Origin of the sequence: Kribbella sp. NPDC056951 (assembly GCF_042674205.1) — a bacterium.
Lineage (GTDB): Bacteria > Actinomycetota > Actinomycetes > Propionibacteriales > Kribbellaceae > Kribbella > Kribbella yunnanensis.
The window spans coordinates 55,584-110,535 of sequence record NZ_JBHUQZ010000006.1; the positions used below are offsets into that span (position 1 = coordinate 55,584).

Annotated in this window: 58 protein-coding genes and 1 pseudogene (2 of these 59 only partly in view); 24 read left to right on the forward strand and 35 right to left on the reverse strand. The window is 67.8% G+C overall.

Going from position 1 to position 54,952, the window contains the following annotated elements; translation table 11 throughout:
* A protein-coding gene (locus tag ACFTSF_RS23505) for an amino acid ABC transporter permease (protein ID WP_344155669.1) crosses the window boundary here: on the forward strand, positions 1–246 show its 3' end. Its footprint begins 402 nt before the window's first position; 246 of the gene's 648 nt are visible here — the last part of the coding sequence; the start codon falls outside the window, past its left edge; the stop codon is at positions 244–246.
* The gene (locus tag ACFTSF_RS23510) at positions 246–1,124 is read left to right on the forward strand and encodes an amino acid ABC transporter permease (RefSeq protein WP_380155808.1); all 879 of its coding nucleotides are present in this window, start codon (positions 246–248) and stop codon (positions 1,122–1,124) included. Before ACFTSF_RS23505 ends, ACFTSF_RS23510 begins: the two co-directional genes overlap by 1 nt.
* A gap of 813 nt (positions 1,125–1,937) precedes the next feature.
* On the opposite strand, the gene ACFTSF_RS23515 is transcribed toward ACFTSF_RS23510, so the two are convergent.
* Positions 1,938–3,227 carry an aspartate aminotransferase family protein gene (locus tag ACFTSF_RS23515; RefSeq protein ID WP_380155809.1) on the reverse strand — a complete coding sequence of 430 codons (1,290 nt, stop codon included), beginning with the start codon at positions 3,225–3,227 and terminating at the stop codon, positions 1,938–1,940.
* Between the two features lie 65 nt (positions 3,228–3,292).
* Here ACFTSF_RS23515 and ACFTSF_RS23520 point away from each other — a divergent pair, with 65 nt between their 5' ends.
* Positions 3,293–4,390: an LOG family protein gene (locus ACFTSF_RS23520; RefSeq protein WP_380155810.1), complete on the forward strand. Its 1,098-nt coding sequence runs from the start codon at positions 3,293–3,295 to the stop codon at positions 4,388–4,390.
* Here ACFTSF_RS23520 and ACFTSF_RS23525 read toward each other — a convergent pair.
* On the reverse strand, positions 4,380–4,718 hold the full coding sequence (locus tag ACFTSF_RS23525) for a winged helix-turn-helix transcriptional regulator (protein WP_380155811.1): 339 nt from the start codon (positions 4,716–4,718) through the stop codon (positions 4,380–4,382). The two genes, ACFTSF_RS23520 and ACFTSF_RS23525, sit on opposite strands and share 11 nt — an antisense overlap.
* A gap of 59 nt (positions 4,719–4,777) precedes the next feature.
* Here ACFTSF_RS23525 and ACFTSF_RS23530 point away from each other — a divergent pair, with 59 nt between their 5' ends.
* Positions 4,778–5,644, forward strand: a complete 867-nt coding sequence (locus tag ACFTSF_RS23530; protein WP_380155812.1) for an SDR family oxidoreductase — start codon at positions 4,778–4,780, stop codon at positions 5,642–5,644.
* Positions 5,645–5,647: 3 nt separating this feature from the next.
* On the opposite strand, the gene pdxY is transcribed toward ACFTSF_RS23530, so the two are convergent.
* The 4 genes from pdxY to ACFTSF_RS23550 all read right to left on the reverse strand — a co-directional run bounded on the left by pdxY (position 5,648) and on the right by ACFTSF_RS23550 (position 8,237).
* Positions 5,648–6,499 (reverse strand): pyridoxal kinase PdxY, encoded by an 852-nt coding sequence (gene pdxY, locus ACFTSF_RS23535; protein WP_380155813.1) that lies wholly within the window; start codon positions 6,497–6,499, stop codon positions 5,648–5,650.
* A 34-nt stretch (positions 6,500–6,533) separates the two neighbouring features.
* Positions 6,534–6,764, reverse strand: a complete 231-nt coding sequence (locus ACFTSF_RS23540) for a DivIVA domain-containing protein (RefSeq protein WP_380155814.1) — start codon at positions 6,762–6,764, stop codon at positions 6,534–6,536.
* The gene (rlmN, locus tag ACFTSF_RS23545; RefSeq protein WP_344155646.1) at positions 6,764–7,882 is read right to left on the reverse strand and encodes a 23S rRNA (adenine(2503)-C(2))-methyltransferase RlmN; all 1,119 of its coding nucleotides are present in this window, start codon (positions 7,880–7,882) and stop codon (positions 6,764–6,766) included. The genes ACFTSF_RS23540 and rlmN overlap by 1 nt, the downstream gene beginning before the upstream one ends.
* 64 nt (positions 7,883–7,946) lie before the next feature.
* On the reverse strand, positions 7,947–8,237 hold the full coding sequence (locus ACFTSF_RS23550; protein WP_344155643.1) for a SelT/SelW/SelH family protein: 291 nt from the start codon (positions 8,235–8,237) through the stop codon (positions 7,947–7,949).
* Positions 8,238–8,261: 24 nt separating this feature from the next.
* Between ACFTSF_RS23550 and ACFTSF_RS23555 the strand changes: the two genes are divergently transcribed.
* The gene (locus tag ACFTSF_RS23555; RefSeq protein ID WP_380155815.1) at positions 8,262–9,206 is read left to right on the forward strand and encodes an NAD(P)-dependent oxidoreductase; all 945 of its coding nucleotides are present in this window, start codon (positions 8,262–8,264) and stop codon (positions 9,204–9,206) included.
* Here the strand turns inward: ACFTSF_RS23555 and ACFTSF_RS23560 are convergent.
* Positions 9,194–9,877 carry a C39 family peptidase gene (locus tag ACFTSF_RS23560; protein WP_380155816.1) on the reverse strand — a complete coding sequence of 228 codons (684 nt, stop codon included), beginning with the start codon at positions 9,875–9,877 and terminating at the stop codon, positions 9,194–9,196. The two genes, ACFTSF_RS23555 and ACFTSF_RS23560, sit on opposite strands and share 13 nt — an antisense overlap.
* Before the next feature lie 249 nt (positions 9,878–10,126).
* On the opposite strand from ACFTSF_RS23560, the gene ACFTSF_RS23565 reads away from it, so the two are divergent.
* Positions 10,127–11,119: an LLM class flavin-dependent oxidoreductase gene (locus tag ACFTSF_RS23565; protein WP_380155817.1), complete on the forward strand. Its 993-nt coding sequence runs from the start codon at positions 10,127–10,129 to the stop codon at positions 11,117–11,119.
* Here the strand turns inward: ACFTSF_RS23565 and ACFTSF_RS23570 are convergent.
* From ACFTSF_RS23570 to rpsB, 6 genes are all read right to left on the reverse strand, one after another.
* Entirely contained in the window at positions 11,109–11,693 is a 585-nt protein-coding gene (locus tag ACFTSF_RS23570) for a GNAT family N-acetyltransferase (RefSeq protein WP_380155818.1), read from the reverse strand. The two genes, ACFTSF_RS23565 and ACFTSF_RS23570, sit on opposite strands and share 11 nt — an antisense overlap.
* Positions 11,694–11,697: 4 nt before the next feature.
* Complete coding sequence (locus tag ACFTSF_RS23575) at positions 11,698–12,561, reverse strand: phosphatidate cytidylyltransferase (RefSeq protein WP_344155628.1); 864 nt, start codon at positions 12,559–12,561, stop codon at positions 11,698–11,700.
* The gene (frr, locus tag ACFTSF_RS23580; RefSeq protein WP_344155625.1) at positions 12,561–13,118 is read right to left on the reverse strand and encodes a ribosome recycling factor; all 558 of its coding nucleotides are present in this window, start codon (positions 13,116–13,118) and stop codon (positions 12,561–12,563) included. Before frr ends, ACFTSF_RS23575 begins: the two co-directional genes overlap by 1 nt.
* An 81-nt stretch (positions 13,119–13,199) precedes the next feature.
* Positions 13,200–13,958: a UMP kinase gene (pyrH, locus tag ACFTSF_RS23585; protein ID WP_380155819.1), complete on the reverse strand. Its 759-nt coding sequence runs from the start codon at positions 13,956–13,958 to the stop codon at positions 13,200–13,202.
* A gap of 50 nt (positions 13,959–14,008) precedes the next feature.
* The gene (gene tsf / locus ACFTSF_RS23590) at positions 14,009–14,827 is read right to left on the reverse strand and encodes a translation elongation factor Ts (RefSeq protein ID WP_344155622.1); all 819 of its coding nucleotides are present in this window, start codon (positions 14,825–14,827) and stop codon (positions 14,009–14,011) included.
* Between the two features lie 93 nt (positions 14,828–14,920).
* Entirely contained in the window at positions 14,921–15,859 is a 939-nt protein-coding gene (rpsB, locus tag ACFTSF_RS23595) for a 30S ribosomal protein S2 (RefSeq protein ID WP_380155820.1), read from the reverse strand.
* 299 nt (positions 15,860–16,158) lie between these two features.
* Here rpsB and ACFTSF_RS23600 point away from each other — a divergent pair.
* Positions 16,159–16,590, forward strand: a pseudogene (locus ACFTSF_RS23600) (peptidoglycan DD-metalloendopeptidase family protein); the annotation flags it as partial.
* Between the two features lie 60 nt (positions 16,591–16,650).
* Here the strand turns inward: ACFTSF_RS23600 and ACFTSF_RS23605 are convergent.
* Together ACFTSF_RS23605 and ACFTSF_RS23610 are read right to left on the reverse strand one after the other, a co-directional pair.
* Positions 16,651–17,130 carry an Rrf2 family transcriptional regulator gene (locus ACFTSF_RS23605; protein ID WP_344155618.1) on the reverse strand — a complete coding sequence of 160 codons (480 nt, stop codon included), beginning with the start codon at positions 17,128–17,130 and terminating at the stop codon, positions 16,651–16,653.
* A 63-nt stretch (positions 17,131–17,193) separates the two neighbouring features.
* Positions 17,194–18,156, reverse strand: a complete 963-nt coding sequence (locus ACFTSF_RS23610; RefSeq protein WP_344155615.1) for a tyrosine recombinase XerC — start codon at positions 18,154–18,156, stop codon at positions 17,194–17,196.
* A gap of 136 nt (positions 18,157–18,292) precedes the next feature.
* Between ACFTSF_RS23610 and ACFTSF_RS23615 the strand changes: the two genes are divergently transcribed.
* From ACFTSF_RS23615 to dprA, 4 genes are all read left to right on the forward strand, one after another.
* Positions 18,293–19,924 (forward strand): amino acid permease, encoded by a 1,632-nt coding sequence (locus ACFTSF_RS23615; protein WP_344155612.1) that lies wholly within the window; start codon positions 18,293–18,295, stop codon positions 19,922–19,924.
* A 109-nt stretch (positions 19,925–20,033) separates the two neighbouring features.
* Positions 20,034–20,390: a YraN family protein gene (locus ACFTSF_RS23620; protein ID WP_380155821.1), complete on the forward strand. Its 357-nt coding sequence runs from the start codon at positions 20,034–20,036 to the stop codon at positions 20,388–20,390.
* A complete protein-coding gene (locus ACFTSF_RS23625; protein ID WP_380155822.1) occupies positions 20,390–21,967 on the forward strand; it encodes a YifB family Mg chelatase-like AAA ATPase in 1,578 nt (525 codons plus the stop codon). The genes ACFTSF_RS23620 and ACFTSF_RS23625 overlap by 1 nt, the downstream gene beginning before the upstream one ends.
* A gap of 149 nt (positions 21,968–22,116) precedes the next feature.
* Positions 22,117–23,199, forward strand: a complete 1,083-nt coding sequence (dprA, locus tag ACFTSF_RS23630; protein WP_380155823.1) for a DNA-processing protein DprA — start codon at positions 22,117–22,119, stop codon at positions 23,197–23,199.
* A gap of 839 nt (positions 23,200–24,038) precedes the next feature.
* Here the strand turns inward: dprA and ACFTSF_RS23635 are convergent.
* The 9 genes from ACFTSF_RS23635 to ACFTSF_RS23675 form a co-directional block, all read right to left on the reverse strand.
* A complete protein-coding gene (locus tag ACFTSF_RS23635; protein ID WP_380155824.1) occupies positions 24,039–25,040 on the reverse strand; it encodes a hypothetical protein in 1,002 nt (333 codons plus the stop codon).
* Between the two features lie 35 nt (positions 25,041–25,075).
* Complete coding sequence (locus tag ACFTSF_RS23640; RefSeq protein WP_012922325.1) at positions 25,076–25,399, reverse strand: DUF2469 domain-containing protein; 324 nt, start codon at positions 25,397–25,399, stop codon at positions 25,076–25,078.
* Positions 25,396–26,097, reverse strand: coding sequence for a ribonuclease HII (locus tag ACFTSF_RS23645; protein WP_380155825.1), 702 nt, complete (start codon positions 26,095–26,097; stop codon positions 25,396–25,398). Before ACFTSF_RS23645 ends, ACFTSF_RS23640 begins: the two co-directional genes overlap by 4 nt.
* 56 nt (positions 26,098–26,153) lie before the next feature.
* The gene (gene lepB / locus ACFTSF_RS23650) at positions 26,154–26,924 is read right to left on the reverse strand and encodes a signal peptidase I (RefSeq protein ID WP_344155597.1); all 771 of its coding nucleotides are present in this window, start codon (positions 26,922–26,924) and stop codon (positions 26,154–26,156) included.
* Positions 26,921–27,550 (reverse strand): signal peptidase I, encoded by a 630-nt coding sequence (gene lepB / locus ACFTSF_RS23655; protein ID WP_380155826.1) that lies wholly within the window; start codon positions 27,548–27,550, stop codon positions 26,921–26,923. Before lepB (ACFTSF_RS23655) ends, lepB (ACFTSF_RS23650) begins: the two co-directional genes overlap by 4 nt.
* 144 nt (positions 27,551–27,694) lie before the next feature.
* Entirely contained in the window at positions 27,695–28,057 is a 363-nt protein-coding gene (rplS, locus tag ACFTSF_RS23660) for a 50S ribosomal protein L19 (protein ID WP_344155591.1), read from the reverse strand.
* 189 nt (positions 28,058–28,246) lie between these two features.
* The gene (trmD, locus tag ACFTSF_RS23665; protein ID WP_380155827.1) at positions 28,247–29,443 is read right to left on the reverse strand and encodes a tRNA (guanosine(37)-N1)-methyltransferase TrmD; all 1,197 of its coding nucleotides are present in this window, start codon (positions 29,441–29,443) and stop codon (positions 28,247–28,249) included.
* Positions 29,440–29,994, reverse strand: coding sequence for a ribosome maturation factor RimM (gene rimM, locus ACFTSF_RS23670; RefSeq protein ID WP_380155828.1), 555 nt, complete (start codon positions 29,992–29,994; stop codon positions 29,440–29,442). Before rimM ends, trmD begins: the two co-directional genes overlap by 4 nt.
* 35 nt (positions 29,995–30,029) lie before the next feature.
* Positions 30,030–30,617, reverse strand: a complete 588-nt coding sequence (locus ACFTSF_RS23675; protein WP_344155582.1) for a cupin domain-containing protein — start codon at positions 30,615–30,617, stop codon at positions 30,030–30,032.
* 160 nt (positions 30,618–30,777) lie between these two features.
* Here ACFTSF_RS23675 and ACFTSF_RS23680 point away from each other — a divergent pair, with 160 nt between their 5' ends.
* Genes ACFTSF_RS23680 through ACFTSF_RS23705 form a run of 6 tightly spaced genes read left to right on the forward strand, consistent with a single transcriptional unit; the run spans position 30,778 to position 37,216 of the window.
* Positions 30,778–31,659: an ABC transporter substrate-binding protein gene (locus ACFTSF_RS23680; protein WP_344155579.1), complete on the forward strand. Its 882-nt coding sequence runs from the start codon at positions 30,778–30,780 to the stop codon at positions 31,657–31,659.
* 1 nt (position 31,660) lies between these two features.
* Positions 31,661–32,497, forward strand: coding sequence for an amino acid ABC transporter permease (locus ACFTSF_RS23685; protein ID WP_380155829.1), 837 nt, complete (start codon positions 31,661–31,663; stop codon positions 32,495–32,497).
* Positions 32,497–33,249: an amino acid ABC transporter ATP-binding protein gene (locus ACFTSF_RS23690; RefSeq protein WP_380156272.1), complete on the forward strand. Its 753-nt coding sequence runs from the start codon at positions 32,497–32,499 to the stop codon at positions 33,247–33,249. The genes ACFTSF_RS23685 and ACFTSF_RS23690 overlap by 1 nt, the downstream gene beginning before the upstream one ends.
* A 1-nt stretch (position 33,250) precedes the next feature.
* The gene (gene speB / locus ACFTSF_RS23695) at positions 33,251–34,198 is read left to right on the forward strand and encodes an agmatinase (RefSeq protein ID WP_380155830.1); all 948 of its coding nucleotides are present in this window, start codon (positions 33,251–33,253) and stop codon (positions 34,196–34,198) included.
* Positions 34,191–35,804 carry a thiamine pyrophosphate-binding protein gene (locus ACFTSF_RS23700; RefSeq protein WP_380155831.1) on the forward strand — a complete coding sequence of 538 codons (1,614 nt, stop codon included), beginning with the start codon at positions 34,191–34,193 and terminating at the stop codon, positions 35,802–35,804. Before speB ends, ACFTSF_RS23700 begins: the two co-directional genes overlap by 8 nt.
* Positions 35,801–37,216: a gamma-aminobutyraldehyde dehydrogenase gene (locus ACFTSF_RS23705; RefSeq protein ID WP_380155832.1), complete on the forward strand. Its 1,416-nt coding sequence runs from the start codon at positions 35,801–35,803 to the stop codon at positions 37,214–37,216. The genes ACFTSF_RS23700 and ACFTSF_RS23705 overlap by 4 nt, the downstream gene beginning before the upstream one ends.
* 48 nt (positions 37,217–37,264) lie before the next feature.
* Here ACFTSF_RS23705 and ACFTSF_RS23710 read toward each other — a convergent pair whose 3' ends face one another.
* From ACFTSF_RS23710 to ACFTSF_RS23725, 4 genes are all read right to left on the reverse strand, one after another.
* On the reverse strand, positions 37,265–37,516 hold the full coding sequence (locus tag ACFTSF_RS23710) for an RNA-binding protein (RefSeq protein ID WP_344155841.1): 252 nt from the start codon (positions 37,514–37,516) through the stop codon (positions 37,265–37,267).
* Positions 37,517–37,521: 5 nt separating this feature from the next.
* Positions 37,522–38,025 carry a 30S ribosomal protein S16 gene (rpsP, locus tag ACFTSF_RS23715; RefSeq protein WP_380155833.1) on the reverse strand — a complete coding sequence of 168 codons (504 nt, stop codon included), beginning with the start codon at positions 38,023–38,025 and terminating at the stop codon, positions 37,522–37,524.
* Positions 38,026–38,498: 473 nt separating this feature from the next.
* Complete coding sequence (locus tag ACFTSF_RS23720; RefSeq protein WP_380155834.1) at positions 38,499–39,842, reverse strand: 6-phospho-beta-glucosidase; 1,344 nt, start codon at positions 39,840–39,842, stop codon at positions 38,499–38,501.
* Between the two features lie 49 nt (positions 39,843–39,891).
* A complete protein-coding gene (locus tag ACFTSF_RS23725; RefSeq protein WP_380155835.1) occupies positions 39,892–40,644 on the reverse strand; it encodes a DeoR/GlpR family DNA-binding transcription regulator in 753 nt (250 codons plus the stop codon).
* Between the two features lie 128 nt (positions 40,645–40,772).
* Here ACFTSF_RS23725 and ACFTSF_RS23730 point away from each other — a divergent pair, with 128 nt between their 5' ends.
* Genes ACFTSF_RS23730 through ACFTSF_RS23760 form a run of 7 tightly spaced genes read left to right on the forward strand, consistent with a single transcriptional unit; the run spans position 40,773 to position 47,223 of the window.
* Positions 40,773–41,723: a carbohydrate kinase family protein gene (locus tag ACFTSF_RS23730; protein WP_380155836.1), complete on the forward strand. Its 951-nt coding sequence runs from the start codon at positions 40,773–40,775 to the stop codon at positions 41,721–41,723.
* A 4-nt stretch (positions 41,724–41,727) separates the two neighbouring features.
* The gene (locus ACFTSF_RS23735; protein WP_380155837.1) at positions 41,728–43,020 is read left to right on the forward strand and encodes an extracellular solute-binding protein; all 1,293 of its coding nucleotides are present in this window, start codon (positions 41,728–41,730) and stop codon (positions 43,018–43,020) included.
* Positions 43,017–43,946: a carbohydrate ABC transporter permease gene (locus ACFTSF_RS23740; protein ID WP_380155838.1), complete on the forward strand. Its 930-nt coding sequence runs from the start codon at positions 43,017–43,019 to the stop codon at positions 43,944–43,946. The genes ACFTSF_RS23735 and ACFTSF_RS23740 overlap by 4 nt, the downstream gene beginning before the upstream one ends.
* Positions 43,943–44,767 carry a carbohydrate ABC transporter permease gene (locus ACFTSF_RS23745; RefSeq protein ID WP_380155839.1) on the forward strand — a complete coding sequence of 275 codons (825 nt, stop codon included), beginning with the start codon at positions 43,943–43,945 and terminating at the stop codon, positions 44,765–44,767. Before ACFTSF_RS23740 ends, ACFTSF_RS23745 begins: the two co-directional genes overlap by 4 nt.
* A 42-nt stretch (positions 44,768–44,809) precedes the next feature.
* Positions 44,810–45,004, forward strand: a complete 195-nt coding sequence (locus ACFTSF_RS23750) for a hypothetical protein (protein WP_344155543.1) — start codon at positions 44,810–44,812, stop codon at positions 45,002–45,004.
* A gap of 25 nt (positions 45,005–45,029) precedes the next feature.
* Positions 45,030–46,379: a flotillin family protein gene (locus ACFTSF_RS23755; RefSeq protein ID WP_380155840.1), complete on the forward strand. Its 1,350-nt coding sequence runs from the start codon at positions 45,030–45,032 to the stop codon at positions 46,377–46,379.
* A 58-nt stretch (positions 46,380–46,437) separates the two neighbouring features.
* Positions 46,438–47,223, forward strand: coding sequence for a M23 family metallopeptidase (locus ACFTSF_RS23760; protein WP_380155841.1), 786 nt, complete (start codon positions 46,438–46,440; stop codon positions 47,221–47,223).
* 52 nt (positions 47,224–47,275) lie between these two features.
* Here ACFTSF_RS23760 and ACFTSF_RS23765 read toward each other — a convergent pair whose 3' ends face one another.
* From ACFTSF_RS23765 to ACFTSF_RS23795, 7 genes are all read right to left on the reverse strand, one after another.
* Positions 47,276–48,412, reverse strand: coding sequence for a S1 family peptidase (locus ACFTSF_RS23765; protein WP_380155842.1), 1,137 nt, complete (start codon positions 48,410–48,412; stop codon positions 47,276–47,278).
* 96 nt (positions 48,413–48,508) lie between these two features.
* Positions 48,509–49,147: a LuxR C-terminal-related transcriptional regulator gene (locus ACFTSF_RS23770; protein ID WP_380155843.1), complete on the reverse strand. Its 639-nt coding sequence runs from the start codon at positions 49,145–49,147 to the stop codon at positions 48,509–48,511.
* On the reverse strand, positions 49,138–50,370 hold the full coding sequence (locus ACFTSF_RS23775) for a histidine kinase (RefSeq protein WP_380155844.1): 1,233 nt from the start codon (positions 50,368–50,370) through the stop codon (positions 49,138–49,140). Before ACFTSF_RS23775 ends, ACFTSF_RS23770 begins: the two co-directional genes overlap by 10 nt.
* A gap of 64 nt (positions 50,371–50,434) precedes the next feature.
* On the reverse strand, positions 50,435–51,775 hold the full coding sequence (locus tag ACFTSF_RS23780) for an N-acetylmuramoyl-L-alanine amidase (RefSeq protein WP_380155845.1): 1,341 nt from the start codon (positions 51,773–51,775) through the stop codon (positions 50,435–50,437).
* Between the two features lie 141 nt (positions 51,776–51,916).
* On the reverse strand, positions 51,917–52,993 hold the full coding sequence (locus ACFTSF_RS23785; protein WP_380155846.1) for an amidohydrolase family protein: 1,077 nt from the start codon (positions 52,991–52,993) through the stop codon (positions 51,917–51,919).
* Positions 52,994–53,017: 24 nt separating this feature from the next.
* Positions 53,018–54,160, reverse strand: a complete 1,143-nt coding sequence (locus tag ACFTSF_RS23790; RefSeq protein ID WP_380155847.1) for a lytic transglycosylase domain-containing protein — start codon at positions 54,158–54,160, stop codon at positions 53,018–53,020.
* A 215-nt stretch (positions 54,161–54,375) separates the two neighbouring features.
* On the reverse strand, positions 54,376–54,952 hold the end of the coding sequence (locus ACFTSF_RS23795; RefSeq protein ID WP_380155848.1) for a lytic transglycosylase domain-containing protein. 725 nt of this gene lie beyond the right edge of the window; 577 of the gene's 1,302 nt are visible here — the last part of the coding sequence; its start codon lies beyond the right edge, outside the window — the gene reads right to left on this strand; the stop codon is at positions 54,376–54,378.

A 54,952-nucleotide genomic window follows, 5' to 3' on the forward strand; every position in this document is an offset into this window, starting at 1 on the left:
GTGCTGCCGCAGGCGTTCCGGGCGATCGTCCCGCCGCTGTCCAGCGTGTTCATCGCGCTGCTGAAGAACACCACGATCGCGGCCGGCTTCTCGCTCGCCGAGGCCGGTGCGATTTCCTTCGCGATGTCCGAGCGCGGCGAGAACCAGCTGCTCACGCTGACCTGGATCGCGATCGGCTTCCTGATTCTCATTGTCCCGCTGATGTTCCTGCAGCGGTGGGCCGAACGACGGACGGCGGTGGCCTGATGAGTTCAGTCCTGTACGAGGTCCCCGGTCCGCGCGGCAAGCTCCGCAACCGGGTCTCCAACATCGTCGTCGTGATCGTGGTAGCCGGCGTCGTCGCCTGGCTGATCAACCGGCTCTACGTCAACGGCCAGTTCGAAGGCCGGCTGTGGCGCCAGTTCCAGTACACCGCGATCCAGCAGCAGTTGCTCGAAGGTCTGCTCAACACGCTGCGCGCGGCCGGAACAGCTACCGTCCTCGCACTCGTGTTCGGGGCCGTGTTCGCCGCGGCGCGGATCAGTGATCACAAGTGGGTCCGGGTCCCGGCGACGTACCTCGTCGAGCTGTTCCGCGCGATCCCGCTGCTGATCATGATGATCTTCTTCTACTTCGCGAACATCCAGTTCCAGTGGGGCCTCGGCCCGTTCTGGGCGGTCGTGCTCGGGCTGACGCTGTACAACGGCTCGGTGCTCGCGGAAATCTTCCGGGCCGGGATCGCCGCCGTACCGAAGGGGCAGCGCGAAGCGGCCTACGCCCTCGGTCTGCGCAAGAACCAGGTCGTCCGGCTGGTCCTGCTGCCGCAGGCGATCAGCGCGATGCTGCCCGCGATCGTCTCCCAGCTCGTCGTCCTGCTGAAGGACACCGCGCTCGGCTTCGTCATCACCTACGGCGAACTGCTGTACGTCGGCAAGCAGATGGGCGGCCGGCTCCAGTACGGCTTCCCCTACATCCCGACGTACATCGTCATCGCGGTCATCTACATCGGCCTGTGCTCGCTGCTGTCGCTGCTGGCCCGCTACCTCGAGGGCCGCTCCCGGCGCCGCCGCAAGATCACCGGCGCCCCGCCGCCGATCACCGCGGCGCCCGCCCCCGGCGCAGCCGCAGGCACCGACGCACTCTGAACAACCGAAGGCCCCTCTCGCCGAGAGGGGCCTTCGTCGTACTGCGCATCTTCCCCCGCGTCGGACACGAGCAGGTCCCAGGCCTCGCGGAGCAGTTGCTGGGGGTGTGAACAGGACATGGTGGCCTTGAACAAGGCATGACCTGTTCAAGAGCCCCGCGCGCGGTACGCACCCCCGAGCTGTGTCCCGCCGACTACCCGGAGCGGACCTACGCCTGTGTCCAACCTCCTCCGGCCAACTCCCCTCACACCGGTCGGCACGGTGGCTTCGCTCGCCGTGCAGTAACAGCCGGCCAGGTGCCGAGTGGAAGGAGATTGCCGCTAGAAATCGATATCCAGCTGCAGAGTTCTTTCAGTCGGCGACGCACTCCCCGCACTCGGCGTTCACACCGGCGGATGGGTCGGGAGAGCCGGATATCCGCTGTTGTTGTCGCTTCTCCGTCCGTCTACAGGGGGGAGAAGGGGCAACGCGAGGGGTTATCCGTCCTTATGGTCGGGGGAGGTGAGGAGGCGGCGCCGTTCAGCTGGGCAACGACCTTGCCGTCACCGGTATAGAGGCGGACGGAGATCCAACGTGCCGGTTCTTCCGGATCGCCAGGTTGTATCCCAGTTGGATGCCGACGCTTTGCAGATAGGCGTCGGCCTGTTCACCGAGGTATTTCCTCGCCTTCAAGGGGGCGCCAAACAGACGCGGCCCGCTCTCGTGCGCGCGGTAGCGCGCAGATTGGCGGGCGGTAGCCCGGCGAGGGGCTGGCCGCGTCTGTGGTGGCGTGGCCCACCCAGTTGGCGAGGGTGGGCCTTCGTCGTACTGGGGTCAGCGCAGGGTGTTGAAGGAGTCGCGGAGGATTTCGAGGGCCTCGGTGGTTTCTTCCTCGGTCAGGGTCATTGGCGGGGCCATTCGGAGGACGTTGCCGTAGAGGCCGCCCTTGCCGATCAGGAGGCCGCGGTTCTTGGTCTCCTGCTGGAGTTTGGCGGTGGTGGCCGCGTCGGGGGTGTTGTCGGCGGGGTTGACGATCTCGGTGGCGAGCATCAGGCCCTTGCCGCGGACGTCGGCGAGCTCGGGGAACTCCTCGGCGATGCCGCGCAGGCCGTCGGCCAGCTGGGCGCCGCGCTTGGCGGCGTTCGCCTGGAGGTCGTGGTCGAGCAGGTAGTCGATGGTGGCCTTGGCGGCGCTCGTGGAGATCGGGTTGCCGCCGAAGGTCGACAGGGAGTTCGCCTTGATGCTGTCCATCAGGCCAGGTTTGGCGACCACGCCGCCGATGGCGAAGCCGTTGCCGAGGCCCTTCGCGAACGTCATGGCATCCGGTACGACGCCGTGCGCCTGGATCCCCCAGAAGTGTTCGCCGGTGCGGCCCCAGCCGGTCTGGACCTCGTCCGAGATGAACAGGATGCCGTACTCGTCCAGCACCTCCTTGAAGGCGCCGTACAGGCCGTCGGGCGGGGAGGCGAAACCGCCGACGCCCTGGATCGGCTCGGCGATCAGGCAGGCGACGTCACCGGCGGTGGTGGTCTCGATGACGTTGCGCAGGTCGTCGACGCAGACCTTGATGTACTCGGCGTCCGGCAGGTCCCGGAACGGGCTGCGGTAGTGGTACGCGCCCTGCAGGTACTGCACGTTGACCGGCGACAGGCTGCTCGCGGACCAGCCGCGGTTGCCGGTGATCGCGACGGTGCCGAAGGCGCGGCCGTGGTACGAGTTCCGCATCGCCAGGACCTGGTTGGAACGGCGGTTCTGGGTGGCGAGCAGCAGGGCGGCCTCGTTCGCCTCGGTACCGGAGTTGGCGAAGAAGACCTTCGCGTTCTCGATCCCGGACAGCTTGGCGATCTGCTCGGCCAGCTCGATCTGCTTACGGATCAGGTACACCGTGGAGGTGTGCGCGATCCCGCTGCTCAGCTGCTCGCGCACCGCGTCGGAGATCTCCGCGATGTCGTAGCCGATCGCGTTCGTCAGGATGCCGGCGAAGAAGTCGAGATAACTGTTGCCCTCGCCGTCGGTGACCCGGCGGCCGGACCCCTGGACGATCTCGATCGGCTCCTCGTAGTACAACGCGAGCCAGTCCGGCATGACGGCCTTGTGACGCTCCCAGAGCTCCGCATGTGTCATGTCTAAGCATTACCGCAAAGCGCGGCCTGCTGATAGAGGCCTCCTCTGAGATTAGGGTGCTCTGCGTGACACAGCCCAGCATTCCGCACGTGGACATCGAGTCCCTGGACCATTTCGACCGCGTCCTGGCCGCCGGTGCGACCGCCATGGCCGGGTGGCGGGTGCAGTCGGTGGATCTGACCGGCCGTACGGCGGAGTTGCTCGGTCTGAACCCACTGGGGGCGCTGTTCCTCGGCTGCATGCTGGAGGACAAGGCGGACCGCTGGATCCGGGACGGTGGCGGACTGGTGTTCCCTGCGATCCCGGAACTGCCGTTCGACGCGTACCGCGGCACGCTGTACGACGCCGAGGAGCTGTACGCCGGTCTGGACCGCGGGTACGACGCCACCCCGGATGCCCGCATCTACGCCTGGTCACGACAGCACGACGAGCGCGGTGACACCAGTCGCACGCTAGCGGCCGCCCTGCACGACCACGCGATCGCGGACGCTCTCCACGAGCTCCCGGACACCGGTCCCTGGGTCGGCGTGATGGGCGGACACGGCATCGCGCGCGGCAGTACGACGTACCGGGCCGCTGTTCTGCTCGGTCGGGGGCTCGCACGGGCCGGTCTGACCGTCGTGACCGGTGGTGGCCCTGGCGCGATGGAGGCGGCGAACCTGGGTGCCTCACTCGCGTCGTACGACGATGCTGCCGTGGAACGCGCGCTGGCCGCGCTGGCCGCCGTACCGTCGTTCCGGCCGTCTATCGCGGAGTGGGCGTCGGTGGGACTCGCCGTACGGCGGGAGTTCCCGGGGAACGGCGGAGTGTCGATTCCGACGTGGTTCTACGGGCACGAGCCGCCCAACGTGTTCGCGTCGTCGATCGCGAAGTACTTCTCCAACGCGCAGCGTGAGGACGTGCTGCTGTCACAGGCGCGTGGCGGGATCATCTACCTGCCCGGTGCGGCCGGGACTGTGCAGGAGGTGTTCCAGGCGGTCACCCCGAACTACTACGGCGACCACGCCACCCAGATCCCGCTCATCCTGGTCGACGTCGAGCACTGGACGGAGAACCTCCCGGTCTGGCCGCTCCTGCAGTCCTTGGCGGCGGACCGCCCGATGGGCTCGTCGATCCGGTTGGTCGACTCGATCGACGAGGCCGCAGCGCTCGTCAGGCCGTAGGCGCTGGGGTGAAGGTGGTGTCGGGCACTGAGAGGGCCCAGTCGTTCATCGCGTCCAGCACCGGCCGCAGGCTCGCCCCGAGCGGCGTGAGCTCGTAGACGACGCGCGGCGGGATCTCGTTGTAGGCGGTACGCGTGACGATGCCATGCGTCTCGAAGCGCCGGAGCCGGTGCGTCAGGGTGTGGGCGGAGATGCCGGGCATGGCGTCCCGCAGCTCGGTGAACCGCTGCGGACCGCGCAGGAGCTCGCGGACGATCATCGTCGCCCACGGGCCGTCCAGCAGAATCAGGAAGCGGGCGACCCCGCACTCCGGAAGCTCTCTGGGCATTCCGTGCCTCCAATAGTGCAGTTGACGTAACTGGTGCAGTATATGCACTAATGGCTCGCATGACCTCTGTGATCCATGGCGCCACGGGTGCCCAAGGCCGTCCGCTCCTCCAGTCCCTGCTCACTGCCGGCGTACCGGCCGTGGCCGCTGTACGGGCGCCGGAGACCTACACCGGACCCGGTACGGCGATTGCTGCCGACCTGAGCTCGGTGGAGTCACTCACCGCGGTGTACCGGCAGGCGGCGGGCGTGTTCGTGCACCTGCCGATGGGACCGCCGCCGGTGGTGACGGCGTACGCGCGCAACATCGCTGAAGCGGTAGTGGAGGCTCAGCCGGGCCGCGTGGTGGTGTCGACCAGCGGTCAGGTCGTCGACAGCCCGGGGTCGCCGCTACAAGCCCCAGCGGACAGCCCAATCGCCGTACTGCTGGAGGGACTGGCGCGCAGCGGCGTCTCCACTGCAGTGCTTGCACCACGGCTGTACCTCGAGAACTTGCTGCAGCCGGCACTGTTCGACGCGGCCCGCGACGAAGGCGTCTTGCGCTATCCGCTGCGCTCCGACTTCCCCGCCTCTTGGAGTTCGCACCTGGACGTGGCTGACGCAGCAGTCCGGCTACTCGTCGACGACCGGTCCGTGACAGGCACTGTCGGCGTCGGGGCGCTCCCCGCGCTCACCGGTCCGGACCTGGCAGCGGGCTTCGCCGCCTACTTCGGCCGCCCGGTGCGCTTCGAGTCCGTCGACCCACACGACTTCGCCGCCGCCCTCATCCCGCTGTACGGCGAAGCCGCGGCCGCCGGCGTCGCCGCCTTCTACACGCTCGCTGCCACCGCCGACCATCACCAGATCGACGACAGCACCGGCACCCAGAAGCTCCTGGACCTCACCCCGCGTTCCATCCCCACCTGGCTGACCGAGGTGGTCGCCTGATGCTCAGGCGACGCTGCGTGGCTTGAACTGCAGCTGTGGGTTGGCGTACGCGTCCTGCGACTCCACCAGCTGCAGCTCGCGCTCACCTGATTTGTGGGTGTTCGTGAGCAAGTCGAAGACGCTGGAGGTGGTGCGGGCCAGAGCGTCAGCCAGGTCGCCGGTACGGCGGTAGTGCGCGGTGAAGAGCGCAGCGGTCACGTCACCCGAGCCGTTGGCCTTCATCGGGATGTACGGCGTCTGCACGAGCCAGGCGCCGTTGTCGTCGACTGCGAGCATCTCGATCGTGCCCTCCTCGCGGTCCGGGCGCTCCACGCTGGTGACGAGCACCGTGCGCGGTCCGGTCGCCCGCACGAGCTCAACCGCCTTGAGCGTGGACTCCAGCGTGTCCGGCTCAGTGCCGGTCAGGAAGCCCAGCTCGAACTGGTTAGGCGTGATGATGTCGGCCGCCGGCACCACCCGGTCCCGCAGCAACACCGGAATCGCCGGAGCGACGAAACAGCCCGACTTCGCGTTCCCCATCACCGGGTCGCACGAGTACACCGCCTCCGGGTTCGCCGCCTTCACCCGCTCCACCGTCTCCAGGATGACGTCAGCGATCCCCTCACCACCCTGGTACCCCGACAGCACCGCGTCGATCTGCGGAAACGCCCCGCGCTCCTCAATCCCCAGCAGCACCTCACGCACGTCATCCGGGCTGATCAGCGGCCCCCGCCAAGCGCCGTACCCGGTGTGGTTCGAGAAGTTCACCGTGTAAACCGGCAGCACCTCCACCCCAATACGCTGAAGCGGAAAAACAGCAGCCGAGTTACCCTCGTGCCCATAGGCCACCGCAGACTGAATCGAAAGGATCTTCACCCCTCGATCATCCCAGGACCGGATTTTTCGCCGGCTACTGGCTCAGGCCGCGTTCGGCCTGGTCGAGGAAGGTGTCTACCTCGTCGATCGCGTAGCCCTCGCGGAGGCGGGTGGGGGTGAAGCTGACGTTGCGGATGTCGGCTGCGGTTACCGGGGTGTCGACGTAGCGGCCTTCTACGGTGGCGGCTAGGCGTTCGATGAAGGCGTCTACCTCGTCGATGTCGTAGCCCTCGCGCCAGCGGACGCGGGTGAAGTTGCTGGGCATCACTTGGTCGCGGCGGCGAGTTGGCCGCAGGCGCCGTCGATCTCCTGGCCGCGGGTGTCGCGGACGGTGGTGGAGATGCCGCCGGCCTGGAGGCGGCGGACGAACTCGCGCTCGTCGGCCGGATCGGAGGCGGTCCACTTCGAGCCGGGCGTGGGGTTCAGCGGGATCAGGTTGACGTGCACCCAGCCCCAGTCGCCGCGGGCGCGGAGCTTCTCGGCGAGCAGGTCGGCTCGCCAGGCGTGGTCGTTGATGTCGCGGATCATCGCGTACTCGATGGAGACCCGGCGCTTGGTCTTCTCGGCGTAGCCCCAGGCGGCGTCGAGGACCTCGTCGACCTTCCAGCGGTTGTTGATCGGGACGAGCTCGTCGCGCAGCTCGTCGTCCGGCGCGTGCAGGGACAGCGCGAGCGTGACCGGGATGCCCTCGGTCGCGAGCTGGTTGATCCGCGGTACCAGGCCGACGGTCGAGACCGTCACGCCGCGCGCGGAGATGCCGAGGCCCTCGGGCGACGGATCGGTGAAGCGACGGACGGCACCGATGACGGCCTTGTAGTTGGCCATCGGCTCGCCCATGCCCATGAAGACGATGTTGTTGACCCGCCCAGGACCGCCCGCGATCTCACCACGGGACAGCGCGCGGGCTCCGTCGACGACCTGCTCGACGATCTCCGCGGTCGACATGTTCCGCGTCAGACCGGCCTGGCCGGTCGCGCAGAACGGGCACGCCATCCCACAACCGGCCTGCGACGAGACGCACATGGTGGTGCGGTCGGTGTAGCGCATCAGCACGGACTCGACCAGCGAACCGTCCAGCAGCTTCCACAGCGACTTGCGCGTGGTCCCGTTGTCGCACTCCAGGTCGCGGACCTTGGTCAGCAACGGCGGCATCAGGTCCGCCACGAGCTTGTCGCGGGTCGCGGCCGGCAGATCGGTCATCTCGGCCGGGTCGGACGTCAGCCGGGAGAAGTAGTGGTTCGACAGCTGCTTGGCCCGGAACGCGGGCTCCCCCAGCGCGGCGACCGCCTCGCGGCGCTCCTCCCCGGACAGGTCGGCCAAGTGCCGCGGCGGCTTCTTGGCACGGCGCGGCTCATCGAAAACGAGGGGAAGGGAGGTAGTCATAACCGATCCATTGTCGCCTGCGGCCCCAACCATTCACAAATTCACATCCGCGACGTGCTACGGATCACTCCGAGGCTTTGCGATCGGAGTGACCGAGCTGGCGGTCCGGGGCGATCCGGTCGCGCACCATCTGCTTCAGCAGCGGCAGCTCGGCGAACCCACCCTCGGCCTTCCGCGACCACAGCAGCTCCCCATCCAGCGAGATGTCGAAGATCCCACCGGTGGACGGCACCAGCGCCACCTCCCCCAACTCCTTGGGGAACGTCGTCAACAGCTCCTGCGCAGTCCAGGCTGCCCGCATCAACCACCGGCACTGCGTGCAGTACTCGATCTCCAACCGCGGCGCTCTGCTCACCTCCATAAACTACATTTCCACCCCATGACGCAGTTCTGGGTCCACGGTGTGGGCGTCCTCGAGGACGAAGCCACTGAACGCCTGACCAAGCGACACCCCGACTGGCGCTTCACCGACGGCACACCGCTCACAGACGCGGCGTACGACGTACTGGTCGCCCGCTCCCCCACTCGCGAACTGGTTGCCGCCAGCCCGCACCTGCGGACTCTGATCGTCCCGTTCGCCGGAGTCCGGCAAGAGGTGCGCGATCTGCTCAAGGACTTCCCAGAGGTGCAGCTCCGGACCGTGCACCACAACGCTGGACCGACTGCCGAGCTCGCAGCAGCTCTGGTCCTCGCTGCAGCCCGTGCGATCGTGCCGGCCGACCAGGGCATGCGCACCGGCGACTGGACAGCCCGCTACGTGCCACCGAGCCCGACGATGATCCTCGGCGGACACCCCGCGCTAGTGATCGGGTACGGCGAAGTGGGCCGCCGGATCGCCCGTGCGCTCAACGGACTCGGCATGCAGGTCCATGTGGTGCGTTCGACCGAGCAAACCGGAGTGGACGGCGACATCCGCATCCACCCGCGTTCCGAGCTGCCGAATCTGGTCAGCCGGGCGCGCGTCGTCGTACTGGCGATTCCTGGCTCGCCGGCAACGGACGGTCTGTTCGGTGCGGACCTCATCGGCTTACTGCCTGAGCCCAGTGTCCTCGTGAACGTCGCACGCGCCACCGTGGTCGACGAACGCGCCCTGTACGAGCGCCTGCGTGCTGGTGGGGTCGCCGCCGGACTGGATGTCTGGTGGGAGGAGGCCAGGTCGGCCGATGCGGTGACCGGAGTCACCGCATCGACGTACCCGTTCCATGAGCTGCCGAACGTTGTCCTCAGCCCGCATCGTGGTGGTGCGTTCAGCCTGCGTGAGGTCCGCGACCTGCGTCTCGACCATGTGGACGCCATCCTCACCGAGCTGGCTCAGGCCGAGTAACCCTTCGGCGGGACCAGAGTCGCGAGCTGGTTGAAGGTCAGCCAGTACGTCGCATTCGGGTTGAAGCCGGCCGGGTCGGCGATCAGCACGGTCGAATCGCTGGAGTCGTAGCCGATCACGGTGAAGTAGTGCCAGATCGTGTAGTTCGGGTAGCCCGGCGGGTGATTGTTGGCCGGGGCAACGATGTTCGCGACCAGCGCCCAGCCGCGGTCGATGTCGTAGACGATGTCGTGCCAGAGCAGATCCCGCTGCGCCTGGGTCGGCGGATCGTTCGGCATCTCCTTGGTCTCGTAGTAGCCGGTGTTGAGGCGGTTGTTCAGCACCCGGGTGACCTGACCGATCCAGTCGGTCCCGTCCTCGTCGGTGGGTAGCTCATTGGCCAACTGCTGCTGGCTGGGCAGGTTGGAGGTCTTGGCCGACAATGCGATCCGCGTCGCGGCCGGACCGCACCAGTAGCCCGTCTTCTGGTACTCGAGCTGGATGTTCAGCGTCTTGAGCGTCTGGGTGCTGAAGCCGGACGTGGGGGCGGGCTTGGCCGCCGCGGCGGCTTCGGCCGAGATGGTGGGGGCGGGACCGGCGACGGCGGGGGCGGCCGCCATCGGCAGTGCGGTCGTGGCGAGCAGGGCCAGAGCGCAGAGCGCGGCCTTGAGTTTCGGCGGGGTGTGCCTCATGTCAACTCCCTCAGCCTGACGAGTGACCCGGGGTGGTCGCTCCAGCACTGAGTGCAGTCCTATTCCGGGAGAATGTAAACCCCTGCCCAGAATCGTCATGACAGCCGTCACATACTTACGATTCGGTGTTTCCGCAGGTCAGCGGCCTGCAGAGGGGCTTCGCCGGGCCTCGGAAAAGGTTCTGAACTTTTCGATGTTGCTCGAAGAGTGCGGGGAATGAGGTGACTGCGGCCGCCGTTGGCTTCAGGTATGGGCTTGTTGTCAGGAGTGCCGCTATCGGTCCTGGACCGCTCACGGCGACGTGTCGGCGAGTCAGAGGCCGAGACACTGCGCGCGACCGTCGACCTGGCGCAGGAGGTCGAGAAGCTCGGCTATAAGCGTTTCTGGGTGTCTGAGCACCACAGCGTGCCTGGAGTGATCGGATCCGCCCCCACGGTGCTGGCTGCGGCCGTGGCAGCGCGCACTGACACCATCCGGGTCGGTACCGGCGGTGTGATGCTGCCGAACCACCAGCCGCTCGTAGTGGCCGAGCAGTTCGGCGTGCTGGAGTCGCTGTACCCCGGGCGGATCGACATGGGCCTCGGGCGCTCGGTCGGCTTCACCAACGGCATCCGACGCGCACTAGGCGTCGAGAAGGATGCGGCCGAGGACTTCGCGGACCAACTCAAGGAACTCCTCGGGTATTTCGACGGTACTCAGCAGGCCCATCCACAGGTACACGCCCGTCCTGGCGAGGGTCTACGCATCCCCGCGTTCATCCTGGCCATCGGCGAGGGCGCTGCGCTGGCCGCGTCGTTCGGGCTTCCCTTGGTGATCGCGGGTGTGAAGGGCGAGACAGAGCTGGTGCAGCTGATTGAGCGGTACCGGGCCGAGTTCCGCCCATCCGCCTCGGCTTCGCGACCGTACGTCGTACTGGCGGCGACTGCGGCTGTCGCACCGACGACTGAGCAGGCCAGAGACCTGTTGCTGCCGGAGGCGTGGGCGACTGCTTACACGCGGACGCGCGGGGTGTTCCCGCCGCTGGAATCCGCTCCCCCGACCGAGATGACCGACAGAGAGCGGGAGTTCTTCGACAACGCACTGGCCGGGCAGATCTACGGGACCCCGGCCGAGGTCGACACCGCGCTCGGCGGGCTGGTACGGCGTACTGGCGCGGATGAGGTCCTGGTCACCACGAACACCTATGACCGTGGTGACCTGGTCGCCTCGTACACCGCGTTGGCGGAACTCGCTAGCGGTTGATGCGCTCCTCGAGGCGCTTGCGCACCTCGGGCCACTCGTCGGCCAGGATCGAGAACACCACGGTGTCGCGCCACGAACCGTCGGCCTGCGCCATGTGCCGGCGCAGCACGCCTTCACGCGTCGCACCGAGCTTGGCGATCGCGGCCTGGGAACGGGTGTTCTTGAGGCCGGTCTGGATCTTCAGACGGCCGAATCCGCAGTCCTCGAAGGCGTGCTGCATCAGCAGCAACTTGGTCGCCGGGTTGACCGCCGTCCCCCAGACCGCAGGCGCGTAACCCGTCCAGCCGAGGTGGATCCGCTCGTTGGCCAGATCGACATCGCCGAGACTCGACGTACCGATCAGGGTGCCGTCGGCAACCAACCGGACGCCGTACGCGAACCGCTTGGCCGTGGCGGGGATCCAGCTCTCCCGCATCTCCGCCGCACTCCTGGGCGCCACGCCACCACCGAAGCCGCCGGCGTACACCTCGTCGTTGCCGATCGCGGCGTACAGCTCGTCGTAGTCGCTGTCCTGCAAGCGATCCAGGCGGACCACGTCACCCACCAGCGACCGTCCATCCGGTGCGACCGTCATACCCTCACCCCTTCACCAGAAGATGCAGCAGGAGCCACACCGCCGGCGCCGTCGCCAGCAGCGAGTCCAGCCGGTCCATCACTCCGCCATGCCCGGGCAGCAGGTTCGACATGTCCTTGATGCCCAGGTCGCGCTTGATCATCGACTCGCCGAGGTCGCCGACGGTCGCGGTCACCACGGCCACCGCACCGACGATCGCGCCGACCCACCAGGCCCCGTCGAGCAGGAAGACGACCGAGGCGATACCGGCGCCGACGCAGAACAGCGTCGAACCGGCGAAACCCTCCCAGGACTTCTTCGGGCTGATCGTCGGCGCCATCGCGTGCTTGCCGAACAGGACGCCGGCCACGTAACCGCCGACATCGCTGGCGACGACCACCAGGAAGAACGTCATCACCCGCAGCGGCCCGTCGGCGTCCGGCTGGACCAGCAGGATCGCGAACCCGGCCAGCAGCGGCACATATCCGATCAGGAACACCCCGGCGCTGGTGTCGCGGACGAAACCGACCGAACCACCCGGCATCCGCCAGAAGATCGTGGCCAGCACCGTGCCCGCCATCGCGACCAGCAGTGCCATCGGTCCGCCGAAGTACGCGGCGATCAGCATCGCCGCCGTACCGACGAAGACCGGGATCCGCGGGATCACCGCACCGCCGGTGCGCAGCGACTTGATCATCTCGTCGACGGCCACCAGCACGGCGGCCAGGACGACGAAGATGAACAGCACCTTCTCCCAGAACAGGGAGCCGATGATGACCACACCCAGACCGAGGCCGACCCCGATCGCCGCGGGCAGATTACGCCCGGCGCGACCCGGATCCGGCGTGGGTTTCGGACTCGGTGCGGGCGGCGTGCTCTCGACGCCCATCACACCTCGAGCAGTTCGGCTTCCTTGTGCTTGAGCAGCTGGTCGATCGAGTCGACGTACTTCTTCGTCATCCCGTCCAGCCGCTTCTCAGCACTCTTGCCCTCGTCCTCGCCGGCCTCGCCGTCCTTGACCGACTTGTCGATCGAGTCCTTGGCGTGGCGACGGACGGAACGCACCGAGATCTTCGCGTCCTCGCCCTTGGTCTTGGCGACCTTGATGTACTCCTTGCGGCGCTCCTCGGTGAGCTGCGGCATCGTGACCCGGATGACCGCGCCGTCGTTGCCCGGGTTCACACCCAGGTCCGACTCGCGGATCGCCTTCTCGATCGCGGCCATCGCGCCCTTGTCGTACGGCGAGATGAGCACGGTCCGCGGGTCCGGGACCTGGAAACCGGCCAGCTGCTGCAGGGGCGTCGGGGAACCGTAGTAGTCCGCCACGATGTTCGAGAACATCGACGGGTGCGCGCGGCCGGTACGGATCGCGGCGAAATCGTCCTTGGCGACCTCCACGGCCTTCGCCATCTTCTGCTCGGCTTCGCGGAGTGCTTCGTCGATCACGACATTCCTCGCTTCCTGAAGGCCGCCTCGTCGCAGCCCGTTTCGACAGATCCTAGTGGTACGGCGGCCCGGTACGGCGTACTACCCCGGCGCGACGACCGTACCGATCTTGTCCCCGTGCACGACCCGGGCGATATTGCCCTCCTCGAGACCGAAGATCACGATCGGCAGCGCGTTGTCGCGGGCCAGGCTGATCGCGGTCGCGTCGGCGACCCGCAGGCCGCGGGCCAGGAAGTCGTCGTACGAGAGCTGGTCGAACTTGACCGCGTCCGGGTTCTTCTTCGGGTCGGAGTCGTAGACACCGTCCACGCCCTGCTTGCCCATCAGCAGCGCCTCGGCGCCGACCTCGAGCGCGCGCTGGGCGGCGACCGTGTCGGTGGAGAAGTACGGCATGCCGGAGCCCGCACCGAAGATGACCACGCGGCCCTTCTCCAGGTGCCGCTCGGCCTTGCGCGGGATGTACGGCTCGGCGACCTGGCCCATCGTGATGGCGGTCTGCACCCGGGTCTCGATGCCGAGCTTCTCCAGGAAGTCCTGCAGCGCCAGGCAGTTCATCACGGTGCCGAGCATGCCCATGTAGTCGGCGCGATTGCGCTCCATCCCGCGCTGCTGGAGCTCAGCACCGCGGAAGAAGTTGCCGCCGCCGACGACGATGGCGACCTGCACACCGGCCTGGACCACCTCGGCGATCTGGCGGGCGATCGAGTTCACCACGTCGGGGTCGACGCCGAGCTTGCCGCCGCCGAACACCTCACCCGACAGTTTCAGCAGCACCCGCCGGTAGGCGGGCGAATACGGCGAAGAGGCCGGATTCGTCTCGGTACCCAGGGTTTCCGTCACGATTCCGGCCTCTCCTCGTTGCGTTGCTGTGCTGGTCGGTCCTTAACGCCTCAGGCGCCGACCTCGAAGCGGGCGAACCGCTTCACGGTCACACCGGCCTCGTCGAGGACCGCCTTCACGGTCTTCTTGTTCTCCGTGACCGACGGCTGCTCGAGCAGCACGACCTCCTTGAAGAAGCCGTTCACCCGGCCTTCGACGATCTTCGGGAGCGCGCCCTCGGGCTTGCCCTCCTCGCGCGCGGTCGCCTCGGCGATCCGCTGCTCGTTCGCGACCGTCTCGGCCGGAACCTCGTCGCGGGTGGTGTAGAGCGGGCGCATCGCGGCGGCCTGCATGGCAGCGCCGCGGGCGGCCTCGATGTTGTCACCCTCGAACTCGACCAGGACGCCGACCTGAGCCGGCAGGTCCGCGGCGCGCTTGTGCATGTACGCCGTCACCTGGCCGTCGAACACGGCGACCTTGCCGAGCTCGAGCTTCTCGCCGATGACCGCGGCCAGGGCCTCGATGTTCTCGGCGACCGACTTGCCGTCGGCCAGCTTCTCGCTGAGCAGCGCCTCGGCGTCGCCGACCTTGCTGGCCGACGCGTGCGCGACGATGTCGGCCGCGAGCTGCTGGAACTGCTCGTTCTTGGCGACGAAGTCGGTCTCGCAGTTCAGCTGGACCAGCGCGTTCTCGGCCGCGGCCACCAGGCCGTTGCTCGCGGAACGCTCGGCGCCGCGCTTCTGCGCCTTGGCCGCGCCGTGGATGCGCAGCTCCTCGATCGCCTTCTCGAAGTCGCCGTCGGTGCTCTCGAGCGCCTTCTTGGCGTCCATCATGCCCGCGCCCGTGGTGTCGCGGAGCTTCTTCACGTCAGCGGCGGTGTAGTTCGCCATTCCTCGTTCTCTCGTCTGTGTCGATGCGGCTGGATGGGCGGAGCTGTCCGGTGCCCTGCCGCCCGCTGAGGCGGGCGGCAGGATCAGCGGGTCTCAGGCCTCGTCGGCCTTCGGGGCCTCGGCGGCCGGGGTCTCCTCGGCAACCGGGGCGGCCTCGGCAACCGGAGCTTCCGCGGCCGGAGCCTCGGTCACAACGGCAGCCTCTTCGGCCTCCGGGGCCTCAGCCTTGGGGGCCTCGTCGGCCTTCGCAGCGCCGTTCTGGCTCTCCAGCAGCTCGCGCTCCCAGGCAGCCAGCGGCTCCTCGGCACCCAGCTCCTCGCCGGCCGCGGCAGCGCCCTGGCCACCACGCGACATCAGACCGTCGGCGACGGCGTCGGCGACCACGCGGGTCAGCAGGCCGACCGAACGGATCGCGTCGTCGTTCCCCGGGATCGGGAAGTCGACCTCGTCCGGGTCGCAGTTGGTGTCCAGGATGCCGATGATCGGCAGCTTGAGCTTGCGCGCCTCGTCGACCGCGAGGTGCTCCTTCTTGGTGTCCACGATCCACACGGCGGCCGGAACCCGGGCCATGTCGCGGATACCGCCGAGGGTCTTGAGCAGCTTGTCGTGCTCGCGACGCTTCTGCAGCAGCTCCTTCTTGGTGACACCGGAGGCCGCGACGTCGTCGAAGTCGATGAGCTCCAGCTCCTTGAGCCGCTGGAGCCGCTTGTTGACGGTCTGGAAGTTGGTGAGCATGCCGCCCAGCCAGCGCTGGTTCACGTAGGGCATGCCGACCCGGGTCGCCTGCTCGGCGATCGCTTCCTGCGCCTGCTTCTTGGTGCCGACGAACAGAATCGCGCCGCCGGCGGCGACCGTGCTGCGGACGAACTCGTACGCCCGGTCGATGTAGGACAGCGACTGCTGCAGGTCGATGATGTAGATGCCGTTGCGCTCGGTGAGGATGAATCGCTTCATCTTCGGGTTCCAGCGCCGGGTCTGGTGCCCGAAGTGGACACCGCTCTCGAGCATCTGCTTCATGGTCACGACGGCCATGAGGTGGTCCTCCTGTCGCGCGCCCCCAGGTATCGCCCCGGGCAACGCACTCTCGGTTGTTTCGCAACGGACCGGTCGGCCCGCCGCGCCTGATGCCCGTCGTCCGACCCCATCCAGGCGGTGAGGCCGGGACCGAGGGAGTCACACAGTGGTGCGGGCATGCGTAGTCGCCCCACGCGAGGTGAGACGCCACGGAGAGTCTACGGGACCAACCCCACCGGAAGCGAACTGGGAACCCCTTGTCCACAGGCACCAAATTCACGCCCGCGAAACACCCACTTCAACGGCATCTTCCAAGCATGAACCTCTGCAGCCTCATCCTCGCCCTACCAACCGCCCTCGCACCCCCACCAACCGCCCCGCCGGCCGCCCTCGCGCCGGCTCCGGTCGCTGCGTGGCCGCTCAGTCCCCGGCCCGTCGTCGTTCACGGCTTCGACAATCCCGCCGAGCCGTGGCTGCCCGGCCATCGCGGGCTGGATCTGGCCGGTTCCCCCGGTCAACCCGTCCTCGCCGCTCAAGCCGGCACAGTCGCGTACGCCGGTTCGGTGGCCGGGCTCGGCGTGGTCACGGTCGCCTCCGGTCCACGCCGTACGACGTATCAGCCGGTCGTGCCCGCGGTTCGCGCCGGGACGGTGGTGACCGTCGGCACGATCATCGGCCACCTGTCAGCCGCCGGATCCCACTGCGCGCCCGCGACCTGCCTGCACTGGGGTCTACGTGAGGGCGAGCGCTATCTCGACCCGCTGACCCTGCTCCCGGACCGACCAGTCCGGCTGTTGCCGCTCAACCCGTCAGCTACCGGGGACGCGCGCCTGCCAGGCGTCGTCGTCCTTGGAGCGCCGCTCGACTCCGGCGGGGAGCTTGTTCTTGGCCAGGTCGATCAGCGTCGTGTGCTCGAGGACGTCACGCAGGCTGGCCCGCGCGGCGATCCAGACCCGCTGCAGGACGATGGCCCGCTCGTTGTAGGCGACGCTCTCCGGCCGCACACCGGAGATGCTCACGATCGGCCCGTCGACGGCCCGCATCACATCGGCGACCGAGATCTCGTTCGGATCCACCGCGAGCTTCCAGCCGCCGGACTGCCCGCGCTGGCTGGCCAGGATGCCGGCCCGCCGCAGATCGGCCAGGATGCCCTGCAGGAAGCCGTGCGGAATCGCCTGTGCGCGACTGAGCTCCTCGGCCGACACCACCGAGGGGTCGTTGGCCACCCATCGTTGGGTGATCTCGATCAGCGCCCGCAACGCATAGTCAGACTTCGCCGAAACCCGCATAGTCCGCAGTCTGCCGCATCGCGGGCGCTCGCCGCCGCACCAGGTGCAGCGACACACCTCCGCTCAGGCGCGCGGATGAGCCTGTTCGTAGGCCTTCCGGAGCCGGTCGGTCGAGACATGGGTGTAGATCTGCGTGGTCGCCAGCGAAGCGTGACCGAGCAACTCCTGCACGCTACGCAGGTCCGCACCACCCTCCAGCAGGTGCGTCGCCGCTGTGTGCCGCAAGCCGTGCGGCGACAGGTCCGGCGCCTCGACGACCGCGATCCGCTCGTGCACCAACCGCCGTACCGCCCGCTGATCGATCCGGCCGCCCCGCGCCCCGAGGAAGACCGCGGGTCCACTGCCGGAGCGGGCCAACTGCGGGCGCGCCTCGACGAGCCAGCGGTCGAGCGCCGCGGCAGCCGGCACGCCGTACGGGACCGAGCGTTCCTTGCGGCCCTTGCCGAAGACCCGCACGACCCGGCGGGAGGTGTCGATGTCATCGATGTCCAGCGAGCAGAGCTCGCCGACCCGGATACCCGTTGCGTAGAGCAACTCCATGATCGCGAGATCGCGCAGCCCGACCGGGCTCCCGTCGTCGGCAGCGACCGCGGCGGCGTCCAGCACGGCCCGCGTGTCGGTCAGGTTGAGCACGCCCGGAAGGCTCTTGTGCGGCCGCGGACTGGCCAGCAGCGCGCCGGGATCGGTCGCGATCCGCCCGGTCCGGTTGGCCCAGGCGGTGAAGACCCGGGCGGCGGTCGCCCGGCGGGACATCGTGCTCCGCGACTTGCCCAGACTCTGCTGCTTGGCCAGCCAGGAGCGCAGGCCGCGGATGTCGAGTCCCGAGAGATCGTTGTGACCAAGCCGAATCAAATGATCGAGTAGATCCGCGATGTCTCCGAGGTACGCTCTGACAGAGTGTTTGCTGAGGTCTCTTTCCGCCGTCAGATGCCGTTCGTAGTCGGTCAGTAACACCGTGAAACCCTCCGGAAGGGCTGTGCTCTCCGGTGTGGGTGACGGGTTCGCACTGACTTCGCCCGGCGTCATGCCTCGACCATGCGGGAGTGGGACCGCCATCGCAAGCCACCGCGCGGACGTCGAGAAGAGGAGGGCTGGTCGATAGCCCGAGGGTCGACTACTGTTCGGCCCGATTGCCCTAGTAGCAACGGAGGCACCCCTGACCATGGCCCCCTCAGCGAACGGACAGACCGTAGGCCGGCGCCTGCCGGTCGAGTCGGCGTTCACTCGAGTCGAGGATGCACGGCACCGTCTGCCGCGCCTGTTCGGTCGTCGCGACCTGGTCGTTCTCGGCCTGGGCGTGATGATCGGTTCCGGCATCTTCAGTATCAGCGGCAACCAGGCGGCCCTGACCGCCGGTCCGGCCGTGATCCTGTCGTTCGTCATCGCGGCGATCGTGTGCCTGCTGGCCGCGGCCTGTTACGCCGAGCTGTCCTCGACGATCCCAGTCTCGGGTAGTGCCTACACCTTCAGTTACGTGACCTTCGGCGAGATGTGGGCCTGGCTGGTCGGCTGGGCCCTCGTGCTCGAGCTCGTCACCGCCGCCGCGATCGTCGCCCGGGTCTGGTCGGCGTACCTGCTGGCCACTCTGGACAGTTTCGGCATCACCCTGTCCGACGGTGTGGCGAAGTACTTCGACCCGACGGCCAAGGTGAACCTGGTCGCGCCGCTGCTGCTGCTCCTGCTCACCGCGATGGTCGTCACCGGGACGAAGCTGTCCGCCCGGGTCCTGACCGTGGTCGTGGTTGCGAAGGTCGCGGTCATCCTGCTGGTGATCGTGGTCGGCGCGACGCACATCAACTGGGACAACTACACGCCGTTCGTGCCGATCTCCCGAGCAGCGCCGGCGACGGCCAGTCCGACGTTGTTCAGCTGGATACTCGATTCGTCGTTCGGCACCTTCGGGACGATGGGAATCTTCACCGCCGCGAGCACGATCGTCTTCGCCTACATCGGTTTCGACCTGATAGCGACCGCGTCCGAGGACGCCCGGAACCCGCGCAAGACGGTCCCGCAGGGCATGCTGCTCGGCGTCGGCGCCGTCACGATCCTGTACGTCGCGATGGCCGTCGTCCTGGTGGGCATGCGGCCGTACGGTCAGCTCGGTGGCAGTGCCCCGGTCTCCAGTGCCCTGGCGGCAGTCGGGGTCGGCTGGGCGGCCAAGGTGGTCAATCTGGGCGCGTTGCTGGCGCTGATGACCGTCATCATGGTGGTCCTGATCGGCCAGAGCCGCGTGCTGTTCAACATGGGCCGTGACGGTCTGCTGCCGAAGAGCCTCGGACGAGTCAGCCGGGTCTACTCCTCGCCCGCCCGAGCCGCGGGCGTGGCCGGTCTGGCTGCGGTGGCACTGACGCTGTACCCGAGCGTGCTGCAGCTCGAGGAGCTGCTCGTCATCGGAGCCCTGTTCTGCTTCGCGTTCTGTGCAGTCGGCGTGCTCAGACTGCGGCGCACCGAGCCGGATCTCGAGCGTGGATTCCGGGTGCCGATGGTGCCGCTGGTCCCCTTGCTGTCGCTGGGCGCGACGGTGTGGCTGATGCTCAACCTGAAGACCAGCACCTGGGCCAAGTTCGGCATCTGGATGGCAGTCGGGCTGGCGATCTACGGCCTCTACGGGCGCTGGCACAGCCGGTTGGCCAATGAGGACAGCTGGGAGTTCGACATCGGCGACACCGACCCCGGGACGGGCGGCCTGCAGGCCATCCGGCAGGAGCCGGAGCGCACCGGTGAGCTGAAGGCGATCCGCACTCCCCAGCAGAATCAGCAGAAGCCGACCCGCGGTAAACACATGCGCAACTGACGTACTTCGCGCCGGACATCCTTCGCCGTCTGTGGTTTTCCACAGGCGGCGAAGTCGTTCCGAAACCGAGGCTCCATCCCGGCATCTTCTCTGTCGGAGGTGGTCAACGATGCGAACCAGCAACTCGGTTGGGCAGTACGGCGAGGAGCTCGCCAGCAGGTATCTCACGAACCAAGGTCTCGTCATCCTCGAGCGCAACTGGCGCTGCGCGATCGGCGAGATCGACATCGTCGCCCGCGAAGGCGACACCCTCGTCGTGTGCGAGGTGAAGACCCGGCGAGGGCTCGGTTACGGATCGCCGCTGGAGTCGATCACGTACCGCAAGCTCACCACGCTGCGGAAGCTGGCCGGCGCCTGGCTCCGCAGCCACGAGGTCCGCCCGCGGGCGGTCCGGATCGACTTCGTCGCCGTCCTGATCACCCAAGGCGCTCCCCCACAAGTGGATCATCTGCGAGGGGCGGCCTGATGACGCTCGCGCACATGTGGTCCGTCGCGCTGGTCGGGCTCGAGGGGCATCTGGTCGAGGTCGAGGCCGATATCGCTCAGGGCCTGCCCAAGACCACGCTGATCGGCCTGCCGGACGCATCGCTCTCGGAGGCCCGGGACCGGGTCCGGGCGGCTGTGGTCAACAGCGGTGAGAAGTTCCCCGACCGCAAGGTGACCATCGGCCTGTCCCCCGCAACCCTGCCGAAGACGGGCTCGCACTACGACGTCGCCATCGCCTGCGCCCTACTCGCGGCGGCCGGCGTCGTCGAGCCAGTGTCGTCGCGGCGCACCGCGATCATCGGCGAGCTCGGGCTCGACGGCCGGATCCGGGAGGTCCGCGGCGCCCTCGCGATGACGCTGGCGGTCGCCAGGTCCGGTTTCGACCGAATCGTCGTACCAGAGCTGAATGCAGGTGAGGCGCGACTGGTCCCGGGGATCGAGGTCTACGGGGTGCGTTCACTGCGCCAGGTGCTGGCGCTGCTGCGCGGGGTCGAGATTCCGGACGAGGCAGCGCCGCATCCCGAGCCACGACTGCTGTCGGAGTCGCTGACTCGGGTCCCGGAGGTCGATCTGCACGACGTGATCGGCCAGGACGAGGGCCGGCGAGCGATTGAAGCGGCGGCCGCAGGTGGTCATCACCTGTTCCTGCACGGCCCACCCGGCTCGGGCAAAACAATGCTGGCCGAGCGGCTGGCGGGGTTGATGCCGAATCTCAGTACCGACGAATCGCTGGAAGTGTCGGCGGTGCATTCGCTGGCCGGGATGCTCACCGGCGAGGCCGAGCTGGTCTCCCGACCACCGTTCATCGCGCCCCATCACACGGCGTCGTTGTCGAGCCTGGTCGGCGGCGGTTCGGGCGTACCTCGCCCGGGAGCGATCAGCTGTGCACATCGCGGAATCCTGTTCATCGACGAGGCCCCCGAGATGCATCCGCTGACTCTGGACACTTTGCGGCAGCCGCTGGAGTCCGGTTTCGTCGAGGTTCATCGCTCGGCGGCGGTGGCGAAATTCCCAGCCCGATTCATGCTGGTGCTGGCCGCGAATCCCTGTCCCTGCGGCATGTCCGGCGTGCGGCACGCCGTCTGCAACTGCACACCCCAAGCACTCGCACGCTACCGACAACGCATCAGCGGCCCGATCAAGGACCGCCTAGACATCCAGCGCCAGATCCTCCCCGCCGGCCGCAGCAGCGCCGACACAGAATCCTCCGAGCCCACAGCCGCCGTAGCCGCCCGCGTCCAAGCCGCCCGAGACCGCCAATCCGCCCGCTTTCGCAACAGCCCATGGACCCTCAACAGCCAGGTCCCCGGCTCCGTCCTCCGCCGAGACTTCCCCCTCGACTCGAAAGCCCAGCAACTCCTGGAAGACCACTACTCCACCGGCCGCCTCACCGGCCGCGGCTTCGATCGCGTAGTCCGCCTCGCCTGGACCCTCGCCGACCTCCGCGGCTTACCCCAGCCAACCCTCGAACTAACCCACGAAGCCTTCCAACTACGCACCGGCGAAACCCTCACCCCTCTGTCCGACACCCGCCCCCTCAAAGGAACCCCCTCATGACTCCGACCTGCGCCCCACCAACCACTACCCAGAGCCGTTTTGTCGATGAGTTTGGAGTTGGCGGGGGTGGGTCGGCGGACGGGGTTCCTCGGGCTGGGGTTGGGGGTGGCGGGGACGCGGAGCGGTTGGCTCGGGTGGGGTTGGGGCGGGTGATCGAGCCAGGGGATCTGGCGGCGCTGAAGGTGTTCGAGGGGGTTGGGGTGGTGGAGATGTGGGAGCGGTTGCGACGTCAGGAGGTGGGGACGGAGCGATGGGTGACGCGGATGGCCAAGGTGGAGCCGGAGCGGGATCTGGAGCGGGCGGCGGCTGTGGGTGCGCGGTTCGTGATTCCGGGAGACGACGAGTGGCCCGAGCAGGTGGAGGTACTGGCCGAGGCGGGACAGTTGAGCCGGCGGGCTGGAGTGCCGTTCGGGTTGTGGGTGCGGGGGCCGGCGCACCTGCGGCAGGCGCTTGAGCAGTCGGTCGCGATTGTCGGGGCCCGGGCCTGTTCGTCGTACGGGTCGCATGTTGCCGGCGAGTTGGCGGCTGGGTTGTCGGGCAAGGGGTACGCCGTGGTGTCGGGCGGGGCGTACGGGATCGACGCGGCTGCTCATCGGGGAGCTCTGTCCGTCGCCGGTGTGACCGTCGCGGTGTTGGCGTGTGGGGTGGATAAGAGCTATCCGCGGAGCAATTCGGCGTTGTTCAGCCGGATTGTCGAGCAGGGGCTCGTGGTCAGTGAGTTGTCGCCGGGGTGTTCACCGAGCAAGCTGCGGTTCCTCGCTCGCAACCGCCTGATCGCCGCCGCGAGCCAAGGCACCCTGATCGTCGAGGCAGCAGTCCGCAGTGGAGCGCTGAACAGCGCAGGCTGGGCCGAGCAGTGCGGCCGCCCGGTGATGGCGGTTCCTGGCCCCATCACGTCCCGCATGTCTGAAGGCAGCCACCTGCTGATCCGCGAGCGAGACGCCGTGCTCGTCACGGATGTTCCCGAGATCATCGAGGCGGTCTCACCCTTGGGCACCGGGCTGACCTCGTACCGGCACTCCCCCAAAACCCCGTTCGACGAGCTGTCCCACGAGCTCCGCCGCACCCTCGACGCCGTCCCCGTCCAAACCCCAGCCCCCACTCACCGCATAGCCACCACAGCCGGCCTGGACCTCCCCACCACCGAAGACGCCCTAGAAGCCCTAACCGCCCTCAACCTCGTCCACCAAAGCGCCACCGGCTGGTGCCTAACCCGCCAACCAGCCGACTGAGCCGACCGGCGTCACCTCCGACGACGAGGTCACCGAGTCCCAACCCCGGTACGCCGCACCCCGACGCACCGCACCACGCCCGGCCCACCGTCGGCCGGGCGTTCTGCTGCGCCCGCCGATCTGCGTACGAACGTTCTGCTGCGCCCGCCGATCTGCGTAGGAACAGGACGTATACGCCCACGAAGCCGCCCACCCGCCAACTCCCCGCGGGCAACGCCGTCTACGCAGAGCCATACCTCCTGTCCGTCGGAAGATCGGCCGCTCGGGACATGAGGTAGTCGCTTGCCGGGGCGTCGGTCGTGGGGCGACACCCGACCTGGCAGTCGCACCCCATCCTGTGGGGTCGTGGGTGAACCGGCGGGCTCAGCGTGAAGCGGCGGGCTGAGCGGTCGAGGCTGCGGGGCCCCGCAGCTGACGCGGCGCCCAGCGGACGACGCGGTGGCCACGGCAGGCGACGCCGCGGATTCGGGAGCTGACGCGGGGGCTCAGGGGGTGAGGCGGCGGGTTCGCGGGGTGACGCGGCGGCTCAGCGAGCTCAGGAGCCGACGCCGCGGGCTCACGGGACGACGCGGGGGAATCACGGGCGAGGCGGGGGCGCAGGGGGTGACGCGGGGGCGCAGGCGGTGACGCGGAGGCGCCTGGGTGGACGCGGCGGGGGCTCAGCGGGCGACGCAGCGGGCCTGGCAGGTGACGCCGCGAGCTCAGGAGCTCACGCGGCGGGCTTACGGGGTGACGCGGGGGGATGACGGGGTGACGCGAGCGGGTGAGCCGGCGGGCTTACGGGGTGAGGCGGGGGGCTCAGCGGGTGACGTCGCGGGCTCAGGAGCTCACGCGGGGGCTCAGGGGGTGAGGCGGTGGTGGAGGTGGGTGGTGGCGTGGATTGCCAGGGTTAGGGTCCAGGGGAGGGTCCAGATGGCGGCTATGAGTACGGCGGTTGTCGGGAGGTTGCTGGCTGGGGTGGGGTCGTTGGCGGCGAGGGTGATGGTCAGGGCTGTTAGGACTGCTTGGGCCAGGGGGAGGTGGCGTCGGTGAAAGGGGCCGGGCGTGGGAAGTGGTCGGATCCGGCCGGGTTTGGGGTGCGGTTGGTGGGTTCGGCTGGTTGTGGGGAGGAGCCAGCGGAGGTAGGTGGCGGCTGCTAGGCCGCTGAGGATGCCTGCGGCGATGCCTAGGGCGAAGGCGTTGGATTGGCGGCCGACTGCTTCGGCGGGGGTCTCTAGGGTGCTCCAGAAGGCGGTGGAGGTGCCGGTTCGGACTAGGACGACTGCGGTTGCTGCGAACAGTAGGAGGTAGCCCAGGATGCGGATTGCGCGGCCGGCGGTGGGTGAGTGGCGTTCGGCTAGGTCTGTCAGGCGGCCGACCAGCCAGCCGGCAAGGCCGCCGGCTAGGGCGGCTAGGGACCAGGCGATCCAGGTGGCGACGTGTAGGCCGAGGCGGTCTTTGGTGAGTTCGGTGCTGACTGACTCGGCAGCTATCGCGAGCAGCCAACCGGCGCCGGCGCCCGCGAGGAGACCGCCGCTGAAGCCCATTGCGAGTCCGGCGGCAGCGCCGACGCCGATTGCGGTGGCCGTGACTGACCCCAGGAGCGTGGACAGGACGGTGCCCGACGCCAGCCACACGACTGATGCCGCGACGACTCCGGTGACGATCGAGCCGGCCAGGCGGACGGGCCAACCGCCTTCGAGGAACAGACGCAGTACGGCGTCCAGGACTTCGTTGACCGACTTCTCGGCCACCCACCGCAGCACCTTGCCGAGCGGCGTTCGCTCGACGGTGCGGTGGTGTGACGTGGAAACCTGCCGCTGCGGCTCGTGGTCCGCAGGCATCACGTAGACGTAGCTCACGTCAGAACCTCCCGGGGCGGCGGGTGTTCGCGGGGTCAGCGGCCGAAGTCTGAGTCCTTGGGGACTTCCAGGTCGGACTTGGCCAGTTCTTCGATGTTCACATCGCGGAAGGTGACGACCTTGGCGTTCTTGACGAAGCGGGCGGAACGGTAGACGTCCCAGACCCAGGCGTCGGCCATCGTCACCTCGAAGTAGACGTCACCACCCTCGGTGCGGACCTTGAGGTCCACGGCGTTGCACAGGTAGAAGCGGCGCTCGGTCTCTACGACATATTTGAAGATCCCGACGACGTCCTTGTACTCCCGATAGAGCTGCAGCTCCATATCGGTCTCGTACTTCTCGAGATCATCAGCACTCATCGACTGCTCTCCACTCCGGTGGGACTGGTGACATTCTGTCCCATATCGGGCCGCAGACTGCGGCGGACATTCTCGAACCGCCGTCGATGTTGTGGGCACGGGCCGTATTCGTCCAGTGCCGCCTGGTGCTCGGGGGTGCAGTAGCCCTTGTGGATGGCGAAACCGTACTGCGGGTACTCCTTGTCCCAGTGTTCCATCACGCGGTCCCGGGTCACTTTGGCGATCACGGATGCGGCGGCGATACAAGCCGCCACGCGGTCACCCTTCCAGATCGCCAGGCCCGGTACGCCGAGACCGTCGACGCCGAAACCGTCGGTCAGCACGTACGACGGGCGGACGTCGAGGCGGAACAGGGCGCGGCGGAGCGCCTGGAGGTTCGCCACGTGCATGCCGAGGCGGTCGCATTCCGGGGCCTCGATCGAGACCACCGACCAGGCCACGGCCCGCTTGCGGATCTCCTCGTAGCAGCGCTCGCGGGCCTTGGCGGTGAGCAACTTGGAATCGGCCAACTCGGGGATCTGACCGCGCTTGCCGTCGGGCAGGATCACCGCGGCCGCGACCAGCGGGCCGGCGCACGGTCCGCGGCCGGCTTCATCCACGCCGGCGATCGGGTCCAGGCCGACCCGGCGCAGCGCTCGCTCATACCCGTAGAGCCCGGCGTCACGGCGTACCGTGCTCCCCCGGGGCAACACGCTCATCCAAGCCTCCGCATCACACAGACCACCCTAGGCAATCCCACCGACGAATGCGGGCGCTACTTGGGTGGCGGGGTCAGGGAGATCGAGGGCTTGGCCGGTGGCGGGCCCGCGGCGGCGGGGACGGCCTTGAAGGTGTCCGGTACGCCGAGTTTGGCCCAGCGGCCGGCCGGCCAGACGACCAGGATCGCGCGGCCGGTGACCTTGTCCAGCGGGACGAAGGCCGCGTCGCCGGGGTTGCCGCCGTCGGCGTCGACGTCCTGCAGGTGTACGCGGGAGTCGCCGGAGGCGGAGCGGTGGTCGCCCATGACGAAGATCCGGCCGGCCGGGACCGTCACCTGGAACTCCATCTGCGAGGCGGCGTCACCGGGGTACAGGTAACTGGTCTCCTCGAGCGGCTGGCCGTTCACCAGCAGGCGGCCCTTGGTGTCGCAGCACTCGACCTTGTCGCCGGGCATCCCGATCAGGCGCTTGATCAGGTGACCGTGGCTGGAGTCCGGGAGCAGACCGACGACCTCGAAGAACCGGCCGATCGAGCCGCGCTTCTGGCCGCTCTCCTCGGCGCCGAGCCAGCCGCCCGGGTCCTCGAAGACGACCACGTCGCCGCGCTTGACGTCGGTGATCTTCTCTACGACGACCCGGTCACCGACCAGCAGCGTGTTCTCCATCGACTCGCTCGGGATGATGAACATCTGGCCGACGAACGCCCGCAGGATCGAGGAGACGATCAGCGCCCCGACGACGATCAGCACGAACTCGCGGGCGGCAGCCGCGAAGCCCGAACGATGGGCGGGTTTGGCGGCGTCCGTCTTCGTCGGTGTATCGGTCACTTCTTCAGCCCCGGCTTCTTGAAGGTTTCCGGAGGACGCAGCATCGTCATCCGGTCAGACGGCCAGATTACGCAACAGGCCCGGCCAACCACGTTCTCGATCGGGACGAACCCGCCACCGGGGCCGCCCATATGGGCACGGGAGTCCGCCGACTGGGCCCGATTGTCGCCCATCACCCAGAGATGACCGGGTGGTACGACGACATTGAACGGCATGTCGGAGGGGTGTGCGCCCTTGAGCAGGTACTCGCGTTCGTCCAGGGCGATCCCGTTCACCGTGACCAGGCCGTTGCGGTCGCAGCAGATCACCTTGTCACCGGGCAGCCCGATCACCCGTTTCACCAGGTGACCCTCACCGCTGCGCGGCATGATGCCGACGAACTCACCGATCCGCCGGAACGGGCCCGGGGTGGCCGGCGCTTCGTTCAGCCAGTTCGCCGGGTCCTTGAAGACGATGATGTCACCGCGGTCGACGTCGCGATGCAGGTAACTGATCTTCTCGGCGAGGATCCGGTCGTCCTTGGTGAGCGTGTCGTACATCGACTCCGACGGCACGTAGAACGCCTCTGCGACGAACAGCCGCAGCACCACCGTGATGACGAGTGCGAGCACCGTCACGGTGGTCATCTCGGTCAGCAGGCTGAGCAGCGGATTCCGCTGCTTCAGCCTGCGGTGACGTCCCTTGCTGCGACGAGCCCTGCGGGGTGCCGAGCGCGGGCGAGCGCGAGTCGCAGTGCTCGGCGCCATAGGTGACCGTCGTCGTTACGTGGCTCAGGAGGCCGGGACGTTGTCCCGCTTCTCCTTGATCTTGGCTGCCTTGCCGCGCAGCTCGCGCAGGTAGTACAGCTTGGCGCGGCGGACGTCGCCGCGGGTGACGACCTCGACCTTCTCGACGATCGGGGTGTGCAGCGGGAAGGTGCGCTCGACGCCGACGCCGAAGCTGACCTTGCGGACCGTGAAGGTCTCCTGCAGGCCACCACCGTGGCGGCGGATCACGACACCCTTGAACACCTGGACGCGGGAACGGTTGCCTTCGACGACCTTCACGTGCACGTTCACGGTGTCACCGGCGCGGAAGGCCGGGATGTCGTCGCGCTTGCTCGCGTTGTCGAGCTCGTTCAGGATGTTGCTCATCAGGTGTCTCTTCTCTCGCGCGTGCCACAGGTCACCCGCGAAGGTGGTTGGTGAAGTTCATCGAAAAGCTGCCAGATCGGTGGTCACCCCCTGTGGCAGGAGCACCGAAAGAGCAGCAGCAGACAATCTTGCCACATGCCCCACACCGTGACGAAATCAGCTAGACCCGGCCACGCAGGGTGATCGCGGTCACTTCCGGCGGCGGCGCTTCGCGAGGTGGACGAGGTCGACCTTCGGGGTCTGCGCCTCGCGCCGCAACTCCCGGTAGCCGGCCTTCTTGTAGACGGCCAGGTTCCGCTCACTGAGCCCGCCGGTGTTGAGCTCGTACGTCGTCACCTCTGCCGGGGCGAGCTTCTCGGCGGTCTTCAGCAGGCGGTTGCCCAGCCCTCGGCCCTGCCAGTCGGGAGCCACGATCATGCGGCCGATGTAGGCCACCGAGCCGTCGACCGTCAGCTGAACCGATCCGACGATGCGGGTGCCCGCGACCGCCTTGAGGACGGTTCCCTGCTGGAGGCGCTCAGCCGCCGCGTCGACCGTCTCGACCAGCGGTGGGATCGAGTAGTCGTCGTACAGGCGTCCCTCGGAGAGGAAGGCAGCCAGTTGCAGCGTGTGGATCTCCCCCGCATCGCCGGCCGTGGCGGGGAGGATCCGAACGGCATCGGCCTCGTCCTTGCCGGCCAGTACGTCGCCCCACGCGGCCAGCAGGTCCGGACGGCGCTCCGCGGTGCGGCTGACGGACTGCTCGTGCCGCCACTCGGCGATCTTGCCGTGGTTCCCAGACAGCAGGATGTCCGGTACGTCGTGCCCCCGCCAGCTCACGGGCTTCGTATAGACCGGGTACTCGAGCAGTCCGTCGCCCGAGTGCGATTCCTCGGCCAGTGACTCCGGATTGCCGATCACACCGGGCAGCAGCCGGGCCACTGCCTCGACCATCACGAGTACGGCGACCTCTCCGCCGTTCAGCACGTAGTCGCCGATCGACACCTCGTCGACGCGCATCCGCTCCCCGGCGTACGCGGCCACCCGGGCGTCGATGCCCTCGTACCGCCCGCACGCGAACGCCAGCCAGGGCTCCTCAGCCAGCTCGTACGCGAGCGCCTGGGTGAACGGCCGCCCGGCGGGCGTCGGCACGATCAGCCGGGGTTGCGTAGGGCCGTCGGGCGGCGCAACCGCGTCCAGCGCCTCACCCCATGGCTCCGGCTTCATCACCATGCCCGCGCCACCGCCGTACGGGGTGTCGTCAACGGTGCGGTGCCGGTCGTAGGTCCATTCGCGCAGGTCATGCAGCCGTACGTCGAGCAGTCCGCTCTGCGCGGCCTTGCCGACCAGCGAAACGTCCAGTGCGGCCAGGTACTCCGGAAAGATGGTGAGAACGTCCAGCCTCATCGGCCCGCGTCTCCCGGCTCCGACGGAACCACCTCTGCGCCCTCAGGGTCGAGCAGGCCCGGCCGGTCCGCGACCGTCACGTACTTAGCGTCCAGGTCGATCTCCGGGATCAGTTCCTCAACCAACGGCACCAGTACGGCGTTGCCACCCGGCCGGCGAATCTCCAGCAGGTCCTGCGACGGCAGGTGGACCACGTCGATCACCTCACCGGCCTCGTCACCAGTGGTGGTGCGAACCTTCAGCCCGATCAGCTCGCGGTCGTAGAACTCCTCAGGGTCCTCCGGCCGCTCATCCTCGCCGATCTCGGCCTGGACCTCCAAATTCCGCAGTAGCTCCGCAGCGGTCCGGTCCGGCGACTCGACGAACTTCACCAGCAGCCGCCCGCTGTGCCAACGGCTGGAGTCCACGGTGAGCGTCCGCGGCGGCTTGGAGGTCGTGACCAGCTTCGCACCGTCCGCGAACCGCAGGTCGGGCTCGTCCGTGCGGACGATCATGCCGATCTCGCCCTTGATCCCATGCGCCCGGCCGATCCGGCCGACAATCACCAGCACCGCTAGTTCCTCTCAGAAGACAACGACACAGTGTCTCAGGCGCTGCCGCTCCAGGGTGCAGGGGTCAGGACCCAGATGAGCTCGGCGGGTTCGGTGGGGCTGGAGTTGACCCAGGTGTGCGGCTCGCCGCCGGGGAACGTCAACGCGTCGCCGGCGGACAGTTGGACGCGGCGGTCGGTGAAGAGCATCTCGATGCCGCCGGTGATCACGTAGACGACTTCGTACTCGCAGTTGATCGTGTAGAAGTCCGAACCGCCGGTTCCACCCGGTTCGGCGTCGGTGTGGACCACCTGGACCCGGGACTGGCCGCGCGGCGTCATCAGCCGCTCGTCGACACCGGCTCCGCCGAGGTTGATCGCGGGTGCGCCATCGCGCCGTACCAGCGCGACGTCCGGGACGGTGAAGAGTGAGCCGACGTCGAGGCTCATCACTTCGCACAGGGTGATCAGCGAGGCGACGCTGAGGGAGGTCTCGTCGCGCTCGACGCGGCTGAGGAAGCCCTTGGTCAGACCGGCTGCGGACGCGAGCTGGTCGAGCGTGTAGCCGTGTGCCTGCCGGGCGGCCCGCAGGCGGGAGCCGATCCGGATCTCGTTGTTCGAGGGCGACACCGGCAGGGGACGCATCGGAAGTCCTTCCATCAGGCGGAAAACACAGCGCGACTCAAAAAGAGAGTACGAGTCCTTGACACCCCATCATGCCGCCCCCGATGCTCGTACGACAACCTTTGTTGCCTGTCATGAAACATTCTCGAAACATCGGCCCGACCGTCCGGGAGAACTCACCATGCGGATTCCACGCTTCGCCCTTGCCGCCACGCTGGCCGCGGCCCTCGTCGTCACCTCGTGCGCGGCACCCGACGCGGTCGAATCCCCGGCCGGCGGGTCCTCGACTCCCACGTTGACCAAGGACGAGGCCGCGGCCGCGCTCCTGCCCGACCCGATCAAGAAGGCGGGGACTGTCCGGGTCGCCTCGGGAGTGAGCTTCCCGCCGATGGAGTTCTTTGCCGCTGACAACAAAACGGTGCTCGGGTTCGACGCTGACCTCGGTGCGGCGCTCGGGCAGGTGCTCGGCGTCAAGTTCGAGTTCCAGAACACCAACTTCGACGGGATCATCGGCGGTCTGAACGCCGGCCGGTACGACCTGGCGCTGACCAGCATGATCGACAAGAAGGCCCGCCAGGAGACGGTGGACTTCGTCGACTACCTGAACTCCGGTGTCACCTTCATGGTTGTCAAGGGCAACAAGAACGGTTTGAAGGAGAAGAAGGATCTCTGCGGGCGCACGGTCGCGGTGGAGAAGAGCGCGACCGGCGATCTGACCGCTGACGACATCGCGAAAGAGTGCAAGCTGACCAAGCTGCCGTTCCCGGATCAGGCGAGCGCGGTGCAGGCACTCCAGTCCGGTCGCGCGGACGCCGTACTGGCTCTCGACCTGACGCTGGCCTACAACGTGAAGCAGACGCCGGACGCGTTCGAGATCGCGAGTAAGCCGTTCGACACCCTGCCGGTCGGCATCCCGGTGCCGAAGAACAACCCGAAGCTGCGCGACGCCGTACAGGCCGCATTGAAGAAGGTGATCGAGAGCGGCACGTACGACGCGTTGCTGGCGAAGTGGAATCTCACCGACCAGGCGCTGAAAGACGCGCCGATCAACCAGGGCAAGTGAGATGAGCGCCGCCGACGAACCGATCGTCAGGCTCCGGCATCCGGGCCGCTGGGTCGCGGCCGCCGTGATCGTCTTCCTGCTGGCCGTGTTCGTGCACTTCGTGGCGACCGCGCCGAAGCTGCGGCTCGACCTGGTGGCCGGGTACCTGTTCGAGAAGTCGATCATGCTCGGCCTGGTCAAAACGCTGCAGCTGACCGTGATCGCGATGCTCGTCGGTGTCGTGCTCGGCACGATCCTCGCGGTGATGCGGCTGTCCGAGAACCCGGTACTGCGATCTGTTGCCGGAGGCTACGTTTGGCTCTTCCGCGGTACGCCGATCCTCGTGCAACTGCTGTTCTGGTTCTTCCTCGGCACCGTCGTACCGCAGATCAGTATCGGACTGCCGTTCGGTGGACCCGACCTGGTCAGCTGGCCGACGAACACCGTGATCACCCAGTTCACGGCCGCGATTCTCGGGCTCGGACTGAACGAAGCGGCGTACATGGCCGAGATCGTCCGGGCCGGCATCGGTTCGGTCGACTCCGGTCAGCGCGAGGCGGCCGAGGCGCTCAGCATGAGTCCGTGGATCACCTACCGGCGCGTGATCCTGCCGCAGGCGGCCCGGCTGATCGTGCCGCCGACAGCCAACCAGACGATCTCGATGCTCAAGCTGACGTCGCTGGTGCTGGTGATCGGGCTGCCCGAGCTGACCACGACCGCGCAGCTGATCTACGGCCGCAACTTCCAGCAGATCCCGCTGCTGATCGTGGCCAGTCTCTGGTACCTCGTCCTGACCACGATCCTGACCATCGTCCAGAACCGGTTGGAGAACCGCATGAGCCGTGGAGTGCTCCGATGATGGTCGAGGCGGTCAACGTGCGGAAGTCGTTCGGCGACGTCGAGGTGCTGAAGGGGATCGACCTGGCGGTCGGGGCCGGCGAGGTCGTGTCGCTGCTGGGTCCGTCCGGTTCCGGCAAGAGCACGTTCCTGCGCTGCATCAACCATCTCGAGCGGATCGACGGCGGCGAGATCAGTGTGAACGGCGAACTGGTCGGCTACCGGCGCCATGACGGTCGCAAGTATGAGCTGCGGCCGCGAGAGACCGCAGCGGCCCGGCGGCACGTCGGAATGGTGTTCCAGCGGTTCAACCTGTTCCCGCACCGCACCGCCGTTGAGAACGTCATGGAAGCACCTGTGTTCGTCAAGCGGGAGAACCGAGCGACTGCACGGCAGCAGGCACTCGATCTGCTCGACCGCGTTGGCCTGGCGGACAAGGCTGCGGCTTACCCGGCTCAGCTGTCTGGCGGTCAGCAGCAGCGCGTGGCGATCGCCCGTGCGTTGGCGATGCGGCCGACGCTGATGCTCTTCGACGAACCGACCTCCGCGCTCGACCCCGAGCTGGTCGGTGAGGTCCTCGAGGTGATGAAGGGCCTTGCTGCCGACGGGATGACGATGATCGTGGTCACGCACGAGATCGGCTTCGCCCGGGAGGTCTGCCACCGGGTGGTCTTCATGGACGGCGGTGTCGTTGTCGAGGCCGGCCCGCCCGCGCAGGTGCTCAGCAATCCCAGTCACGCCCGGACCCGGACCTTCCTGCAGAAAGTGCTCTGAGATGACCGATAACCAAGGCCCAGTCGACGCGACCAGGATCCCCCGGTACGGCGGCCCGCCCACGTTCGCGCGGTTACCGCGGATCGACGAGGTGGAGCGCGCTGATGTCGCAGTGATCGGCGTACCCTTCGATTCCGGGGTCAGCTATCGGCCTGGCGCGCGTTTCGGGCCGGGGCACATCCGGGCGTCGTCGAAACTGCTGCGTCCTTATAACCCGGTGCAGGACGTGGAGCCGTTTGCGCTGCAGCAAGTAGCCGATGCTGGTGACATCGCGTGCAACCCGTTCGACATTCTCGAAGCGGTGCAGCAGATCGACTCGGGTGTGCGTGAGGTGATCGGGTTCGGCGCGAAGCCGTTGACGATCGGTGGCGACCACACGATCGCGCTGCCGCTGCTGCGGGTGATGCACGAGGCGCACGGGCCGATCGCGGTGGTGCACTTCGACGCACACCTGGACACGTGGGACACGTACTTCGGTGCACCGATCACGCACGGTACGCCGTTCCGTCGCGCATCTGAGGAGGGGCTGATCGACCAGACTGCGTCGCTGCATGTGGGGATCCGCGGCTCGCTGTATTCGCGGGAGGATCTGACCGACGATCAGGTGCTGGGGTTCCAGGTGATCGGGGCGCATCAGTTCGACGACCATGGGTGGCGTGGGGCGGTGGACCGGATCAAGGCGCGGGTTGGTGATCGGCCGACGTACGTGTCGCTGGATATCGACGTACTGGACCCTGCGTTTGCGCCGGGGACGGGGACGCCGGAGGCGGGTGGGATCACCAGTCGGGAGTTGCTGCAGATGCTGCGGGCTTTTGCCGAGCTGAATCTGGTGGGGGCGGACATCGTGGAGGTGGCGCCGGCGTACGACCACGCTGAGGTGACTGGGATCGCGGCTGCGCATGCGGCGTACGAGTTGATCAGCGCGATGGCGCCGCGGACCGATGGCTGAGGCGGTGACGGGCGGCGCAGCCGTCGTGGACAGTCTGGTGGCTCAGGGTGTGCGGCATGTGTTTGGCATTCCGGGTACGCACAATCTGGAGATCTACCGGTATTTGCCATCGTCGGGGATCCGGCACATCGTGACGCGGCATGAGCAAGGCGCGGGGTACGCCGCCGACGGGTACGCGCGGGTGACGGGTGGACCGGGCGTGCTAATCACCACTTCGGGACCAGGGATCACAAACGCGATCACTGCTCTCGCAACGTCGTACGCCGACTCGGTCCCGACGCTCGCGATTTCGCCAGGCCCGCCGCGGGGGACGGTCGGGAAGGACATCGGTTGGCTGCATGAGCTCAAGAACCAGCAGGGCGCACTGGACGTGGTCTGCGACCGAAGCATCCGCGTCGAGAACGCCGACGAACTGCCGGAAGTCATCGCAGACATCTTCGCCGGGTTCATTTCGAGGCGCCCGCGACCGGTGCACCTGGAAGTGCCGGTCGACGTCCTGGAAGGCAAGTGGGTACGCCGCACCGTCGCCGGACCAACCGCGGTTGAGGAGGCGGGGTTCGCCGCACCATCTGCGGTTGGGGTGGCGGGGTTTGCGGAGCCGGCCGCGAGTGAGGTGGCGGCGATCGGGGCGGCGTTTGCGGGGGCTCGGCGGCCGTTGCTGATCGCGGGTGGTGGGGCACGGGGTGCGGCCGCGGAGATCCGCGCGCTGGCGGCTAACGGCGTACCGGTGCTGACTACCGTGAACGGCAAGGGGGTTATCGACGAATCGGATCCGGTTGCGCTGGGGGCGTCAATTCGGTTGCCGGCGGCTCATCGGGTGATTGCCGAGGCCGACCTGGTGGTTGCCGTGGGCACCGAACTCGGGGACTCGGATCTGTGGGGTGGTGTCGCGCAGGCCGCCAAGGTGGTCCGCATCGACGTCGATCCGGACCAGCTGCACAAGAACCTTCGTGCTGACCTCGCGGTGGTGGGTGATGCGCGTCGGGCGCTCCAGTTCACCACCCAGCAGTTCGACACCGCGCACGTGAGCGAGTGGCAGAAGGCGATTCGGGCTGATGCTGACCGGGATGCCGGGCCGTGGGCGGCGATCCAGGACTCACTCAAAGCCGCGCTCCCGGCCGACACCGTGGTCGCGGGCGACAGCTCACAGGTCACGTACTACGGGACTGTCCACTACTGGCCGTTCACGACCACCAACCGGCTGCTGTACCCGACCGGCTACGCGACCCTCGGCTACGGCCTACCGGCTGCGATCGGTGCGAAGGTCGCACAGCCGGAACGTCCGGTGATCGGGCTGTTCGGTGACGGCGCCGCGATGTTCACCATCCAGGAGCTCGTCACCGCCACCGAACTCCGCCTGCCGCTCCCGATCGTCGTGGTCAACAACGGCGGCTACGCCGAGATCCGCGAACAGATGGTCGACCGCGGCATCACCCCGCAAGCAGTCGACCTCTACCAGCCCGACCTACCCGCCATGGCCCGCGCGATCGGTGCGTACGGCGTCGAGGCGGAATCGGCCGCCGTACTGGGTGAGCTCGCTGCCCAGGCGCTCACCGCGGACCGCCCGACCTTGATCCATCTCGCCATCGACGGGAGCACCACGTGACCACCCTGAGCAACGTCATCGGCGGCGAGGCCACGACGTCCGCGGAGTCGATGGAGTTTGTTGATCCGGCCACGGCGCAGGTGATTGGTACGGCGCCTCGGTCGCGCACGGCCGAGGTGGATTCGGCGGTCCAGGCGGCAGACGAGGCGTTCCGGGGCTGGCGGCGTACGACGCCTGGTGAGCGGCAGCGGGCGATTCTCGGGCTGGCGGATCTGGTGGAGCGGCACGCGGATGAGCTCGTCGAGTGCGAGGTCCGCAACACCGGGAAGCCGCGGAAAGCGACGCGAGAGCTCGAACTCCTCCCCTGCGTCGACCAGTTGCGGTTCTTCGCCGGTGCGGCCCGGGTACTGAGCGGGATAGCGCAAGCAGAGTACGAAACCGGCTTCACCTCGTCGGTACGCCGGGAGCCGGTCGGCGTGGTCGCGCAGATCACCCCGTGGAACTACCCACTCATGATGGCGATCTGGAAAATCGCACCGGCGCTAGCGGCCGGGAACACCGTCGTACTGAAGCCGGCCGACACGACGCCCTGGAGCACCATCAGGCTGGCTGAGCTGGCGCAGGAGGTGTTGCCGCCGGGGGTGCTCAACGTGGTGTGTGGCGATCGGGACACCGGACGGCTGCTGGTCACGCACCGGCGGCCGGACATGGTGGCGATCACCGGCAGTACGCGGGCTGGTGCCGAGGTGATGGCTGCGGCCGCGCCGACGCTCAAGAACGTCCACTTGGAGCTGGGTGGGAAGGCGCCGGCGCTGGTGTTCGCTGACACCGACCTGCGGCGGACGGCCGAGGAGATCGCGTTCACGGGGTTCTTCAACGCCGGGCAGGACTGTACGGCCGCGACACGTGTGCTGGTCGAGCAATCGGCGTACGACGAGTTTGTCGCCGAGCTCAGCGCCGCAGCGCGGGCCAGCCGGGCGGGGGCGCCGGATGAGCCGGAGGTGGCGTTCGGGCCGCTGAACAGCGCGGATCAGAAAGGCAGGGTCGAGGAGTTCCTGACCGGGCTGCCCGCGCACGCGGAGATCGTGGCCGGTGGCACCGGCCGCGGACCGGGCTACTTCCTGGACGCGACCGTGATCGCCGGGGCGCGGCAGGATGATGACGTGGTCCAGCGGGAGATCTTCGGGCCGGTACTGACCGTGCAGCCGTTCAGAGACGAGGCCGAGGCGATCCGGCTGGCGAACGGTGTCGACCTCGCGCTGGCCTCCAGCGTCTGGACCACCGACCACGGCCGCGCCACCCGCCTGGCCGCCGAACTGGACTTCGGCACGGTCTGGATCAACTGCCACCAGCTCCTGCCGGCCGAGCTACCGCACGGCGGCTTCAAGCAGTCCGGTACCGGCAAGGACCTCTCGGTCTTCGGGCTCGAGGACTACACCCGCCTCAAGCACGTGATGAGCGCCTGGTCCTGAAATGCGTGAAGGCCGCGCTCCCAGGGGAACGCGGCCTTCAGCGGAGCTCTAGCGGCGGGGCCGCTTGTTGAACTCGTCGACGAAGTCGATGCGCAGCGACTGCTCGGCGCTGAGCGCTCCGACGACCGTGCGGATCGCGGTGGCGGTCCGGCCGTTACGGCCGATCACCTTGCCGATGTCGTCGGGGTGCACGTGCACCTCGAGCGTCCGGCCGCGGCGCAGGTTACGGGCCCGGACGCTCACGTCGTCCGGGTTGTCCACGATGCCTCGGACCAGGTGCTCCAGCGCCTCGGTCTCCATCACCGTCAGGCCTTGGCGTCGTCGGCGGCCGGAGCCTCGGCAGCGGCCTCGTCAGCCTTGGAGGCCTCGTCGGCCTTGGCCTCAGTGGCTTCAGCCTTCGGGGTCTCGTCCTTGGCAGCGGCCTTCTTCGCCGTCTTCTTGGCGGTGACGGCCTCGGTCTTCAGCGTGCCGTGGGCCTCGGCCAGCGCCTCGTTGAAGATCTCCTGCTTGTCCCGCTTCGGCTCCTTGACCCGCAGCGGGGCCGGAGCCTCCAGGCCCTTGAACTTCTGCCAGTCACCGGAAGCCTTGAAGATGGCCTCGACGGCCTCGGTCGGCTGCGCGCCGACGCCCAGCCAGTACTGCGCCCGGTCCGACTCGACGTGGATGAACGACGGCTCGGCCTTCGGGTTGTACTTGCCGATCTCCTCGATGGCGCGGCCGTCACGCTTGTTGCGGGCGTCCATCACGACGATGCGGTAGTGCGGCGCACGCTTCTTGCCGATGCGCTTCAAACGGATCTTGACTGCCACGTTTGCGGGAACTCCCTTGGGATTACATGTCTGGGTGAGCAGCACGGCGTCGTGGGGACAACGAGTAACCGCTCGAATGGGCCGAGCCAGGCCGTGGAGTTAGAGGGCTGCACAAACCTGGACGGACTCAGCCAACCATTCTGCCAGATACCCCCACCCACCACCCAATCCACTCCCTCAAGACTCCTCGCCGCACCCACCTCGCCGTCCCCGCCCCGTCCCCTTCCCGCCCCCCTCCCCCCAAAGGTGGGTCCGCCGCTCTTTGTGCACCCACGCCATCTTTGGGAACCCACCGACCACTCTGAGCCCGCCGAAATGATCGGTGGGTACACAAAGTCGCGCCTCGCGCACAAAGAGCAGGCAACCCACCTTTGGGCGCGATTTCGGGGGCGGGAGCGGGGCCGGGGCGGGAGCGAGGGCCGGGGCGGGAGCGAGGGCCGGGGCGGGGCGGAGGTGGGGTGGGGAGGGGCGGGTCAGGGGCGGAGGTAGGTGAGGTCGGGGAGGTGGGTGGTGTAGGCGTCGAGGAGGTGGCCGGCGGCGGTGACCGAGTCGACGAGGGGGTGCCAGGCGAAGGCTCGGAGGGCGGCGGAGCGGGAGGTGGTGGTGGCGGCCTCGATGGTGGAGCGTTCGACGGCTTTGACGGCGGTGACCAGGCCGGCTTGGTGGTCGGTCAGTTGGGAGACGGCTAGCGGGAGGGCGCCGTTGGCGTCGACGGTGCAGGGGATTTCGACCACGGCGTCGTCGTCGAGGTGGTGGAGGATGCCGCGGTTGCGGACGTTGAGGATGAGGGAGGCGCGTTCGTTGTGGGCGATGGCGCGCATCAGGGAGAGCGCGACTTGTTCGTAGCCGCCGGCGGCCATGTCGCGTTCGTCGCGTTCGCCGGCGTCGGCGACCTCGCGACTCTCCACCATGTACGTCGATTCGCGCTCGGCGCGGGTCTTTTGCCACAGCTCGAGCGCCTGGTCGGGGTGCTGGGTCGTCTCGGCGTAGAACGCGGACTGCTGCTCGAGCAGGAACGTCCCGCGGGTCTGCCGGACAGCCTGTACGGCGGCCAGCGTCTCGCGCGCGAAGTAGTAATAGTGCAGGTACTCGTTCGGAATCGAACCGAGGGACCGCAACCAGTCCACCCCGAACAGCCGCCCCTCCTCGAAGGAAGTGAGCTCCTCCGTGGAGGTCAGCAACTCGGGCAGCCGGTCGACCCCACCGGACCGTAGACCGCGCAACCAACCCAGGTGGTTCAGCCCCGCGTAGTCGTAGAACGCGGTCGCCGGATCCACGCCGAGTGCGAGCGCCGCCCGCCGGCCGAGACCCGAGGGTGAGTCGCAGATCCCGATCACACGGTCACCGAGGTACGGGATCATCGCCTCGGTCACCATCCCGGCCGGGTTGGTGAAGTTGATCGTCCAGGCCTCCGGCGCGACCGCCGCGATCCGCTGGGCGATCGCCGTCGCGACCGGAATGGTCCGCAGCCCATACGCGATCCCACCCGCTCCGACCGTCTCCTGACCCAGTACGCCGAGATCCAGCGCCACGCGCTCGTCGACAGTTCGCCCCTCGAGCCCGCCCACGCGAATAGCCGAGAAGATGAAGTCGGCACCACGCAATGCGTCGTCGAGGTCGGTAGTAGCGGTCACCACAGGCGGTTCCAGCACGCCGACCGCTTGCTGGCGGAGTACGGCGGCGATCGAGTCGAGGCGGGTTCGGTCGGTGTCGTAGAGGGTGACTTCGGTGATGCGGCCGGGGCCGTGGTCGCCCAGGAGGGCGTGGTAGACGAGCGGGACGCGGAATCCGCCGCCGCCGAGGATTGTCAGTCTCACTCCGTACCCACCTGTCGTAACGTCCGAAAGCACGCACCGCGTGCGAGGCTCATGCGAGCACCACTTGGGCGCCGGCTTCTGTTAGTTGGGCCCGGGTCGCCTCATCGGCGGCGGGCTCGGTGATGACCGTATGCAGTTCGCCGGGTTCGCAGACGCGGGCGACGCCATGACCGGGGAACTTGGTCGCGTCGGCGAGCAGGACGACCCGGTCGGCGGCCTGGATCATCGCGCGCTTCACCGGGACCTCGATCATCGTGCTGTCCATCACGCGGCCGTCGGGGCGGACCCCGCTCGTGCCCAGGAACAGCCAGTCGACGTGGATCTGCCGCAGGCTCTCCTCGGTCAGATACCCGACGAGTGAGCGATAGCTGCGTCGGACGAAACCGCCGAGGATGATGAGCTCGATCGACTCGTCGTACTGCAGCTCTTCGAGCACAGCAAGGTTGCTCGTGACAACAGTCAGTGATCGCCCGTGCAGATGCTGGGCGACGCGCAAGGCCGTGGTCCCGATGTCGAGCAACACCGACTCGCCGTCCTGAACCAGCTCAGCGGCCCGCCGCGCGATCCGGTCCTTCTCCGCGGCATGTACGGCGTTCACGTCGGCGAACGGCTCATCCCCGCCGTCGACGGCGAGAGCGCCGCCGTACACCCGGGTCAGCCGGCCCTCGTCGTGCAACTGCTCGAGGTCGCGACGGATCGTCGCCTCGCTGACGCCCAGGCGGGCGGCCAGCACCTTCACACCTCCGGCCCCGTCGGCCCGGAGTGCGCGCACGATCTCGTCCTGACGCTGCTTCGGCAACACATCACGACCGTATCACGCAAACTCTGTCATTTTCAGTCAGAGAGGTGATTGGGTATTGAAAACTTTGACGGTCGGGTTCAAGATTCACGCAAGAGTTTGATCAGACCTGCAGGAGTGTGGGACAGCTCATGAACGAGCTTGACGTGGTCGTATCAGGCCTGGTGTTCCAGGATCTGGTGCTCGGCCTGCCCACGCCCCCGCGGCCGGGCACCGAGGTCTGGGCGACGGATTCACACGAGACCCCCGGCGGGATCGCCAACTTCGCCGTCGCCCTCGCGCGGCTCGGCCTCAGGACCGGGATGGCCTCCGCGTTCGGCGCCGACGACCTCGGCGACCGCCTCTGGGATCGACTCGAAGGCACCGAAGGCATCGACCTCACCCTGTCCCGCAAGCTCGACGACTGGCCGACCCCGCTCACCGTGGCCCTTGCCTATGACAACGATCGGGCGCTGGTCACCCGCGGTACCACTCCCCCGCTGTCGGCCGACGACCTCATCAGTACGCCGCCCAGGGCCAAGGCCGTTGCCGCCCACATCGGCCCCTGGCCGAACGAGTGGCTGGCCAAGGCGAAGGCCGCCGGGAGTCTGGTGTTCGCCGACGTCGGCTGGGATCCGAGTGAGCACTGGGATCCCGCCGTCCTCGACCAGCTCGAGCACGTCGACGCCTTTCTCCCGAACGCGGACGAAGCGATGGCCTACACCCGTACGACGTCGCCCGGCGCGGCGCTCGAGTCACTCGCCACGAAGGTCCCGGTGGTCGTCGTCTCCAACGGCGCGCACGGGGCCGAGGCAATCGACGGCCGGACCGGCGAGCGCGTCGCCGTACCGGCCTTCTCAGTCCCGGCGGCGGACACCACCGGGGCGGGTGATGTGTTCGCCGCCGGCTTCATCGCGGCCACGCTCTGGGACCTGCCGCTCGCGCAGCGGGTCCGCTTCGCCGCCCTCACCGCAGCGCTGTCGGTCACCAAGCTCGGCGGCGCAGATGCCGCCCCGCGCTGGGAAGACCTCGCCCAGTGGCAGCGAGAACACCCCGAAGACCGGCACCTCGAAGCGCTGATCAGCGCACACTCAGGAAGGTAAGACCATGGATCTGTCACGTCGAACGCTGCTTGCTGGGGGCCTCGCAGCCGTGCTCGGCGGCACCGTCGTCGCCTGCTCGTCCGGAATGGACACCGGCTCGACGCCGAAGAAGAACGCCACCGGCAACCTGGCGCTGTGGTGCTGGCCGGGCGGTCTGGGCAAGTCCGTCCTGGACGACACCATCGCCCACTTCCCGGACCAGCACATCAAGTACTCCGAGGTCGGCGGCGACTTCAAGCAGAAGCTGCTGACCACGTTCAGCGGCGGTACGTCGATCCCGGACATCACCGGCATCAAGGGTGAGGACATCGCCTCGCTGCTGCCGCAGGCCAGCCGGTTCGTGGACCTGAAGACGATCGGCGCCGACGACGCCTTCCTCAGCCAGTACCTGGAGTGGAAGGTCAAGCAGGCCACGACGCTGGACGGCAAGGTGCTCGGCATCCCGATCGACATCGGCCCGACCGCGCTGTTCTACCGCGAGGACGTCTTCACCGCCGGCGGACTTCCGGGTGACCCGGCGAAGGTCGCTGAGCAGATGAAGAGCTGGGACGACTTCCTGCAGGCCGGCGTCGAGCTGAAGGCGAAGAACCCGAAGGCGTTCATCGTCGCGGACGCGGTCGACATGTACGGCACGATCGTCAACCAGGGCACGTCGCGCTATATCGACAAGGACAACAAGTTCATCGGCGACCAGGACCACATCCGTAAGGCGTGGGACACCGCGGTGAAGGCGATGACGCTCAAGGTCGACGGCAAGACGCTCGGCGGTTCGAACGACTGGAACGCCGGTCTCGACCAGGGCACGGTGCCGACCGTGGTCGGTGCGGCCTGGGTCGCGCTGGACATCAAGGCGGCCGCGAAGACCAGCGTCGGGAAGTGGCGGGTCGCACCGACGCCGGGCGGCGCGGCCAACTTCGGCGGTTCGTTCCTGGCCATCACGAAGAACGCGCCGGACCCGAAGGCGGCGTTCGAGGTGATCAAGTACATGCTGAGCCCGGACAACGAGGCCAAGGCGTTCGCCGACGCGCAGATCTTCCCGGCCGCCCCGGCCGCCTACGACAAGCCGCAACTGAAGGCGGCCGACCCGTTCTTCGGCGGCCAGGTGCCGATCGAGGTGTTCGGGCCGGCGGCCAAGGAGATCCCGATCGCGTACGAGGCCCCGCTGGACGCGGCCATCTCGGTACCGTTCACCGACGCACTGAAGCTGGTGCAGGTCGGCAAGAAGACCTCCGACGCGGCCTGGGCCGAGGCCGTCGAGAAGGCCAAGCAGATCGGCAAACGTCAGGGCGTTCAGTGACACTGACCGCAACTACACCCGCGAAGGCGCCTCGTACGACGACGAGGCGCCAACGCGGCGTTCTGTCGTACTGGCGGTTCTACCTGGCGTTGTCGCCGTTCTACATCCTGTTCCTGGTCTTCGGGCTCTACCCGATGGCCTCGACGATCCTGCTCGGGTTCCAGAAGTGGGACGGGTTCACGCCGCGGACCTTCGTCGGCCTGCAGAACTTCGCCTTCCTGATCGAGGACAGCACGTTCTGGCTGGCCCTGAAGAACACGGTCGTGCTGTTCTTCATGTCCACGGTCCCGACGCTGGCGATCGCGCTCGTGCTGGCGGTGATGCTCAACTCCGCCGTCCGGTTCTCGAGTGTCTACCGGGTCGCCTACTTCATCCCGAACATCACGTCGCTGGTCGCGGCCGCGATCTTCTTCGCGGCCGTGTTCAGCACGAACTTCGGGCTGATCAACTCCGGACTGCGGGCCCTCGGCATCGAGACCCAGGACTGGCTCGGCCAACCGTGGGGAATCAAGATCGCGATCTCGACGATGATCGTGTGGCAATGGGCCGGGTACAACACGATCATCTATCTGGCCGGGTTGCAGGCGATCCCGAAGGAGCAGTACGAGGCGGCCAAGGTGGACGGCGCCGGCCCGGCCCGGACGTTCTTCTCGATCACGCTGCCGCAGCTGCGCCCCGTCGTACTGTTCACCGTGGTCACGTCGACCATCGGCGGCCTGCAGACGTTCACCGAACCTCAGGTGATGGTCGGCAACAGTGGTGGCGTCGGCCAGAGCGGTATGACGATCGTCATGTACTTCTACCAGCAGGCCTTCCTCAACAACGACTACGGGTACGCCGCGGCGATTGCCCTGAGCATCTTCATGCTCGTGCTGCTGTTCACGGCGATCAACTGGAAGCTGGTCGGCGGAAGGGGTAAGCAGTGAGGTGGCAGTGGCGCGGTGTCACGCTGCACGTCGTCCTGGCGGTCGCGGGCATCCTGAGCCTGTTCCCGTTCTACTGGACGCTGGTGATGGCGACCAACACCACGGCGGACATCTACCGGTTCCCGCCGAAGTTCACCCTCGGCTCGCAACTGGACGACAACGTCCGCGCCGTACTGGACAACGTCGCGTTCTTCCAGTCGATGGGCAACACCTTGGTGGTGGCGGTCTCGACCACACTGCTGGTGCTGTTCTTCGACTCGCTGGCCGCGTTCACGTTCGCGAAGTTCCGGTTCCCGGGGCGCAACGTGCTGTTCGTGATCCTGCTGGCGACGATGCTGCTGCCCGCGCAGCTCGGTGCGATCCCGCAGTTCCAGACGATGGCGGCGTTCGGCTGGGTCGGATCCTTGAAGGCGCTGGTCATCCCGGCCGCAGCCAATGCCTTCGGCATCTTCTGGTTGCGGCAGTACTTCTCGAGTTCCATCCACGACGAGCTGGTCGAGGCGGCCACGCTGGACGGCTGCGGCTTCCTGGGTGTCTACCGGCATGTCGCGTTGCCGTCGGCCCGGCCGGCGCTGGCGTTCCTGGGCATCTTCACCTTCGTCGGATCCTGGAACGACTACTTCTGGCCGTTGGTCGTGCTGACCAACCCCGATCACCTGACGCTGCAGGTCGCGCTGTCGACCCTGAACCGTTCGCACGGGGTCGACTACTCGATGGTGATGACCGGTGCACTGATGGCGATGGTGCCGCTGATCGTGATCTTCATCGTGTTCGCGCGGCAGTTCATCAAGGGCGCAACCGAGGGAGCCATCAGAGGATAAGATCCGGAACCGGGAGCAGCAGCGGTACGTCGGAGGGGCGTCATGGTTGGCAAGCGGGGACGCGTGATCGGGCGGATCGCACCAGGAATCGTCGGCGAAGTGATGTTGCCGGTGCGTGGTGCCACCGAAGCCTTCTACGCTTACCCCGCGGTCGACGAAGAGATCGAGGTCGGTGCGCAGGTCGTGGTCGTGGACTTCGACCCGCCGCGCACCGTCTACGTCTCCCGCGCACTCTGAAATTCTCAGGTTCCCTGGAGGGGAAATGCTCTGGACGTACGTGATCGGCGGCGCCGTCGGTCTGGTCGTACTGCTCATCTTGTTCCGGATGGTCTGGCGGGTCGCCGAACCAAACGAGGCACTCATCATCTCCGGCCTCGGCGCGCACTCGAGCTCGGAGCAGGTCAACGAGACCCTCGGGTTCAAGATCGTGGTCGGCCGGGGCACCGCGGTTCTCCCCGGTTTCCAGACGGTACGGCGGTTGCCGCTGGACATCCGCGCGACCCCGCTGACCGTCACCTGCGTGTCCAGCCAGGGCATTCCGCTGCACATCAAGGGCGTCACGGCGTACAAGGTCGGTGACGACTACGGCTCGATCGCGAACGCGGCCCGGCGCTTCCTGGAGCAGAGCGACGAGCAGGTGATGGGCACGATCCACGAGCTGTTCGCCGGTCACCTGCGGGCGATCGTCGGTTCGACCACGGTCGAGGAGATGCTGCACGACCGCGAGACGCTGACCACGAACATCCGGGGCTCGCTGGCCGGTGACATGGAGAAGCTCGGCCTGGTGGTCGACTCGCTGCAGATCCAGGAGATCGACGACGAGTCCGGCTACATCCGCAACCTCGGTCGTCCGCAGGCCGCCGCCGTCGAGGCCGCGGCCCGGATCGCGCAGGCCGAGCGGGACAAGGAAGCCACCGAGCGCGAGCAGGTCGCCGCGGCGGCCAAGGCGGCCGCCGTACGGCAGAGCTCGATCGCGCAGGCCGGCTATCAGGCCGAGGTCGACCAGGCGAACTCGAAGGCGTCGCAGTCCGGCCCGCTGGCCGAGGCGCTGGCCCGCCAGGAGGTTGTGGTCGCCGAGACCGAGACCGCGAAGCTGAACGCGTCGCTGGCCGAGAAGCAGCTGGAGTCGTCGGTGCTGAAGCCGGCCGACGCCGAGGCGTACCGGCAGCGCACGCTGGCCGGTGCCGCCCGGGACGCGCAGATCGCGGCCGCCGAGGCGAACGCCCGTGAGGTCACCCTGCGCGGTGAGGCCCAGGCGAAGGCGACCGAGCTGACCGGTAAGGCCGAGGCCGCCGCCGTGCAGGCGAAGGCGATGGCCGAGGCGGCCGGTATCAAGGCCCGCGCCGAGGCGCTTGCCACCAACACCGACGCGGTCGTTGCGCAGCAGCTCGCCGAGGCCTACCCGCAGATCGTTGCCGCGGCCGCCTCGTCGTTCGAGAAGGTCGGAAACATGGTCGTCCTGAACGGTGCCCAGGGCATCGAGGACACCTTGGTCAAGACAATCACCATGGGTGGCTCGGGATTCGCGCTCGCCAAGCAGCTGATCGAGTCGCTGAGCAGCAAGGACGAGGCCAAGCCGACCCTCGAGCCGGTGCCTGACCAAACGGCCTGACATTTATTCACCACGTAGCCTCTTGCGTGGTTTGTTGTTCACGGGCGACACTGCAAAAATGCCGCCCAGAAAATTGTTAGCAGTTTTCGCCGCGCTCCTGCTCGGTGCCGCCACCCTGGTGGCGGCGCCGACCCAGGCGCAGGCCGCGCCGAATTTCAAGGCCCCGTTCCCGTGTGGCCAACGCTGGACCTACAGCCATCACTCCGCTGAGGTCCGCCGTGCACTCGACTTCATCCGCTCCGACGGCGGAACCACGAACGGTACGCCGGTGCTCGCATCCGCGGGCGGTACGGCGTACCGGGAGTACCAGGCCGGTGGAGCCGGCAACTGGATCCGGATCGAGCACGGCGGTGGCTGGAAGACGTACTACTTCCACCTGTCCGCCTACTCGGTCGCCAACGGGTCAGCCGTTTCCCAAGGCCAGCAGATCGGGGTGACCGGTAGCACCGGCGCCTCATCCGGTCCGCACATCCATTACGAGCAGCTGTACAACGGCACCGGCCAGAACATCGTCATCAACGGCAGCGGGCTCGCCTATCCGGGCTCCTACGGCAGCTACCACCTGACCAGCGACAACGGTTGCGGTGGGCCCGGAAAACCCTTCATGACCTGGGGTTCCGACGTACGGGTCCGGTCCACGCCGCGCCTGAACGGATCGGTCGTGCACACGTTCGGCGGTCCGACGTCGGTCCGAGTGATCTGCCAGGTCCAAGGTGACACCGTGACCGCGGAGGGGTACACCAACAACTGGTGGGCCAAGCTGAACTCACCGGTCACCGGCTACATGACCAACATCTACATCGACGATCCGAACGCGAAACTGCCCGGCGTACCGGAGTGCTGAACCAGGTGCCCCGGATCCCCTATTGCGCGGGGGATCCGGGGCATCTGCCTTGTTATGCGGTGTGCAGAGTCAGCCCGTAGGCCTGGAGAATCTCGTTGACCGGCTGGAACCACGTCTCGCCACCGCTGCTGCAGTTACCCCAGCCACCGGACGTCACGCCCTGAGCCTGGTCACCGGTGATGAACGAGCCGCCGGAGTCGCCGCCTTCGGCGCAGACGCTGGTCTTCGTTGCTCCGTAGAACAACTGACCGTTGCCGTAGTTCACCGTTTCATTCTTGGCCAGTACGGCGCCACAGTGCCAGTGCGTGGTCGAACCGCTCCGGCAGACCGACGAACCGATCGGCGCTTCCCACGATCCGCGGACGAGCGAGTCGCTGGTCTGACCCCAGCCGAGCACGACGGGCACAGTCCACCAGCCGTAGCCGGTCTGCACCCAGGCATAGTCGTTGCCGGGGAACGACCAGCCGCGGAACTCGCCTTGGTTCGAACCGTCCCAGCCGCGGACCACGCCGCCGCGACCGCAGTGTCCGGCGGTGACGTAACCGCCGTGCACGGAGAAGCCGATCGAGCAGCGAATGTTGCTGACGTAGTACGGGTCGCCGCCGACCGTGCCGGCCGCGAACGTCCGCGGCGCTTGAGCCGCGACCTCCTTCACCGTCACAACACCCGTCGTGGCGATCTTGGCCACGAACGCATCGACGGCCGGAGAACGCTTACCTGCTTGGACATTGACGACGACACTGCCAGTCTTCGCGTCCGCTGCCCAACCACTGACGGCCGCCGGGACGGACTTCCCGGCCAGCTTGTCGACGGCGTTCTTCTGCTTATCCAGTACGGCGGCCGCCTTCGGTACCGCGACCGTGTCGACACCAGTCGCCCGTACGGCGTTCGCCCGGCTCGAACCGGCGAGTCCGACGACGAGCTTCTGCCGGGCGGCGTCGTACCAGGCACCGCCGAACTCGGGGCCGGCCGCCTTCTGCGCAGCCGGCAACAGCTTGGCCGCGTCGGTCTCGGACTTGAGCCGTGCGTTCATCTGCTGCTCGGTCAGGCCGAAGTCCTTCTGCATCGCGGCGGCCTGACCGGCGACGGTCAACGGCTTGTCGATGCCTGTGGCAACAGCCTGACCGGGGATGCCGACGGCACTCACCACGAGCACGGCGACCAACCCGGGGGCCAACAGAACCTTCATGGATCTCTCCTCACCTAGGGGCGGTTTCGGTGGGTGTGAGAGCGCTCTCTGGACTGAGAGTGGCGTACGCCGCAGCGATCGTCAAGACCGCGTGGGTCAGAGTCCCAAGTAGGCCAGAACCGCCAGCACGCGGCGATGTCCGGAATCGGACGGCGGCAGGTCCAATTTCAAGAAAACGTTTCCAACGTGTTTGTGCACAGCACCTTCGGAGATCACGAGCTTCTCCCTGATCTCCGCATTGCCGAGTCCTTCGGCCATCAGCGCGAGCACTTCCCGCTCGCGCGGTGTCAACCGGTCGAGCGGATTGCTCTTCTTCACCATCAGCTGACTGACAACTTCGGGGTCGAGCACTGTGCCGCCGGCCGCGACCCGCCGTACCGCATCGAGGAACTCGTCGACGCGCGAGACCCGGTCCTTCAGGAGATAGCCGACGCCCTCACTGCCGGCCGCGAGCAATTCGGCCGCGTAGATCTCTTCGACGTACTGCGAAAAGACCAGCACCGGAAGGCCGGGCCGGACCCGGCGCGCCTCGATCGCGGCCCGCAGCCCCTCGTCGGTGAAGGTCGGTGGCAACCGGACGTCGACGACCGCGATGTCCACCTCGTGCTCGGAAATCGCCTTGGCGAAACCGTCGGCCTCGGCAGCAACCGCGGAAACCTCGAACCCGGAATTGCTCAGCAGCAGACCGAGCCCCTCGGCCAGGATCGGGTTGTCCTCGAGAATGATCACTCGCACGGAAGGATGACCTCGATCGTGGTGGGTCCGCCGATCGGGCTGCGCAGTTCCAGGTGGCCGTCGATCGCTTGCACACGATGGAGCATGCCATGCAGGCCACTCCCCCGGCCCAGGAGGTCGGACTGCTCGTTGATGCGCGCGCCACCGATACCGTCGTCGGTGATCTCCAGGTAGAGCTCAGGACCACGCCGTTCCATCGTGAGGTCGACGCGTCCGGCAGCGGAGTGCTTGGTGACGTTGGTGAGGGACTCCGCCACGACGAAGTAAGCAGCAGCCTCTACTGCGGCTGGGACCTGGCCCAGCTCGCCCATCCGCAGCTCTACCGGCAGTGGGCAGCGGGCGCACAGTGCGGAGACCGCACCGGCCAGACCGCGGTCCTGAAGGATCGGTGGGTACATAGTGCGCAGTACGCCGCGTAGCTCGTGCATGGCTTGTTCGGCTCCGTCACGCGCATCGTCGAGCATCTTGGCCGCCTTCTCGGGGTCATCGGCCATCACCTGCTTGGCAACGCCGATGCGCATCGCCAGCGACACCAGCTGAGCCTGAGTCCCGTCGTGCAGGTCCCGCTCGATCCGACGCAGCTCAGCGCCATGGGAGTCGACCGCACCGGCCCGGGTGCGGGTCAGCTCCTCTACGCGCCGGTTGAGCCGCTCGGTCTCCAGCTGATCCGCACTAGGCGACAAGAGCCTTTGCACTGTCTTGGCGTGCGCACGGGCCAGCGCCGGCGCCACCCAGCCCAGCAGGCCGAGTCCAACCAGAATCTGCAGCGGTGCGAGCCACAGGACTTCCCACCAGCTGTCGATCTCGACGCCGAGCATGGTGAAGTTGCCAGGGTCGACCGGCCACAGCACTGCAGTCAGCACTGCACTCGGTACGGCGAAGATCGCGCCCACTGCGACGAACATCTCCGGCACCATGGCCACCACACCCAGGTACAGCCAGAGGCTCCGCTTGAACGACTGGTCCTTGGCCAGCGTCGCCAGATCACCTGAGCCTCGCGGTGTCGCGGCCGGCAACTGAGGAGAGCTCTTGCCGAGGTACTTGCCGGCTCGGTAGAGCTCACTGTTCGCGAGCTTGACCAGACCAGCCGTCACGCCGGGAATCAGCCAGCCCAGCATCAGACTGATCGGCGTCGCTGCCATCAGCACCATCGACTTCAGGTACCGGATCATCAGGTACCCACTTGCCGGTCCCCCGCGAGCCAACCGCTGTGTCCACGTCATACCTCGATCATCCGGCATGACGTGGACACGGTCGGTACAGCAGGCTCTACTCTTCTTCCTCCAGCTAGCAGTCCGCTACGCCGGGGAGTTTCGGGTTGGCGGCGGCGATGTAGACGTTCGTCATGTAGCCGCCCTGGTCGCGCAGCTTGGCCCACCAGCTGTTGGTCTTGCCTTCGGCGTTGACCGTGTCGCCCGGGGTCTGGCAGGTGACGAAGACCTGGGTCGGGCCGGGGAGCTCGGTGAGGATGGTGCCGGTCAGGCGGGGCGTCGCGCGGACGCGGACACCGCTGCCGTAGGTGGTGAAGTTGTACGTCGGCGGGTTCGGGTCGCCGCCGTTCACCAGCTGCATGTAGTAGTTCCAGTTCCAGTTCGGACCCGGGTCGGTGTGCGTCTGGTTCGGGAACTCGCTGTGGCCCTTGATGTGGGCCCGGTCCTTCGGGATGCCGCGCCGGTCCGCGATGTTGCGGGTCAGCGCCGCCGAGGAGCGGTACATGGCGTCGGTGAACCAGGACGGCTGGTCGACCCAGCCCTCGTGCTCGATGCCGACGGTGTAGCCGTTCTCGGTGCCGACATGCCAGGCCTTGTCCTTCTCGGCGACCATCTGCGTGACCTGGCCGTCGCTGGACCGGATCACGTAGTGGGCGCTGACCTGGGCCGACGGGTTCTTGAACCAGCTGATGGTGCCGGCGTACGAGCCCTGCGTCACGTGGATGGTGATCGCGGAGATCGCCTTGGTCCGGCCGACGGTGTAGTTGCTGGGGCTGGCCGCGTTCCAGATCGCGCCCGGGTAGTCGACGGCCTCGACCGAGGACTCGGTCTGGGTGCCGAGCGGGGCGACCTTCGCATACTGGCCACGCTGCGGGGCGACTCCGATGATCCGGAAGACCTCGTCGGTGTACAGGCGGGCGGTCGGCGCGTCGGCGGAGTGCGAGTACTTCGCGACGACCTCGTACCAGCGGCGGGCGTCCTTGCGCGCATCACCCTGCAGGCCCGACGCGTCGGCGTACGAGTCGAGGACGGCCGCGGCGCCGAGGATGTTCGACGGGGTGTCCTTGGCGAGCTGCTCGACCGGCAGGCCGGTCAGCCTGGTGGCCTCGGACATCGTGGGGTTCTTGTTGTTGCTGACCAGGTGCATGACGCCGTAGCCGTTGGCCTGGCTCGGCTTGCCGTCATGACCGTCCAGGTGCGACTCCGCGTACCCGACCGCGACCAGCACCTCACGCGGTACGTCGTACTTCGTGGACGCGTTGGTGAAGGCAGTCGAGATGTCGACCGGGCCGGCGGCGACCGGCTCGATCGGCTGGGCGGCGTTACTCGGCAGAGCGCTGAGTGCGAGCGCACCGGCGGCCGCGGCGGCCAGCAGTGCGGAGAGTTTGGACACGGGTACTCGGGCGGATTTCCCCATGGGCGGTTCCTTCCCTTGGCCGGTCCACCGAGGGGCGGTCGATGGTCCCGGATGCAAGCTAGCCGTCACGCTAGGCGAAAACCTTCCGTCATGGCCAGCCATTGAGTGAACTTTTTCCGGTCACGACATGAAGTTGCCAGATCACGTGATGATGCCACGCAAACAGATCACCTTCGGGTGCGACAGGACGGCCGGGTTCACTCGCGGATCCTCGTCATAGACCACCAGGTCGGCCGGATCCCCCGGCTGCAGGGTGTTCGGTACGCCGAGCCACTCGCGCGCGGCCCAGGATCCGGCCGCCAGGGCCTGCTCGCCCGACATGCCGATCGCGGTCAACGCCTGGATCTCCTGGGCGATCAGTCCGTGTCCGAGGACACCGCCCGCGTCGGTTCCGGCGTACACCGGGACGCCCGCCTCGAACGCATCCCGGAGCCGCTGCAACCGCCGCTCGTACAGGTCGGTCATGTGAGCCGAGTAGAGCGGGAACTTGCCGGCGGACTGCTCGGCGTACTCGGGGAAGTTCTCCAGCTGGATCAGCGTCGGTACGACGGCCACCTGCCGCTCGGCCATCATCGCCAGCATGTCCGGTTCGACGCCGGTGCCGTGCTCGATGCAGTCGATCCCGCCGGCCAGCAGGTCGGGCAGGGCGTGCTCACCGAACACGTGCGCGGTCACCCGGGCACCGAGCTCGTGTGCGCGGGCGATGGCCGCGTTCAGCACCTCGGCGGGCCAGCACGGGGTCAGGTCGCCGGCCTCGCGGTCGATCCAGTCGCCGACCAGCTTCACCCAGCCGTCACTGCGGCGGGCCTCCTGCTCGACGTACGCGACCAACTCGGCGGGCTCGATCTCCCAGCCGTAGTTGCGGATGTAGCGCTTCGAGCGGGCGATGTGCCGGCCGGCCCGGATGATCTTCGGCAGGTCCGGCCGGTCGTCGATCCAGCGGGTGTCGGTCGGCGAACCAGCGTCGCGGACCAGCAGCGCCCCGGCGTCCCGATCGGCGATCGCCTGCAGCTCCGCGGTCTCCCGATCGACACCACCGTGAGTGTCGAGCCCGATGTGACAGTGCGCGTCGACCAGCCCCGGAATGATCCAGCCGCCCGTGTGCACAGTGGTGACATCGCCAGTGGCGGGCCGGTCGACGACCAGCCCGCCACTGAGATACAGCTCCTGCTGCTCACCGGACGGCAACACCGTGCCAACGAGCTTGAGTACGGTCATGGGTCGACCGTATCCGGGGTTTGGTCAGCCGTGCGAGCCGCCGCCCGGCGTACACGTCGGGTTGGTCGGGTCGGCCGTACACGGCGTACCGGTCGGGGTGTCCGTCGGCGTCGGGGTGGGTGTCGGCGTCGGGGTCGGAGTGGGGGTCGGCGTCGGCGTGGGAGTCGGCGTCGGGGTCGGCGTCGGCCGCTGTGTCGGCGGCTTCGTCGGCTTGTGCGTCGGCGGCTTGGTCGGCTCGTCCACCGGGTCCGGCGTCGTCGTCGGCAGCGTTGTCGGTGGCTTCTTCGTCGGCGTCGGCGTCGGGGTCTTGGTGGTGTCGTCCGGCACGTCCGGGACCTGGCGCGGGTCGACCTTGCGCTCGGCGTTACCGGTCGGCTTCGGGACCGACAGCTGACCCTTCTCGTTCGGGATCAGGACCGCGTTCTTGCTGTAGACACGCATCCACTTCAGCACCGTGGCGACGAAGTCCTTGGAGTGCTGGTACCGCAGCAGCGACTCGACCAGGTCCCGCGGGCGCTTCAGGTCGTCGCCCTCGGCGCACAGATAGACGGCCACCGTGGTCACCGCGTCGTACACGTTGTTCGGGTTCCGGAAGCCGTCGCCGTTGCCGTCGGCGCCGTAGTCGGCCCAGACCTGCGGGATGATCTGCATCGGCCCGACAGCGCGGTCCCAGGTCAGGTCGCCGTCGTACTTCCCCTTGTCGCTGTCGGGGATCTTGCCGTTACCGCCCTTGCCGTTCAGCATCGGGCCGAAGATCTTGCCGCGGGTGGTGCCGGCTACGTCGACCCGGCCGCCGCTGGCGTGGTCGGACTCGACCTTGCCGATCCCGGCCAGCAACGGCCAGGTGAGACCACAGTTCGGCCGGACCACGGCGAGATTCGCGGTGGCGCGGCGGTAGGCGGGGAAGACCCCGCGCGGGATGCCGTTGACGGCGTCCGGCCGCCCGGGGCGGACGACGGAGCGGCCGTCGGTGGCCCCTTGCACGGGAACGTCGGCACGGGCGGGCTTGTCGGATCCGAGCCGGCCGTCCACTCCGGGACGCTGCGGCACGATCATCGTCAGTTCGTCGAACTCACCGCTGTTCAGTCCGGCTCCAGGCTGGGGAGCTACCGGACTGTCCGTCGCGAGCTGACCGGAGGCACCGGCCCCGCCCGAAGCCACTGTCACGATGGCCCCGACCAGGAGCGGGACTGTGCACAGTGACGCGATGACGATTTTGACCCGACGGTTTCCACTACGGGTTAGGCGCATAGTCGGCTCAACGACCGATGCGCCAGAAAGTTACATCAAGTCGGTGCAAAGTTACCTGACCCGCAAGGGCACCCGAAAAGGGGCACCGAACGGCACGAAAACGTGCAGGTCAACGGGGTATTGCGAGGGCCTCAGCTACCGGCCTTCGGCGCCTCTTCCGGGGTCGCGCCGGCCGGCGTGGGGGTCGGCGTGGTGCACGGCGGCGGGGTCGCCGGGTCGTCGGCCTGCGCCTGCTGCCCGGTGGGAGTGCTGTCCGGCGTGGTCGTCGGAGTGCCTTCCGGGGTGGGCGTCGGCGTCGGCGTGCAGACCGGCGGGGTCGGCGTGGGGGTCGGCGTCGGCGTGGGCGTCGGCGTCGGGGTGGGCGTCGGCCGGGGCGTCGGCGTCGGCGTGTACGGCGGCTTCGGCGTCGGGGTGGACGTCGTCGGCGTACCCGGCTTGGTCGGCGTCGGCTTCGGCGTAGTCTTGGTCGGCGTCGGCTTGGGAGTCGGCGTCGGGGTGACCGTCGGCGTCGGGGTCGGCGTCGGGGTGGTGGTGTTGCGGGTCGGGTCGGTGACGTTGCCGTCGTCGTCCGGCGGGTCGATCGCGCCTGGGGTGTCCGGCACCTTCACGGTCTGCTTGCTGTACGACTGCATCCAGCGCAGCACGGTGGACACGTAGTCCATCGAGTGGTTGTACCGCAGGACGGACTGCACGAGACCCTGGGCGTCG

Excerpts from the sequence above, each read along its gene's own strand:
- ACFTSF_RS23760 (WP_380155841.1), top strand. The coding sequence starts at position 46,438 with ATGCCGCCCAGAAAATTGTTAGCAGTTTTCGCCGCGCTCCTGCTCGGT.
- ACFTSF_RS23775 (WP_380155844.1), bottom strand. The coding sequence starts at position 50,370 with ATGACGTGGACACAGCGGTTGGCTCGCGGGGGACCGGCAAGTGGGTAC.
- ACFTSF_RS23765 (WP_380155842.1), bottom strand. The coding sequence starts at position 48,412 with ATGAAGGTTCTGTTGGCCCCCGGGTTGGTCGCCGTGCTCGTGGTGAGT.
- ACFTSF_RS23645 (WP_380155825.1), bottom strand. The coding sequence starts at position 26,097 with ATGAGCGTGTTGCCCCGGGGGAGCACGGTACGCCGTGACGCCGGGCTC.
- ACFTSF_RS23750 (WP_344155543.1), top strand. The coding sequence starts at position 44,810 with ATGGTTGGCAAGCGGGGACGCGTGATCGGGCGGATCGCACCAGGAATC.
- ACFTSF_RS23735 (WP_380155837.1), top strand. The coding sequence starts at position 41,728 with ATGGATCTGTCACGTCGAACGCTGCTTGCTGGGGGCCTCGCAGCCGTG.
- lepB (WP_380155826.1), bottom strand. The coding sequence starts at position 27,550 with ATGACCACCGTGACGGTGCTCGCACTCGTCATCACGGTGGTGCTGCGG.
- ACFTSF_RS23605 (WP_344155618.1), bottom strand. The coding sequence starts at position 17,130 with ATGCGGGTTTCGGCGAAGTCTGACTATGCGTTGCGGGCGCTGATCGAG.
- rpsB (WP_380155820.1), bottom strand. The coding sequence starts at position 15,859 with ATGGCCGTCGTGACCATGAAGCAGATGCTCGAGAGCGGTGTCCACTTC.
- ACFTSF_RS23640 (WP_012922325.1), bottom strand. The coding sequence starts at position 25,399 with ATGAGTGCTGATGATCTCGAGAAGTACGAGACCGATATGGAGCTGCAG.
- ACFTSF_RS23685 (WP_380155829.1), top strand. The coding sequence starts at position 31,661 with ATGAGCGCCGCCGACGAACCGATCGTCAGGCTCCGGCATCCGGGCCGC.
- tsf (WP_344155622.1), bottom strand. The coding sequence starts at position 14,827 with ATGGCGAACTACACCGCCGCTGACGTGAAGAAGCTCCGCGACACCACG.
- ACFTSF_RS23525 (WP_380155811.1), bottom strand. The coding sequence starts at position 4,718 with ATGCCCAGAGAGCTTCCGGAGTGCGGGGTCGCCCGCTTCCTGATTCTG.
- ACFTSF_RS23540 (WP_380155814.1), bottom strand. The coding sequence starts at position 6,764 with ATGCCCAGCAACTTCACCCGCGTCCGCTGGCGCGAGGGCTACGACATC.
- ACFTSF_RS23620 (WP_380155821.1), top strand. The coding sequence starts at position 20,034 with ATGCGAACCAGCAACTCGGTTGGGCAGTACGGCGAGGAGCTCGCCAGC.
- ACFTSF_RS23625 (WP_380155822.1), top strand. The coding sequence starts at position 20,390 with ATGACGCTCGCGCACATGTGGTCCGTCGCGCTGGTCGGGCTCGAGGGG.
- ACFTSF_RS23730 (WP_380155836.1), top strand. The coding sequence starts at position 40,773 with ATGAACGAGCTTGACGTGGTCGTATCAGGCCTGGTGTTCCAGGATCTG.
- ACFTSF_RS23510 (WP_380155808.1), top strand. The coding sequence starts at position 246 with ATGAGTTCAGTCCTGTACGAGGTCCCCGGTCCGCGCGGCAAGCTCCGC.
- rlmN (WP_344155646.1), bottom strand. The coding sequence starts at position 7,882 with ATGACTACCTCCCTTCCCCTCGTTTTCGATGAGCCGCGCCGTGCCAAG.
- ACFTSF_RS23675 (WP_344155582.1), bottom strand. The coding sequence starts at position 30,617 with ATGCGTCCCCTGCCGGTGTCGCCCTCGAACAACGAGATCCGGATCGGC.
- ACFTSF_RS23570 (WP_380155818.1), bottom strand. The coding sequence starts at position 11,693 with ATGACGGTCGCACCGGATGGACGGTCGCTGGTGGGTGACGTGGTCCGC.
- ACFTSF_RS23530 (WP_380155812.1), top strand. The coding sequence starts at position 4,778 with ATGACCTCTGTGATCCATGGCGCCACGGGTGCCCAAGGCCGTCCGCTC.
- ACFTSF_RS23515 (WP_380155809.1), bottom strand. The coding sequence starts at position 3,227 with ATGACACATGCGGAGCTCTGGGAGCGTCACAAGGCCGTCATGCCGGAC.
- ACFTSF_RS23610 (WP_344155615.1), bottom strand. The coding sequence starts at position 18,156 with ATGACGCCGGGCGAAGTCAGTGCGAACCCGTCACCCACACCGGAGAGC.
- trmD (WP_380155827.1), bottom strand. The coding sequence starts at position 29,443 with ATGAGGCTGGACGTTCTCACCATCTTTCCGGAGTACCTGGCCGCACTG.
- speB (WP_380155830.1), top strand. The coding sequence starts at position 33,251 with ATGACCGATAACCAAGGCCCAGTCGACGCGACCAGGATCCCCCGGTAC.
- ACFTSF_RS23780 (WP_380155845.1), bottom strand. The coding sequence starts at position 51,775 with ATGGGGAAATCCGCCCGAGTACCCGTGTCCAAACTCTCCGCACTGCTG.
- ACFTSF_RS23710 (WP_344155841.1), bottom strand. The coding sequence starts at position 37,516 with ATGGAGACCGAGGCGCTGGAGCACCTGGTCCGAGGCATCGTGGACAAC.
- ACFTSF_RS23690 (WP_380156272.1), top strand. The coding sequence starts at position 32,497 with ATGGTCGAGGCGGTCAACGTGCGGAAGTCGTTCGGCGACGTCGAGGTG.
- ACFTSF_RS23700 (WP_380155831.1), top strand. The coding sequence starts at position 34,191 with ATGGCTGAGGCGGTGACGGGCGGCGCAGCCGTCGTGGACAGTCTGGTG.
- ACFTSF_RS23615 (WP_344155612.1), top strand. The coding sequence starts at position 18,293 with ATGGCCCCCTCAGCGAACGGACAGACCGTAGGCCGGCGCCTGCCGGTC.
- rplS (WP_344155591.1), bottom strand. The coding sequence starts at position 28,057 with ATGAGCAACATCCTGAACGAGCTCGACAACGCGAGCAAGCGCGACGAC.
- ACFTSF_RS23575 (WP_344155628.1), bottom strand. The coding sequence starts at position 12,561 with ATGGGCGTCGAGAGCACGCCGCCCGCACCGAGTCCGAAACCCACGCCG.
- ACFTSF_RS23560 (WP_380155816.1), bottom strand. The coding sequence starts at position 9,877 with ATGAGGCACACCCCGCCGAAACTCAAGGCCGCGCTCTGCGCTCTGGCC.
- ACFTSF_RS23565 (WP_380155817.1), top strand. The coding sequence starts at position 10,127 with ATGGGCTTGTTGTCAGGAGTGCCGCTATCGGTCCTGGACCGCTCACGG.
- ACFTSF_RS23755 (WP_380155840.1), top strand. The coding sequence starts at position 45,030 with ATGCTCTGGACGTACGTGATCGGCGGCGCCGTCGGTCTGGTCGTACTG.
- ACFTSF_RS23785 (WP_380155846.1), bottom strand. The coding sequence starts at position 52,993 with ATGACCGTACTCAAGCTCGTTGGCACGGTGTTGCCGTCCGGTGAGCAG.
- ACFTSF_RS23680 (WP_344155579.1), top strand. The coding sequence starts at position 30,778 with ATGCGGATTCCACGCTTCGCCCTTGCCGCCACGCTGGCCGCGGCCCTC.
- ACFTSF_RS23555 (WP_380155815.1), top strand. The coding sequence starts at position 8,262 with ATGACGCAGTTCTGGGTCCACGGTGTGGGCGTCCTCGAGGACGAAGCC.